The following is a 44866-nucleotide window of genomic DNA, read 5'->3' as shown; positions in this document are numbered from 1 at the left end:
CGGTCGTCGTATCCACGGCAACGATCTGGTCACCCGCCGCCGAAACATAGCTACCGTAATCCATGATCAGCCGGACGTCGGTTGGCTGAGAACCGCCGTTCGACCGGTCGATAAAGAACCTGGTGTCCGCCTCGAGTGGCGGGATTCCTGGAGCGACCTCAAGAACCGCCTCGATTCCGACCGCCGCTGTAACGCAGGCGCCGCTGCCCACGCAATCAGGCGGAGGAGGGCCGCGATCCGGATCTGCAACTGGGTCGGCTCGTTGCACTGTCGACTCTTGTACGGCCGCCCGCGACTTCATGATGCGCTGGTCGCCTTGTTGTTCGGATTCTGGCTGTGGGGTCACTCCCTCATTAGCCTGCGGCGGCATCATGAGCTGGGGGATGGGAGGTGGCGCTATAGGCACTCGCACGACAGGTGCAGGTGGCGGTGCTACCGGAGGCCCGTGGTGCTGAGCGTGCGCTTGCGCCGCCCAGCAGCAGGAGGAAATCACCACAAAGGCGGCGAGCCAAAACCGCCTTAGTCCTCCTCCGGCTGTGCCCGTGTTATCCGAGTGTGTCTGGCCCATATTGAACACTCCCTGACTAAGCTCTACTGTCCATCCCCCGCGGTACGCGGAGATCCAAAGCATATAAATAGCTCAGCCGTACCTTCTTCCTAGAGTTGTACTATCCGTATCACTTGTTCTCGTATTTGATAAGTTCCACCCTATTTAGAATTTTTATGTTTTTGGTTCTCACCTTGAATTTACTCATGCCTTCAACCGGCTAAGCAACTCTCGGCAATCACCTCCGTTGAACCGTCACAAGCGCCGACCTTTAGTTGTTCTACCTTGCGGCCATAGGTTCAAAACAAAGGGTCCTTACCTTAAGCAGATAACACACCAGTAACAGCCGGCTGATGCACGGCTACGCTGGTCAAGATTGGCGAGCGCGGCGGCGGATACCGCCTCAGCTATATCCGCTTCCGAGTGACGAAGGCCCTTGTCTTTACCTCTTGAAGCGATGATGCGAAAGTGCCAGCAGCAAAGCAGAATGGACCTACCGGGACAACTCGGTGTTTGGTGGCGATTAGCCGGTCTCTTTAGCCGTTCGCTGTCTCCGGCTTTGAATGAGGCGGTAGCTTTTGCCGTTCATTTTTAGAATATGGATGTAAGGGAGGACAAGATGTTTCGGTTTATGTTTTCGACCACCACGGCGCTCGCCGCGGCCCTGATGTTGCTCGCCGGCTTTTCCGCGCAGGCGCTGGAGCAGAAACCTATTTTGACACTCAAGATGGCCAAAAAAATGGCTGAAGCTTGCGAGGCCCTACAGCAGGCCCAAGGCTTTCGACCCGTAAATATCGCAATCTATGACGACGGAGGAAATCTGAAGCTGTTTCGCCGTCAGGAAAACGCTTTTCTGGGTAGTATCCTGGTCGCTAATATGAAGGCTACTACTTCGTCGAACTTTCCGTTTTCGTCGCGACGGTTCGGAGAGCTAGCCTATGGGAAAGATGGCGAGCCCGGACCTGTTCCTGGCATCGCAGAGTTGTCGGGGTTTGCTGCTTTTCCAGGCGGCCTTCCGATAATCACTGAAAGTGGTGCGCATATTGGCAGTATCGGCGTCAGCGGTGCGAGTGGGGATGAAGACGAACAGTGCTCTCAGGCCGGCATCGACGCAATCGGCGCGATACTGCAATAGGATGATGGTTCGTGACGCCTGGGCAAATCGCTAAAACGACCACACACGAGTTACACACTCTACGCGTTTACCATAAGCGGGAAGCATAGATCGGCAGACGGTCTTTCTTAGCAAGAACATAGATGTTTGGCTGGTAGCGGAGGAGGGACTTGAACCCCCGACACAGGGATTATGATTCCCCTGCTCTACCGACTGAGCTACTCCGCCGCACCAGGATGCAGGGCTATACGGTTGGGGGCGTGTGCTGTCAAGACGGGGCGCTCTATCCAACCGCCGCCAAGCATTTTGCTGCCGTCATAGAGCACCGCCGCCTGGCCCGGCGCGATGGCCCCGGCGGGGACGTCGAGGGTGATGTCGCAGCGCCCGCCGGATAGGGTGCAAGCAGTGCCTGAGGCGCCCGGGTGAGTGGAGCGCAGCTTGACCGTCAGCGTCTGATCGGCGCCGGGCGCGGCGAGCCAGTTAGTCTCGAAGAGCGTCAGCGCGGTCTGCTCAAGCGCAGCCTTGGGTCCCACCACCACGGCTTGACGCGCCGGCTCGATACGCAGCACGTAAAGCGGCTCGGGCCAAGCCACACGCAAGCCCTTGCGCTGGCCGACCGTGAAGCCAATGATACCCGTATGATGGCCGATCTTCGTGCCGTCCGCGAGCTCGATCGGTCCCGGATCGAGGGCGCCGGGACGCAGCTTTTCGACTAGGTCCGCATAGTCGCCCTCGGGCACGAAACAGATGTCCTGACTGTCAGGCTTTTCTGCCACGGGCAGGGCGAGCCGCGCGGCCTCGGCCCGCACCTCGGCCTTCGGCACGTCGGCGAGCGGGAAGCGCAGATAAGCAAGCTGTTCGGCCGTGGTGGCAAAGAGAAAGTAACTTTGGTCGCGCGCAAGCTCTCCGGCACGGTGCAACTCGGGACCATCCGACCCGGCTATGCGGCGCACGTAATGACCGGTGGCGAGCGCCGCCGCACCAAGATCGCGGGCGCAAGCCAGCAGGTCCTGAAACTTGACCGTTTGGTTGCAGCGCACGCAGGGAATCGGCGTGTAGCCAGCCAGATAGGAGTCAGCAAAGTCGTCGATTACCGCCTCGCGAAAGCGACTTTCATAGTCGAGCACGTAATGGGGAATACCGAGTTGGGCGGCGACGCGGCGTGCGTCGCTAATGTCGCGCCCAGCACAACAGCTGTTGGCCTTTTCTGTCGCCTCGCCATGATCATAGAGCTGCAAGGTGATGCCGATCACGTCGTAGCCCGCTGCTGCCAGCAGCGCCGCCGTGACCGAGCTGTCGACACCGCCCGACATGGCAACCACCACCCGCGCCCCCGCAGCCACCCCGTCAAGGGCGATCATGACGCGCCCACTCGCCAACCCATCTCCCAAAAATCGATCTCGAGACGGGTTGCTTGGGCAAAGGTCTCTGCCAGCGCGGCAAAGCGGGCATCCGCGCCACGCGCCACGCCGAGCCGATCGAGCTGGGTGCGGGCCGCTTCGCTGACCTCCTGGTATTCCGCCCCCGCATACATCTCGATCCAAGCCAGATAGGGATTGCCGTTGCGTTTCGTGGCCGCATCGCTACCAAGGCGGGCGCCGATCTCGGCATAGCCGACGACGCAGGGCACCAGCGCCACGATCAGGTCGAGCACGTCGCCACGCTGGCCGCAATCGAGTACGAAGCGCGTATATGCGGTGGTTTCCATAGCTTCCGATGCCGCGGCCATCGCCGTCTCGTCGAGGCCCCAGCCGGCACAGTATTCCACGTGCAGGCGCATCTCGATATGGATCAACGCCGACATGGTAGTAGCGGCCGCGCGCATGTCCTCCAGCGTATCCGCCTTGAAAGCGGCAAGAGCATAGGCACGGGCGAACTGGATGAGAAACAGATAGTCCTGCGTCAGATAGTGCTGAAAGGCCGCCTTCGGCAAACTGCCGTCGGCAAGCCCGGAAACGAAGGGGTGGTGGCAGTAGTCACGCCAGGGATCCGCCGCCGCCTCACGCAAACGGTCGAACAAAGTCATGCTCTAATCACGTTCCTCGATCCAGGCCATCTGGATGGCCTCGAGGACCTTCTCGTTGGAGCCCTCGGACTCGTCTTCGAAATCGGGCAGCTCGGTCACCCAGCGGTGCAGGTCCGTGAAGCGCAAGTTGACGTTATCCGCATCCGCGTGGCGCTCTTCCAGCGCGATGGCGATATCGTAGATGTCGGTCCACTTCATGGACACCTCCTCAGCCGAGCAGCACGTTACGGGTTGCCGGCGGCAAGGTCACGGTGAGCCCATCGAGTTCGTCGGTCATCACGATCTGGCAGCCGAGACGCGAGGTGTGGGTGAGCGCGAAGGCGAGGTCAAGCATGTCGTCCTCGTCCTCGGTCGGCTCTGGCAGCTTGTCGTAAAAGGCCTCGTCGACAATCACGTGGCAGGTCGAGCAGGCGAGCGAGCCCTCGCAGGAGCCTTCCAGATCAAGATCGTTAGCGTGGGCGATCTCGAGTAGTGACTGGCCCACTCGGGCGTCGATCTCGTGGCGCGTACCCCGGGGCTCGACGAAAATTACCTGGGGCATATTAACCATCTCCGAGAGACACGACGGTCTGGCCCGACAGGGCGGCGGCGAAGGCCGTGTCCATGCGCCGCTGAGCGAAGGGCTGGGCCGCAGCATCGAGCTCCACCACGGCGGCATCGATGGCGTCGCGATCCTCGCCGGCAACGGCTTCGCCAAGTACGGAAAGCGCCTCGCCAATCACTTCGCTCTCGCCATCTTCGAGCAGGGTTGCGTCGGCCGCCAGCGCCGCCTCGGTAGCGATGCGCACCCTCTCCGCCTCGACCCGCGCTTCCGCCAACAAGCGCCGCGTGACGTCCTCGCGCGCATGCTCCATGCTGGCCAGCAGCATGCGCTCGATCTCGCCTTCCGCGAGGCCATAGGAAGGCTTGACCTCGACCCGTGTCTCAGTACCCGTAGTCTCCTCGCCTGCCGTGACCGTGAGTAGGCCATCAGCGTCGACAGCGAAGCTGACACGCACACGCCCCGCGCCTGCCACCTGGGGTGGAATGCCGGAGAGCTCGAAGCGGGCCAGCGAACGGTTCTGGTCGACCATCTCTCGCTCGCCCTGGACGACATGGACAATCATGTCCGTCTGGCCATCCTGATAGGTGGTGAACTCTTGCGCCTTGGCCACCGGAATCGGTGTGTTGCGATGGATGATCTTCTCGACCAGCCCGCCCATGGTCTCGATGCCGAGTGACAGGGGTACAACGTCAAGCAGTAGCGTGTCCGAGCCGGCCGTGAGCGCCTCGGCTTGCAACGCGGCGCCATGCGCCACGACCTCGTCTGGATTGATGTCGGCGAGCGGCTCGCGCCCAAACAGTTTGGCAACGCGGCGACGCACAAGCGGTACGCGTGTGGCCCCACCAACCAGCACTACGCCGGCAACATCGCCGGGCAACATATCGGCATCGGCCAGCACCCGGCGACAGATGGATAACGTGCGATCCACCGTCTCGGCTATGAGGCCTTCGAAGGTAACCCGATCGAGCACAAGCGAAACAAGTTCGCCGGCCAGTACAACCTCGAAGGTGCCGGATTCGGCATCGCTCATGGCCTCCTTGGCCTCGCGTGCTGCCGCCAGCAGGTGTTTGACGCCACCACTGTCGAGACTGGTAATGCCTTGGCTGGAGAGCCAGTGATCGGCCAAGGCGTGGTCGAAATCGTCGCCGCCGAGCGCCCCATCACCGCCTGTCGCGAGCACCTGGAAGATGCCCTGCTTGAGACGCAGAATAGAGATATCAAAGGTACCGCCGCCGAGATCGAAGACCGCGTAGAGACCTTCCGCGCCTTTATCAAGGCCGTAAGCCAGCGCCGCCGCGGTGGGCTCATTGACCAGCCGCAGGGCGTCGAGGCCCGCGAGCTTTGCCGCGTCCTTGGTGGCGGCGCGGGCGGCATCGTCAAAGTAGGCCGGCACAGTGATCACGGCGCGCTCGACGGCGTGGCCGAGGCCCGCTTCGGCGCGCTCGCGCATGGCGCGCAAAATCTCGGCCGAAATCTGGATAGGGCTCAGCCCGTGGCCCTTAACGCCGAGCCGGACCATGCCACCGTCGCTGTCAGAATCGATAGAAAAAGGCAAGGTACCGGCAAGCGATTTGAGATCCTCTGACCCGCGACCCATGAGGCGCTTGACCGAGGAGACCACCGCATCGGGGTCCTCGGCGAGGACGGCGACGGCCTCAGTGCCAACAGCGCGCACGCCATCCTCGTCATAGGCGACGACGGACGGCAGTAGCGCTTGGCCACAAAGGTCGCGGATGGCTTCGACGCTACCGGACTGCGCGATCGCCACCACCGAATTGGTCGTACCCAAATCGATGCCTACGGCGGTTACCGACTCGTGCGGCAGCGGAGTCTCACCTGGCTCGTGAATATCGAGTAGCATCAAGCACTTTCAGCCAGTGCGACCCGTCGCACTCGGGCCTCACTGGCAACCTTGTCGAGATAGGCGAGGCGACCCGTGAGCGCACCCGCCTCGGTCAGGTGGTCGCCCGCGAAGGCCTCACCCAGTGCCGCGATACAAGCCTCTCGGCGTAAGGCAACATCGTCGGCGAGCGCGCTCACGCCATCGCCGTCAGCATCGGCCAGGGTCTCGCGATCCGCAAGCGCCTCCATCAGCACCTCGGTGTCGTTCTCGCTGGCGACCTCTCCGGCAAGAGCGAGTAGGTATTCCGCGCGCCGCAAGGGCGAATGCAAGGTCTCATAGGCATCGTTGAGGCTTGTCGCCTGCTGCATTGAGAGCTCGCGCTCACGGCCGCCGCTGGTCGCGAAACGGTCAGGATGTAGGCGCCGCTGGAGCATAAGATAGCAGCGTTCAAGCTCCACCCCATCGAGCGCAAAGGTAGGTGCCAGGCCGAGCCGCGCGAAATGATCCGCTTGACCCGGGGGCTGCACGGCCTGACAGGTATTACAAAAGGCAAGCCCGCTCGCCACCGGTCCCTTGCAGGACCAGCAGGGCTTATACGTGGAAGGATTCACCGCAGCCGCACTTACCCTTCTCATTGGGATTATTGAAAGTGAAACCCGAACTCAGGGTTTCCTCGACATAGTCCATCTCGCTGCCGATGAGAAACATTACCGCCTTGGGGTCGATGATAACTGTCACGCCCTTATCAACCACCACCTCTTCGAAATTCTCGATGCTATCGGCATATTCGAGCGTATAGGCAAGCCCCGAGCAGCCGGCGTTGCGCACACCGACGCGTATGCCTGCGCTTTTCTTGCCGCGCTCTTCGAGGATGATATGGATCCGCGCGGCCGCGGCATCGCTGATCGTGATGATGGCGGGCGGCGGTGGTCGCTGGCCGGAGACGGGGGCGTGTTGCTGTTCGGTCATAGTTCTCAGTTTCCCTGCTCCGCTGCCTCGTCCGCTGCGTCGTGCTTGTCCCGATAGTCTCGAACGGCCGCCTTGATGGCATCCTCAGCCAAGACCGAGCAATGAATCTTGACCGGCGGCAGAGCGAGGTGCTCAGCAATCTGCGTATTCTCGATGGATTCAGCATCGTCAAGCGATTTGCCCTTGATCCATTCCGTTGCCAGAGAGCTTGAAGCAATCGCGGAGCCACAGCCGAAGGTCTTGAACTTGGCATCTTCGATAACACCATGCTCGTCCACTTTGATCTGCAGCTTCATCACGTCACCGCAGGCCGGCGCACCGACCAGCCCAGTGCCAACACTGGGATCAGCCTTGTCGAGCGCGCCCACATTGTGCGGGTTCTCGTAGTGATCGATGACTTTGTTGTCGTAGGCCATTGCCTCACCTCCCCTTGTCTCGGGCCCTTGCCACACTCAGTGCTCGCTCCACTGAATAGATTTGAGATCTATGCCTTCCTGGACCATTTCCCAAAGCGGGCTCATTTCGCGCAGGCGCCCGACATGGTCGACAATGGTCTCCACGGCATAGTCGATTTCTGCCTTTGTATTGAATCGGCCAATGCCGAAGCGAATAGACGTATGCGTCAACTCCCGATCCACGCCCATCGCCCGCAGCACATAGGACGGCTCGAGCGAAGTCGAGGTGCAGGCCGAGCCCGAGGAGACCGCCAAATCTTTGACAGCCATCATCATCGATTCACCCTCGACATAGGCGAAGCTCAGATTGAGGTTGCCGGGCACCCGCTTCTCGGCGTCGCCATTAAGAATGACGTCGGATATCTGGCTGGTGATGCCATCATAAAGTCGGCGCGCTAACATACCCGTTCGCTCGGCCTCAGCCGGCATCTCCTGCTGGGCAATGCGGCAGGCTGCGCCGAGACCAACGCAAAGCGGCGCCGGCAAAGTGCCGGAGCGCATGCCGCGCTCCTGTCCGCCGCCGCTTATCAGGGCGCGCAGACGCACGCGCGGCCGCCGGCGCACATAGAGAGCACCAATACCCATGGGGCCATAGATCTTGTGACCCGAGATGCTCATAAGGTCGATCTTCATGTCGTTTACGTCGAGTGGAATCTTACCGACGGCCTGGGCGCAATCCGAATGGAAAAAGACGCCACGCTCACGGCACAGCGCGCCAATTTCGGCCAAGGGCTGGATAATGCCAATCTCATTGTGCACACCCATCACGGAAACCAGCACCGTGTCATCTCGAATGGCATCGACCAGCACATCGAGCTCGATCAGCCCGTCCGGTCTAACCGGCAGATAGGTCACCTCGAAACCCTCTTGTTCGAGAGCGCGGCAGGAATCGATGACGCACTTATGCTCTGTCTGCACCGTAATGATGTGACGCTTGCGATCCTCATAAAAGCGCGCGACACCCTTAATCGCCAGGTTGTTGGATTCGGTCGCACCGGAGGTAAAGACGATCTCCTTGGGATCGGCACCGATGATCGACGCCACTTCACTGCGGGCCGCCTCAACCGCCTCTTCCGCCTCCCAGCCAAAGGCGTGGCTGCGCGAATGCGGATTGCCGAACTTCTTCGTGAAGAACGGCAGCATCGCCTCAACCACACGCGGGTCGGTCGGCGTCGTCGCCTGATTGTCGAGATAGACGGGCAGCTTAATGTTCGCCCGCTCGTTGACCTCGGCCATTCTCCCCTCTTGCTCCATCTTACGCGGCACTTTTCTGCGCCGCCTCACCGGCAACTCGCCGATGGAGTGTTTTCCAGGCGTCGACCAGAAGGTCGACATCGTCATCCCGGCTGGCCCAGCCGAAGCTGACCCGGATGGCGGCATCCGCAAGGGGACGCGCAATGCCCATGGCTGCAAGCACATGGCTGGTGGCGATCTTGCCGGAGCTGCAGGCAGAGCCCGCACCCACGGCTATGCCGTCGAGATCAAACGCCATCACCTGGGTCTCGGCCGCGACACCCGGCATGGACAAGCAGCTCGTATTGGCCAGGCGCGGTGCCAGTGTGCCGTGGACCACCGCGAGCGCGCCGAGGGCCGCCTCGAAACGGTCGCGCAGCACGGCCTGGCGGTCGATTTTTGCGACTTCGCCCGCAGCCTCCGCCGCCGCTGCGCCAAAACCCGCAATACCCGGCACGTTCTCGGTGCCCGCTCGCCGCCGCTTCTCCTGGCCCCCACCAACGATCTGCGGCAGCAGCTCAAGCCCCTGGCGCAAAATCAACGCACCGGCACCTGCTGGCCCACCGATCTTATGGGCGGAGAGACTCATGAGGTCGAGGTCGAGCGCGTCGAATGCCAGTGGCAGGCGTCCTACTGCCTGCACCGCGTCGCAATGAACCAGGGCGCCATGACGGCGCGCGATGGCCACCACCGCCGCGACAGGCTGGATAACCCCGGTCTCATTGTTCGCCGCCATGACCGAGACCAGCGCCGGACGCCCACTGCCCGCTAGCGCTGCTTCCAAAGCGTCGAGATCGATGCGGCCGTCAGCCAAGACAGGCACGAGCACGGCATCAGGCGCTGCGGCCAAGACAGAATCGTGCTCGATCGCCGACAGCACAGGCCGGCGGCCTGCTATGCCGCACAGCGCGAGATTATTGGCTTCACTTGCACCACTTGTGAAGACCACATCCGCGCTCACCGCGCCGGCCAGCGAGGTCACGGCGCAGCGCGCCCTCTCAACCACGGCCCAGGCTGCACGCCCAGGTGCGTGCACCGACGACGGGTTGCCCAGCCCCTCAAGCGCGGCCACCACCGCTGCCGCCGCCGCCGGACGCACCGGCGCGGTCGCGTTGTAATCGCAATAGATGGGCGGGGTGGCTGTCATCGTCGCGGTACTATCCTTACTCGGCTGCCGCCGTGGCCTCGTAGTGAATGCCGCTGGTGCCAAGCACTCGCCCCTCGCACACGTCGCGCAAGGTTACGGAGTTGAGGTAGAGGTTAATTTGATGCCCCAACTCCTCCCACAGATCGTGGGTCAGACAGCGGCTGGCGTCACTTTTGCAGCCAATCGCCGATTCCGGCTCACAGCGGGTCGTACGTACCGGCTCGTCCACGGCTTTGATGATATCTGCGATGCGGACATCCTCGGTCGGTCGCGCCAGTAGATAGCCGCCGCCAGGCCCGCGCACGCTTTCGATTAAATCGCCGCGGCGCAGCTTGCCGAACAATTGTTCGAGATAAGACAGAGATATTTCCTGCCGTCTGGCAATATCCGCCAGGGTCACGGGTTGGCCGATGCTGGTTTGTGCCAAGTCGACCATAGCGGTTACCGCGTACCGCCCCTTGGTGCTTAATCGCACAATTCCCACTCCTTACACATGTGATTTATTTCGCTGTCGGTGTGGTACTCTGTCGGCGTCGCGTCACGCCGACCGACGGGCTTGCGACTTCGTCATCCTCGACGCCACCATTCTCAAGCTCTTCGACACGCGCCCGCAGGCGACTGACTTCGTCAAGCAGACCGTCCAGGGCCCGCGCCACCGGGTCCGGAATACTTTCGGGCGTGCCATAGGCGAGAAAATCATCCTTTTCAGAGCCCACCGGTCGGCGCTTGCCGCCAACTTTCTTTGCCGGGATTCCGACGACGGTGGCACCCGGCGGCACCTCGGCCACGACTACGGCATTGGCGCCGACGCGGGCACCCTCGCCGACCGTAAACGGCCCCAGCACGCTCGCCCCGGCACCGATGATGACGCCATCAGCGAGCGTCGGATGCCGCTTGACGCCGCGTTCCAGCGACGTGCCGCCAAGAGTAACTCCCTGATACAGGGTGACGTCGTCACCGACCTCCGCCGTGCCTCCGATCACTACGCCCATGCCGTGATCGATGAACAGGCGACGGCCAATAACCGCGCCTGGGTGAATCTCGATGCCGGTGATGAAGCGTGCGGTCTGCGAAACGAAGCGCGCGGCCAGCGTCAGGTCGTGCCGCCACAGCCAATGACCAAAGCGGTGACAGGCAACGGCATGCACGCCGGAATAACAAAGCAGGACCTCAAGGCGCGAGCGCGCTGCCGGATCGTGCGCCATTACTGTGGCGATATCCTCGCGAAGCCTCTTGAACATGCTCTAACCCATTGTGATATAAAGGCAGTCACTTTACGGTGTGACAATGATGCACGGGCGCTCTAGTGATTGACATATAAAATATCCGAGCTTGTTAGTCAAGTTTTTTAACGAGCTGTACCACCGTGATAACCTAAATATCTGAGTAACTTACTGTGCCAATTCGTCACAGCAATCGCTGGGTCGGCGAACGGAGAAACTAGTGTGCCGGAAGTAAACTTGAGCGGCCCCGAGGGACGCCTGGAGGGGCGATACCATCACGGGGCCAACTCCACCAACGGAATCGCGCTCGTACTGCACCCCCATCCGCAGCACGGCGGCAGCATGAACAACAAGGTGGTCTACACCATGTTTCATGCCTTCGTGCGCATGGGTTTCTCGGTTTTGCGCTTCAATTTTCGCGGCGTCGGCCGCAGCCAAGGCGAATATGATCAGGGCCAGGGTGAACTCAGCGATGCGGCCTCGGCGCTAGACTGGCTGCATTCCTATAACCCGGATGCACCGGCAATTTGGATCGGCGGCTTCTCATTCGGCGCCTGGATCGCCATGCAGTTGCTCATGCGCCGGCCCGAGGCCGACGGCTTCGTGACGGTGGCGCCGCCGGCGAACATGTACGATTTTTCCTTTCTCGCACCCTGTCCGGTCTCGGGCCAAGTGATCTATGGCGACCAAGACACAATCATCGAAGAAGAAGCCCTACACAAACTGATCGAAAAACTATCGAGCCAGCGGGGCGTCGAAGTCGACTATCGCGTGATCGAAGGAGCGGATCATTTCTTCAACAATCACTTAGAGACAATCTCGGATTACCTCATTGAGTATGTCGACGCGCGCGTTGCCGAAAAGATGGCCCAAGGCTGAGCCAGACCAACTTGAAAATCCACCTGCCGAGTGATTTACTAGCATCGGAGCTGGCCGCTCCCTAAACGGGCCCGCGGGATTTGAGAGGGCAGCTTGCACCGCGAGAAAATGCTAAAGCGCCACGGGGAATGCTCCCGTGGGCCCATGGTGTCCACTTGGCGGGAGCAGTGCCATGACCAGTTCGATTCCGTCTTCCACCCATAACGAGCACCGCTGGCACCCTGCAACACGCCTGGTGCGTGGCGGCACACGGCGCAGCGAATACGGCGAGACCAGCGAGGCACTTTTCCTCAACTCGGGCTTCGTATACGACCGCGCGGAGATAGCCGAGGCGCGCTTTGCTGGCGAGGCGCCGGGTTTTGTCTATTCGCGCTACAACAATCCGACCCTCAGCATGTTCGAGCGCCGCATGACCCTACTCGAAGACGCTGAGGATTGTCTCGCGACGGGCAGCGGCATGGCCGCCGTCTTCGCCGCCCTGATGTGTCAGCTGCGCAGCGGTGACAGGGTGGTGGTAGCGCGAGCCATGTTCGGCTCCTGCTTCTACATTTTCGACGAGTTGCTGCCGCGCTTCGGCATAGAAACGGTTTTTGTTGACGGCCCGGACCTCGACCAATGGCGCGATGCATTAGCACAGCCGGCTGCCTGCGTCTTTTTCGAGACCCCGGCCAATCCAACCCTGTCACTGGTCGATATTGCCGCGGTGTCTGCGCTAGCCCATGCTGTTGGCGCCAAGGTCATCGTTGACAATGTCTTCTCGACGCCGCTGCTGCAAAGCCCGTTGAAGCTCGGGGCCGATATCGTCGTCTATTCCGGCACCAAGCACATCGACGGCCAAGGCCGCTGTCTCGGTGGCGCCGTTCTGGGCAGCGAGAGCTTCTGTCGCGAAACGCTGCAGCCCTTCCTGCGTCATACGGGACCAGCGCTGAGCCCGTTCAACGCCTGGATTCTGCTCAAAGGCTTGGAGACCCTGTCGCTACGCGTCAAGGCACAATGTAGAACTGCGGTGCGTATCGCCGACAGCTTGGCGGACCATCCTACGGTTACACGCGTGCTCTACCCCTTCCGCGACGACCACTCGCAAGCCGGCCTCGCGCGGCGGCAGATGCGCGGCGGCGGCACAATCGTGAGCTTCGAGGTTGCCGGTGGCAAGACTGAAGCCTTTGCCGTGCTCAACGCCCTTGAGCTGATCGATATCTCCAACAATCTCGGCGACACAAAAAGCCTGATCACCCATCCCGCCAGCAGCACCCATCGCTCCATGAGCCTAGAAGCACGGGACCAGATCGGCCTCACCGATTCCCTGATTCGCCTCTCCGTCGGTCTCGAAGACACAGATGATTTGATCAAGGACCTACTAGGCGCGATGCAGTACGCCGCCTGTGGTGGGAGCAGCGCAGCCGGTGGTACTGGGATAGGTCAGCGGCAGGCCTCGTAACGAGCGTAGCGCGAGATAGGCGAAGGCGTGAGCCTCCAGCGCATCGCCGTCCCAGCCCACCGCCTCGACCGCATCGACTGGCGCCGTAAGCCGCTCCGCCAGGGCTGCCATCAGCGCCGCATTGTGCCGCCCGCCGCCGCCGACCAGCCAGCGCGATACGGGCGCCGGGAACTGATCAGCCGCAAGCGCCACCGACGACGCCGTAAAGGCAAGCAGTGTCGCTGCGCCATCGGCTGGCGATAGCTTATCGACCAGCTTGCCGGCAAAATGGTCGCGGTCGAGCGACTTTGGCGGCAACGCGCGAAAATAGGAATTGGAGAGCAGCGCTTCCAGCGCCTTGGCATCGACCTCGCCCGCAGCAGCAAGCCGCCCATCCTCATCGAAGGGGCACCCGGTATAGGCTTCCGCCCAGTCGTCAAGCAGGGCGTTGCCGGGCCCGGTATCGAATCCCAGCAGAGCATCATCGCCGGCGCCAATCCAGGTAACGTTTGCGACACCACCGATATTGAGCACGGCAAGCGGTCGGGGCAGTCCCGTTGCCAAGGCGCGATGATAGACCGGTACCAGCGGTGCACCTTGGCCTCCGGCACGCATGTCCGCGGCGCGCAGATTATCGACCACATCGATGCCGGTCGTCGCCGCCAGCCGGGCGCCGTCACCAATCTGGCAAGTGCGGCCCTGCTCCGGCCGGTGCCACAGGGTTTGGCCGTGAAAGCCGATCACATCGATATCCCCGGCCGTGAGCGTAGTCGTGCCGAGCAGTGCCGCCACAGCCTCACCATGGGCGTCAGTGAGGGCGGCTTCGGCACTCTCGTCGAGAGAGCGGAGCCGCGCTCTGAGCGTCGGCTCATAGGGGCGTGTAAGGGCCGGGCCGCATTCGACAACTCTATCGCCGTCGCTGACCAGTAGCGCCGCGTCGATGCCGTCGGCAGAGGTGCCGCTCATCAGGCCAATCGCTTTCATCGGCCGCGTTGCCGCCTGCGCGGCCCTATGCTAAGCACGTTGCCCTTCCGCATTATCCAACAGCCCGCACCCTCATGACCCAGTTCACCTCCGATTTCCTACTCAGTATCGTCGAGCGTGGCTATTTTCACCAGTGCACCAACCTTGAGGCACTCGATACCTACGCCACCAAGGAGGTCATGGTCGCCTATATCGGCTTCGATGCCACCGCCGACAGCCTGCATGTGGGCAACCTGTTGCAGATTATGCTGCTGCGGCGTCTGCAGCAGGCCGGGCACAAGCCAATCGTACTGATCGGCGGCGGCACCACGCGCATCGGTGACCCATCAGGCAAGGACAGTACCCGTCAGCTGCTCTCGCGCGAGGATATTGCGGCCAACGCGGCAGTACTGCGCGGCGTCTTCAACCGCTTCCTGACGTTCGGCGACGGCCCCAGCGACGCCATCATGGTCGACAATAACGATTGGCTTGATGCGCTTGTTTACCTAGATTTTCTGCGCGATTACGGTCGCCACTTTTCGGTCAACCGCATGCTCGGCTATGAATCTATCAAGTTAAGGCTCGAGCGCGCGCAGCCACTGAGCTTCCTTGAGTTCAACTATATGGTGTTGCAGGCCTACGATTTTGTCGAGTTGTTTCGGCGCTACGACTGCCGCTTGCAGATGGGTGGCTCGGACCAGTGGGGCAATATCATCGGCGGTGTCGAACTCTGCCGACGCGTAGATGGCAAAACGCTCTACGGCCTTACGGCACCGCTGATCACCACAGCGGCAGGCGCTAAGATGGGCAAGACCGCAACGGGCGCGGTGTGGCTCAATGCTGACAAACTCTCGCCCTACGACTACTGGCAATTTTGGCGCAATACCGAGGATGCCGATGTCGGTCGCTTTCTGCGCCTTTTCACCGACTTACCGCTCGACGAGATCGCCCGCCTCGAAGCGCTTGAAGGTGCCGAGATCAATGCCGCCAAGAAGGTGCTCGCCAACGAGACGACCGGGCTCTGCCACGGCCGCGCGGTGGCCGAGACGGCGGCAGCGACTGCGGCACAGACGTTCGAGCGCGGCGGCGCCGGCGAGGCCCTGCCAGAAGTCACCGTCCCCGGTGTGGATCTTGACGAAGGTATCGCGGCCTTCCGCCTTTTCACTCTGGCCGGACTTTGCGCCTCCAACGGCGAGGCCAGACGCTTGCTGCGCGGCGGCGGCGGGCGCATCAACGGCCAGCGCGTAGAGGTGGAAGATCAGAACATCGGGCGCGAGGCCCTCGATGCCGACGGCGCCATAAAGCTCTCGGCGGGACGCAAGCGCCACGCACTCGTCAGGCCAAGCTAGCTCCCTAAGCCTTTCAGCGTCTCGGTCAACACTTAAACTTCGGTTAGCGTGTCCTACTGTCGGTTGGGCCGGTGTCGCCGGTCTCGTTAGGCACGAAGCCGCCGAACAATTCGCGCAAGATCCCCGGAGCCAACGCGGCAAGCGGATTTACCGTCACCTGCGGGCTTTCCAATGGGCCTTTGACCTTGTAAGTCGCGGCAAACACCCCCTTACCCTCACCTCCGGTCAGCAAATCGCCGATCACGGGGATATTGCCCAGCACCGTGTTGAGCATATAGGCTGGCACAATGGTGCCCTTCAGGTCCGCGCTGTCCTGGTCGAGATCAACATCGCCTTCCATGGTGATGCCAAAGGAGAGACCGTAGGCGCGAGCCTCGTCGAAGTGCACCACTGAGCCGTCGTAGGAAAATGGCGCAATGAGCCGGTCGAAAGGCATGCCGTCACCGCCCAGCATTTCAAGCGCCCCGGTGATCGAGACCATGCTCAGGATACGCGCCAGGACCGGCGCCTCGACGATGTAGAAATCGTCGATTTCGAAGGTGCCGGTGATTGGCGCATCGCCATAAGAGCCGTCGATTGCTGCCTCAACCTGCATGGCACCGCCGACCATGTTGCTGGTCAGACCCAGAGCCGCAATCACGGCCCCACCATTAGCCGAAGTCATCACCGCCACGCGCTGGTTGGGAGCCGCACTAGCCAGCCGCAGGCTCAGATCGCGAGCTTCGCCGAAAGTAAAATCGAGGCTGGCCCGGGTCACCCGCCGGCCGTCATAATCCGCCTGTGCGGTGACCTGATGCAGGAAAGTCTCGTCCCCAATCACCACCAGGTCCACTGCAGCATTCAAATCAATCGGCAACACGCCCGCCGCATCAGGCGCCTCTTGGAGGTGAGCCAGAAGCGAACGCAGATCGAGGCTGGAGCCGCTGACGCCAACGACCAGGTGACCGTCATTCCCGAGCCGCACCGATCCGCGAATATCGGTCAAGCCGGCGGCCACCCGATCGAAGCCCACAATCCACACACCGGCAGCGTCGCGCTCAGCACTGCCGGCAACGGACAGCCCCTCGGCAAGCAGGCCAAACTGGGTCAGACGGCGCAAAGTGCCTTCCTCCCACTCCAGGGCGAGGCGCGCCTCCGCCTGGGCTCCAGCAGGCTTATGCCAGTCCACCTCGGGCAGGGACAGCGCGGCCGCCTCGCCATCTATATCGAGCTCGCCTGCCAAAACTCCCGCGGCTGTCTGGGTCAAGCGCAATTCGACATCAAGCGGACCGTGGATGGCCGCACTATCGAGCCCAGCGCGGACCCGACCCGCATCATCGATTCTGCCGCCTACATCGAGGCGTCGCTTGAGCGAATCAGGAGGCGGTGAGAAATTTTCACGCCAGTAGAATTGTGCTGGAGTGCCGGCCAACAAGCCCTCCCCACTGAGGTCAAATCCGCCACTGTCGAGCAGCAGTGCAGCTTGGCCATCGCGCATGCCGCCCTCAACAAAACCACCCAGGGCGTCTCCCGAGATTGCCAGATCAAACAGATCCGCGCTGACACCAATTGTCATGCGGGAAAGCGGCGTGTCCGCCAACAAAGGCAGAGCCAGCGAAAGCTCACCCTGCACAGAGCCGGAGATATCGGTCGGGCTGAGGCCGATCTCACGCATATAACCGAAGAGCGGTCGGTCGAGGGCCGCCAGGGCATCGTCCAGACGACCAGAAAAGACGACATCGATCTCCGCTGCACTGTCTCCGCCGTCCTCGGCATCGATCGAAACGTCGGCACTATGCACCGCGAGCGGTCCCGCCGAACCGGCATGCACCTCGGCCACCAGACCCGCCGAGTCGAACCGCCCGACCCCTTCGACACCGGCGACCGGTGGCATGTCCGGCATATAGGAAATCTCCGTATCGACGATACGAAACAGACCGATCACCGCATCGGGGCTCAAATTCTCACCGGACCAGTCCACCATGTCGAGATCGAGACTTATGCTCATCTCCGAGACGCTGCCGACACTCATTCTCTCGATCACCCAGCTGCGTCTATTCGCCGCGACAGAAGCGGGCCAATAGCGGTCTATGCTATCGATCGGAATGTTGGAGAAGCGTATTTCTGCCTTGGTGTCGGGCGCCGACCAATCGCCAGAGAATGTCCCGTTCATGCTAATATGCGAGTCACCAAAATCGACTAGCAGTCTATCGAGTGCCAGAGAGCTCAACGTACCGTCGAACTGACCGCGGGTGCGCAAACCGACGATCGACTGGAAAGCCGCGGGCGCAATTGGCAGAGGCAAAGCGAGACGCCCCGGGCCACCAGAAAAATCGAAGACAATATCGCCAAGTTCCCCATCCACGCCTATGACGAAATCCACGTGGCCAGACAGCGGTAGTTCTATCTCAGCCAGATTGGCGAGGTCGGGATGGACCGCGGCGAGTACCGCCGGCACAAGGCGATCGAATTTCACACTCAGGTCAAAGCGCGATTCGCCGAGCCGATACTGCGCTCCGACATCGAGCTCGATCTCTTCCTCACCAACGGCGAAAGATAGTGTTGCGGTGGAGCGCACTCCGTTTTCATGGCGCTCCAGAAGCAACTCTCTGACCGGCGCGGACCAGTCAATATTGAGCCCCTCGTCACGCACTAACAGATGACCCTCGACGATGCTGATATGGCGCAAATAGCCGCTGGCCAGATCGCGGTCGAGAGGCAATAGCAATTTCTCGAACAAGGCATTACCCACCGCCTTGTCAGGTTTGCTAGCACGGTTGGCGAAACCCAGATCGATCTTACCGTCGGCGCCCCGCACCACGCGCACACTGAGCCCGAACAGCTCCAATTTGGTCGGGGCGATCAGACCCCGAAACAGGGCGGGAATACTGATCCCGATGCCCATCTCAGGCACCTCGACCATCGCCGCCGCATCGGTACGATAGGCGCTGACATCGGTGGCGCGCACGTCAAGGATGCGCTCCCACCCCTGCCAGGACAGCACCAGATCCTCGAAATAGAATCGAAAATTTGGGTTGTCGGCGTTAAGCGATTCCTCGACATAGGGGGCGAGAATAGCCAACGAGACGGGGCCGATCGACAAACGCCAAACGCCGAAGCCAAAGGCCACAGCTGCAAGGCCCAGGGCGATGCCGCAAACGTGGTAGATCAATCGTGTGGTAGGACCGATCACGGTCTCAGCAGTTTATACTAAGGTGCCTTGATAATGGCTCTTTTGATGACCCGAGGCGGCACACTTTTTGTGGCGGGCCGCTTGTCGTAGGGTCACACGATAGCGCGACCTGCCCCTAACCAGCCGCGATTATCGAGGCCGCGGCAGCGACGCAAAGAAAAAACTAGGAGGAGATGCGATGAGTGACAAGGTTTCTGTGGGCGACGAGGCGCCGGAATTCGCCCTGCCGGCATCCGGCAGCGAGGACATCTCGCTGGCCTATTTTAAGGGTAAGACACTGGTGCTCTACTTCTATCCGAAAGACGACACTGCGGGCTGCACTAAGGAGGCGATCGCCTTTACCGAGCATGTCGGTGCGTTCGAGGCCGCAGGTGTCAGTGTCATCGGCGCATCCAAGGATTCGGTGAGCAATCACGACAAGTTTATCGCCAAGCACGATCTTGGCGTGCGACTCATCTCGGACGAGGACGGCACACTCTGCGAGGACTATGGTGTCTGGGTACAGAAAAGCATGTACGGGCGGAAATATATGGGCATCGAACGCTCCACCTTCGTCATCGATGGCAATGGTATCATTCGCGCCGCCTGGCGCAAGGTAAAGATGCCCGGGCATGTCGAAGAGGTACTGGCAGCGGTCCGGGATCTGTGAGCCTCACCGCTGCCGCCTGCGCCGTTCTGCGAGCCGCGGCGCCGGCTGAGAAATGCGCGCTGGCCGCGGCTCTGGCGAAGGACTGGGCACACGGCGACATTGCCGAGATCGGCGGCGCCCAACCGCCGGACAAGCCGGCCCGGCCCACCCGGCCACAACTGGTGGCACCTCGCCAGGTGAAGAAGCGCCGCCGCCACGGCCGTGGGCGTTTTGTGCTGCTGCACGCCATCGCCCATATCGAACTCAACGCCATCGACCTAGCGGCGGATATGCTGGCCCGCTTTGCACCGCTCGGCCCACCCACCTTCTGCGACGACTGGGTGCGAGTGACCGCCGAAGAAGCGAAGCATTTCGGTCTGCTGAGCGAGAGACTTCTGGCGCTCGGTGGCACTTACGGAGACTTGCCGGCCCATGACGGACTGTGGCAGGTGGCACGCGCCACTGCCGATGATGTGCTTGCCCGCCTTGCCATCGTTCCGATGGTCCTTGAGGCCCGCGGCCTCGACGTCACCCCCGGGATGATCGATGACCTCAATCACGGAGGCGACGGCGAGAGCGCGACTGTACTACGTCTGATCTACGAGGAAGAGGTGGGTCACGTCGCGGCGGGCAGCCGCTGGTTCCGGCATTTCTGCGCCGCGCGCGGCCTAGATGCAGAAACCCATTGGCGCACCCTGGTCGCAGAACGCTTCATGGGCGAAGTAAAGCCGCCCTTTAACACAGAAGCCCGTGCCCGCGCCGGTATGCGACCGGATTTTTATACCTTGTAGGCGTATTCCTTGCCGGCCTCGCGCTTGCAGCCAAGGCATTATAGGCAATGTCGTTGTAGATGTGTGACCCGGCGCCGGTTATCGGCGCGCGCCAGTTGCATACCTGGCACGGCCCGGTCCCCAGCCCCGCGGGCCGCTGGGACTCGACCGTCGACAACGAACTCAGTAGCGGGAGAGTGCCCGCCGCCACAGCCGTACAGATGGGGAACCAGGAAGTAATGAGCACGCGACAGGCGCGTCCAGAAATCACCGTGCGTATCGAGAATATCTCGCCACCCGGCACCCTGATCTTCTCGGACGACAGCGGCCAGGCCGCCGCCGACCGAGGACCTGCGGGTCACGGTACGCGCCGCCAACTAAGCCCTCAGGGCTCAGTCTAGTCGCGGCGGTTACCGACCTGGGCAGCCAGCGCCGCACCGATGAACTGGTCGATATCACCGTCAAGCACGGCACCTGTATTGCTCGTCTCAACGTTGGTGCGCAGGTCCTTAACCATCTGATAGGGCTGCAGCACGTAAGACCGAATTTGATGGCCGAAGCCTATCTCCGACTTCTCAGCCTCCTGTGACTGCTGCTCCTCGGTACGCTTTTGCAGCTCGCGCTCGTAGAGCCTCGCCCGCAGCATGTTCATCGCCGCCGAGCGGTTCTTGTGCTGGGAGCGCTGGTTCTGGCACTGCACGACAATACCGCTTGGGATATGTGTGATACGGATCGCCGAATCTGTCTTATTGACGTGCTGTCCGCCGGCGCCAGAAGCGCGATAAGTATCAACCCGCAAGTCCTTATCTGCCAGCTCTATGTCAATCGATTCGTCGACCACCGGATAAACCCAGACACTGGCAAAGCTGGTGTGGCGCCTCGACGAAGCATCAAAAGGTGAGATGCGCACCAGACGGTGCACACCACTTTCTGTGTGTAGCCAACCATAAGCGTTCTCACCACTTACCTTGACTGAGGCACGCTTAATGCCCGCCTCTTCGCCGGGCGCCTCCTCGATGAACTCGACCTTGCGGCCGTGCGCCTCAGCCCAACGCACATACATACGCAGCAGCATCTCGGCCCAGTCTTGACTCTCTGTGCCACCGGCGCCGGCATGAATTTCGAGGAAGGCGTCGTTGCCGTCAGCTTCGCCAGAGAGCAGGGTCTCGAGCTCAATCTCACCCGCGCGTGCCCGCAGATTTTGGAGGGCTAATGCGGCCTCCTCGACCAAGGCCTTGTCGTCTTCGGCTTCGGCCAGCTCGACGAGCTCCCGGTTGTCGGCGAGCTCCTGCTGAATCTCCGCGTAGCCGGCCAGCGCCCGCTCGAGGCGGTTGCGGTTGCGCATCAGGGCCTGAGCCTGGCGCGGATCGTCCCAAAGCGAAGGGTCTTCGGCGCGTGCGTTCAGCACCTCCAGCTTACGCTGCGATTCCTCAGGGTCAAAGATGCCTCCTCAGCAGCGCCAACGACTTCGCTATGTCGTCGACAATCGCTTGAATTTCCGCGCGCATATCGGCTTTTCCTCACTCGTGTCCAAGGTTGGAAGATAGCCTCAGTAGAGGCCGCTGTCGAACGCCTCTCTGGGCCCGCCACCACCCATGACACCACCCGCGGCGGCGGCCGCAACAGCGGTAGTCGGTTCGCTGCCCGGACGAAAGGCCTCGATGAGCACCCGCTTGCTGTCCGGATTCGGCAAAAGGCCCGTATCGGCGTCGATGCGCACCATGCGCACGCCACTCGGAATACGGAATGGCACCGGCGGCTTATCTTCCACGGCCTCAGCTAGGAAGGATTTGAAAATCGGAGCCGCCACATTGGAGCCAGTTTGGCGTGAGCCGAGGGTCCGAGGCGTGTCGAAGCCGACATAGGTTCCCACCGCAAGGTCGGGGGAGAAGCCGACGAACCAAGTGTCGAAGTTTTCGTTGGTAGTGCCCGTCTTGCCCGCGAGCGGACGGCCGAGGCTGGCGATGCGCCGGCCCGTGCCGCGGTCAACGACACCCTTGAGGATCCAGGTTATCTGGAAGGCGGTCGCAGGATCCGTCACAGGCTCGCGCAAATCCGGAAGGAAAGGCGGCCGGTCTTCCGAGAGCGCCTCGATGCAACCATCGCAGGCGCGCTTGTCACGGCGAAAGACGGTCCTGCCGTAACGGTCTTGGATGCGCTCAATAATAGCCGGGTGGATGCGCCTACCGCCATTAACCAGCATGGCATAGGCCGAGGTGATATCCATCAATGTGGTCTCGCCGGCTCCCAGCGCCATTGATAGCACTGGTGGGAAACTGCCAATGCCGAAACGCTTGCCGATCTCCACCACTTTGTCCATACCGACCTGATTGGCCAGTCGCACGGTCATCAGGTTGCGCGAATTCTCCACGCCGAGACGCAGCGTCGAGGGGCCATAGAACTCATTCGAGTAGTTCTTCGGCTTCCACTTGGGCAGGCCGGGTCCCTGGTCAATGACGATGGGCGCATCAAGGATGATATCGGCCGGCGTGAAACCGTTCTCCAATGCCGCCAGGTAAACGAAGGGCTTGAAGGCCGAGCCCGGCTGGCGCTGCCCCTGAGTGGCGCGGTTAAACTGACTGTTGTCGAAGCTCCAACCCCCGGCCATGGCCAACACGCGCCCGGAATGGGGATCAATGGCGACGATGGCGCCGCCCACGTCAGGCACCTGCCGCAACGCATAGTCCGCAGGCCCGGGCCCTTGCTCAACTTCCAGCTCTTCGGGCTCTACGGCTCCTTCCCGTTCTTCAACCCACAGCGCTTCGACGGCAACGACGTCGCCGATCGCCAGCACGTCCTCCGGCCGCTTGGGCTCGGGGCCGACTTGTTGCTTCTCCTGCCAGGGTCGGGCCCAGCTCATATCGGCGAAGGCGATAACTCCTACCGCTCCGTTATCGAGTCCGATGACCACCTCGGTCGCGCTCACCTCACGTACCAGAGCCAGACGCCAAGGTGCCAACCCAGCTGGCCGGGGAACCGTTGCCAGGGCCTCGGCCCAACCCGACTTAGCATCGATCTCGAGCCGAACAATAGGCCCGCGCCAGCCGTGGCGGCGATCGTAGTCGACAAGGCCCTGGCGCAAGGATCGCTCGGCAATGTCCTGCAGCCGCGGGTCCATAGTCGAGCGTACTGAGAAACCACCTTCGTAGAGCACGTTCTCGCCATAGCGCTCAACCAGCTCGCGGCGCACCTCCTCAGCAAAATAAGGCGCATAGACGCTGCGTACCGGATCGCGCGGGAATATCTCGACCGGTCCCGCGCTCGCCTCTTCAACTTGCTCGGCTGTGATATAGCCCTCTTCGTACATGCGCCCGAGCACGTAGTTACGGCGGATGCGCGCCGCTTCCGGCTTGCGGACGGGATGGTAGTTGTTGGGCGCCTTGGGCAAGGCGGCGAGATAGGCCATCTCGGCCAACGTCAGTTCATCCAGCGATTTGTCGAAATAGGCAATCGCTGCCGCCGCCACGCCATAGGCACGGCGACCGAGGAAGATCTCGTTGAGGTAGAGTTCGAGGATGCGCTGTTTGCTCAGCACACGCTCGATGCGCAGCGCCAGCAGCGCCTCGCGAATCTTGCGCTCGATCGACACTTCGTTGGTCAGTAGGAAGTTCTTCGCCACTTGCTGAGTGATAGTCGAAGCGCCGATCAGGCGCTTGTTCTCGGCCACGTTGCGCAGGTTCTGCACAACCGCACGAGCGATACCGAGGACGTCGACGCCCGGATGCTTATAAAAGTTTTGGTCCTCGGCGGCGATGAAGGCCTCAACCAGCAGCGCCGGCATAGCGTCAATGGGGACGAAGACGCGCTTCTCAGCGGCGAACTCCGCGAGCAGGCGGCCGTCACCCGCATGTACACGCGTCAGGGTCGGCGGATAGTAGTCGGCGAGCTGGGCGTGCGCCGGCAGATTCCAGCCATAACGGTAGACGGCATAGCCCGCCACGCCACCCGCGAGAACCACGCCGAGCAGCCCGAGGCAAAACAAAATACCGATTGTGCGCAACATCGGTTCCCTCCAGCCGCTACAAGATAGATGCGGATTGTGACCGCACCAAGGCGCCCGCGAAAGGGTCTACTTACCTGGCTGTGATGCGAGTCGCGAAGTGCCGATCGATAGCGCCGACGATGGCCGCGATCAACGGCAGGCGGGCCGCAGCATCGGCCAGCATGGCCTCGTCCTCGGCATTCGAGAGAAAACCCAGCTCGATCAACACCGAGGGCACGTCAGGCGCCTTGAGAACCGCGAAACCAGCCTGGCGATGGGGCCGGCTGAGCGAGGGCAGGCCGGCGCGACGCAAGGCTTCAACCATGCGATCGGCAATCTCCAGCGAGCGGTTGTTGGTTTCGCGCTGGGTCAGGTCAACCAGGATGGTATTGACCACTGGCGAGTACTCGGCGAGGTCGACTCCGGCTATAATATCGGCCTTGTTCTCCTTGGCCGCCAGAGCCTCCGCCTCGGAATCCGATGCCCTCTTCGACAGGGTGTAGACGTGGCTACCGCGCACTGCCGCGTTGGCTATCGAGTCCGCATGCAAGGATAGAAACAGATCAGCACTCGCGTGTCGCGCCATGGCGAAGCGCCGGCGCAGACGCAGAAAGACGTCGGTGTCGCGGGTCAGCACCACGTGATACCGTCCGCCCGCTCGCAAGCGCTCGGCGAGCTGGCGGGCCGCCGCCAGGGCGATCGTCTTTTCGTAGATGCCAGTTGCGCCGATGGCGCCCGGATCAACCCCGCCATGACCGGCATCGATGATGATGACCGGCTTACCACCGTGCCGCTCCGGCACCGCTGCGATGGGCGGAACGATTTCGGCCGGCTGCGCTATCGGCGCGGGCAACGGCCGTACGTTTTGCGCGAAACTCGCCACATCTGTAGCTTCGAGGTCGAGCACGAAGCGATAAGGCTTGCCGTCGGCTGGCGGCAGGACGAACGCAGCCTTAACACGTGCCGGGCCGGCAAGATCGAGCACCACCCGCGAGGTGCCCGGTGCGAACAGGCCGAAGCGCATAGCCTGAACCAGGCCGACCGACTTGCCACCCATGGGATCGCGGGTCAGGGAAAAACTGAGTTCGGGAAAATCAATGACTAGGCGTCGCGGCCGACTAAGCGCAAAAAACAAAAAATCAACCTCGGCCGACATCTCCATCACCAGGCGAGTGTGGACAGGGTGCTCCCAGGCCCGCACCATGGTGACATCGGGCGCCGCGGAAACGGCCGTGCCGAGACCGGCGCTGGCTAAAGCCAGCGCAGCCATGGCCAGCATGTGCGCGCGCCGTGAAAGTTTTTCGACCATCTTTCCAAAGGTACCTGTCACGTTGCCATGATATCATAGATAGTATGTTTGTCGTGGATTTTCTTACCCTTAAGATAAGTGTATTAATGTTGAACATAAGAAAATGATGGCGTCCCGCATTCTTCCATTGTTCGACCCGGGTCGGATCGCCTATGATCCGTTTCGCATCGGTGCCGCATATTCGCCGCCGGGCGTCGGGGTTGCCCACCACGTGCCACCGTTTTCTGGCAGCACGACTTGGCAGGCGAGCCCCGCTCACGAATCGACCGAGCGTCGCGACCGTGTCCACTGCGGGATATCGGGCGCGTGCCCGGTCTAAGGAGTTTTGGAGTGGTGTCAAAGAACCCGAACAGGAAAGCCGTGAACTGCCCAGAGGCAAAGCCAAGCTGTGGCTAACCTCCCAAGCGCAGCGTTGCACTGCGATCCAGCGCGGGCCATTTTCGGCCGCCACCCTCAGCAACACCCAAACACTGTCAGCGCGCGCTTACAGCGCCTCTGCCGGCTTGCCGGCCAGGCCCCGCGCGCGCCACGAGGAACCAGTCTTAATGACCAAACGCATGCTCATAGACGCTACCCACCGGGAAGAGACCCGGGTGGTTGTGGTGGATGGCACCAAGCTTGACGAATTTGATTTCGAGACGACCACCAAGCACCGGCTGAAAGGCAATATCTATCTTGCGAAAGTCACCCGGGTCGAGCCGTCGCTGCAAGCGGCGTTCGTCGACTATGGTGGTAATCGCCACGGCTTTCTGGCCTTCAGCGAGATCCATCCGGATTACTACCAGATTCCCGTTTCCGACCGCGAAGCGCTCATCAAGCAGCAGCGCCAGGAGGCCGAGTCGGCCGGCAACGGCGAGGCCGATACCGACGAAAGCCCCAATGATATAGAAACCGTCAGCGGCGCCGAGGAAGACGAGATCCAGATCCGCCCATCGCCGCTGCAACGCTATCGCATTCAGGAAGTCATCAAGCGCCGCCAAATCCTACTGGTCCAGGTGACCAAAGAGGAGCGCGGCAACAAGGGCGCAGCGCTGACCACCTATATCTCCCTCGCCGGGCGCTATTGCGTGCTCATGCCCAACACGACGCGCGGCGGCGGCATCAGTCGCAAGATCCAGTCGGGAGAGGCGCGCAAACGCTTGCGCTCGGTAGTGGTCTCGCTTGACCTCCCCGAAGGCATGGCGGTCATCCTACGCACCGCCGGGCAAGAGCGCACCAAGGCGGAGATTCGCCGTGACTACGACTATCTGTACAAGCTTTGGGACCATATCCGCTCGACAACGCTGGAATCGACGGCGCCAGCGCTGATCCACGAGGAGGCAAACCTGATCCGTCGCTCGATCCGTGATCTTTACGGCGCCAAGATCGAGGAGGTATTGGTCGAGGGCGACGAGGGCTATCGCATCGCCAAGAATTTCATGCGCACGCTAATGCCGAGCCACGCGAAGCGCGTCCAACCCTATCGCGAGAACCTGCCACTGTTCACGCGTTACCAGATCGATAGCCAACTTGACACTATGCACTCCGCCACCGTGCAGCTGCACTCGGGCGGCTATATCGTCATCGACGCAACCGAGGCACTGGTTGCCATCGACGTCAACTCGGGCCGCGCCACGCGCGAGCGCAGTATTGAGGAGACAGCCACCGTCACTAACCTCGAGGCCGCCGGCGATATCGCCCGCCAGCTGCGCCTGCGGGATCTAGCCGGCTTGATCGTCATCGACTTCATCGACATGGACGAGAACCGCAATATCCGGGCAGTTGAGAAGCGCCTAAAGGAAGCGGTGCAGTCTGACCGCGCGCGCATCCGCATGGGCCGCATTTCGAGCTTCGGCCTGCTCGAATTATCGCGCCAGCGCCTGCGCCCAAGCCTGCAGGAAGCGAGTTCGACTGTTTGCGCCCACTGCGCCGGCAGCGGCCATGTGCGCTCGGTAGAATCCACAGCGCTGCATGCCTTGCGGGTGATTGAGGAGGAGGGTGTACGTGGGAACGCTAGCGCGATTTCCGCAACTATGCCGTCTGTGATCGCGCTCTATCTAGCTAACAATAAGCGCAGCACTTTGGCACAGATCGAAGAGCGTTACGGCATGACGATCACCATCGATACCGACGACAGCCCGGCGCCACCGGAGTGTACTGTACAGACCCTGGAGGCCAAGTCGGAGGCAAAACCGCTGGTCGAGCCATTGTCCAGAACGGACGAGGGGCACGCAGCCGAAGGCGTCAAAAGGGAACGCGGCGGGCAGCGGCGCCGTCACGCCAAGGCCGCCACCGAAAAGGAGCCCACCGGCGAGACGATGGCGGAGGCGAGTGTGACGACGACCGAAGCCGACGGCGCCGAGGGAGGCACCCACCGGCGTCGCCGCGGTCGCCGTGGTGGCAGACGCCGCGGTCGCGGGCGCAGCGGCGAGGGAGCAGCGATTAAAGTGGCAGATAGCGTCGAGGCCGCCTCGGCTAATGCTGCCGCGGGAAAGCCAGCCGCTGTGCCCGAGACCAAAGGCGAGGCAGAAATTATCAAACCCGCGCGTCGCCGACGCGTACGCAAGAGGAGAGCCCGGGCCCCAGAAGCGGCGGCCGAGGACAAGGCCGCCGCTAAAACCGACGCTGACACGAAAGCGGAGGGGCCAGCCGAGCCCAAGCCACTTCGGGATCGCCGTAAGACGGTCAAGCCCGATGGCCGCGGCACGAGTGCCGATCAGGTGACGTCGAACGGTGACAATTCCCCGGCGCCGGGTCCGGCCGCGGTAATGGACGAGCCCCGCCGCGGCTGGTGGCGGCGTGTTACTGGCGGCGATTGAGTTACCGCCGCCAGGCCACGAGGCGCTCTGCGGCCTCGGCAATATCGTTCGGGGAGCCGGCAAAGGAGAAGCGCAACCAGTCGCCGCCGTGCTGTGTATCGAAGTCGATGCCGGGTGTCGTCGCCACGGCAATCTCTTCCAGCATGCGCGCGGCGAAAACCTGGGAATCCTCGCCGAAGCCCGAGACATCAGCGTAGATATAGAAAGCGCCGTCGGCCGGCGCCAGGCGATCAAAGCCGGCTTCCGGGAGGCGCTCGAACAGAAGCGCTCGATTGGCTGCATATTCTGCGACATAGCCGTCGAGCGCTTGGCAGCAGTCGAAGGCCGTTAACCCCGCATATTGTGGCAAAGCCGCGGGCGAGATGAAGAGGTTCTGCGCCAGCCGGTCAACAGCACTGAGCAGGTCCTCGGGCAACACCATCCAGCCGAGCCGCCAGCCGGTCATGGCAAAATATTTTGAGAAGCTGTTCACCACCACCGCATGCCCAGCCGAGGTCACCGCGCTGGCCGCCTCGCGGCCATAGGTGATGCCGTGATAGATCTCATCCGAAATCAGGCGCACACCGGTACCCTCGCACCAGGCGGCGATGGTCGCCAACTCGCCGGGTGCCAGCATAGTGCCGGTGGGGTTCGACGGGCTTGCCACTACCAGCCCGTGCAAAGGCCCGGCGGCTTCGAGCAACTCGATGGTAGGCTGAAAGCGATGCTCGGCATCACTCGCAAGCGGCACGACCTCTATGCCGAGGGCGGTGAGAATATTGCGATAGGCGGGATAGCAGGGCTCGGCCAAAGCGACCCGCTGGCCAGCATCAAAAGCGGCGAGAAAGGCCAAGATGAAGGCGCCCGAGGCACCAACCGTCGTCACCACTTGGTCAGGCGCCACTTTGCAGCCATAGCGCTCGCCATAAAATGCCGCGATACGCGCCCTGAGCGCCGGCAGGCCGAGCGCCTCGGTATAGCCAATACGCTCCTCGTCGAGCGCGCGTCGTGCGGCTGCCAGCACTATTTCCGGCGCGCCGCGGCTCGGCTCACCGGTCTCTAGGTGCAACACATGCGCGCCCTCGGCCTCACGCTGGTTGGCGGCACGCAGGACTTCCATGGCGTAGAAGGGCGCAATGCCAGCCCGATCCGCGGCGCGCGCCCATAGCGTCCCCGAATCCGTCATCGGACGGCTCCGGCAGTCGTACAGGCTGCCATCGAAAAGGCGCCAGTCGGGCACAAGATGGCTGCACCATAGCCGAGCGGCGCACCGCCATCCGTGGCCGCCGCCAGCATGCCGGGCAAAGCCGCCTTGGCGCCCCCCGCGGCTATGCCAACGACGATATCGTCGTTGCGTATCAGCATAGGGCCAGCGGCACCCAGCCACGGATCGGCGCTGGGCTCAGCCAGGAATACGCCCGTGGTCTCGGCCATGCGCCCACTGCCAAAGGGCGTGCCCATGCCGAAGGCACAGGCCACCCACAGCCCCTCGGGATCTGCCACCGTCAGACCGACACTGGCCGGCGCTGCAGGCTGGTCGAGGGTGCCCGCGGACTCGACCGTCAGGGTCTGTATCTGGCGGCTCTTCGCCGCGCGCCAGGTCGATCGATAGTCAGCAAGATCACGCCGCTGGAGTGTCATGCCAATGGCCTCCGCCCCACGTGATAAGGCGCCCGCTACGGCGCCCACGTAGAAATCCCCAGCGCCGTTGCGAGCCAGTCGGCCGATGGTGGCCGACAGCTCGAGCTGCGAGATATCGCTGCCCGTGGCCAGGGGCGCGCCCTTGTCGAAAAATATCGCCCGTGCCGAGCGATCGCCGCGCAAGCGCTCTGCCGCCGCCGCCAGATCACCAGTGAGCCCGCCGTCGACCAAGCTGCCGAAGCGTGCCAAGCGCGCCGCGGGACCAATCAGCTGCCACCACTCCAGTCGGCCATATTTGTGCGACAGCATGAAGAGCCCGCGCACGCTCCCTGGCACCATTGCGATGCCCCGCCCCGCCCCGCCCCCGGGCGTGGCAGGCAGAAAATCGAGTAATTGTGTCTCCTCGTTGAAAGAATCGTGCACCAGGCAAGCACCGCCACCGCCGAGTCCGGCCGCCGCCGGATCGACCACGGCTAGAACCATAGCCGCGGCCACAGCGGCATCAGCAGCGGTGCCGTCCAGCGCCAAAATATCGCGGGCAGCGAAGGCCGCACGGGCATCGACGACAGAGATGAGACCCTCCGACCCCACGCCCTGAAAGCCGCCTAAACCGTTATCGGTCGAGCCACCACAGGCGGCCACCACCAAAATCATCAGAAGCACCGTGGCAGGCCAGTGAAATCGACCTATAGTCCCATTCAAGAGTTTTCTTTGACGGGATCGTGCACTAGTTTTGAGCGTCGCTTCTGAAGGAAAGCCCTTGGCATCTCGCATTTTTCCGCTGTTCCTCGTCGCTAGCCTGACATGGTGGGAGTTCGCTCCCGCCGAGGCGAGGGCACAAGGCTTGCCCCTGATCCGCGACTCCGAGATCGAAGATACCATTCGCTCCTGGGCCGATCCACTATTCACCGCCTCACGGCTTGACCCCAGCGCTGTACGCATTCTGATCGTCAACGATGACACCCTTAACGCTTTCGTTGCTGGCGGCCAGAATCTCTTCATCAATACCGGTCTGCTGGTCGCCGCCGACACGCCCGGCCAGGTTATCGGCGTCCTTGCCCACGAGACCGGTCATATCTCGGGCGGACATCTGGCACGCACGGCCGATGCCATGCGTGATGCCCAGACGACGGGGTTATTTGCCACTCTCCTTGGGATAGGCCTAGTGGCTGTCGGCGCCGCAACGGGTGCTGATACGGGCGCAGCCGGCGGCGCCCTGGCTGCCAGCGGGCAGACCACAGCGATGCGCACGTTTCTCGCCTATAGCCGGGCCCAGGAGCGCTCCGCCGACCAGTCGGCCGTGACCCTGCTCGACCGCCAGCACATCTCCTCGCGCGGCATGCTCGACTTCCTCGAAAAGCTTGGCGACCAGGAGCTGCTCGCTGTCTCGCGCCAGGACGCCTATGTGCGCAGCCATCCGCTGACCCGCGATCGCATCGAGTTTATCGCCGAGCATGTGCAGAACTCGATCTGGTCGAACGAGACCGACAGCCCCGCCGATGTGATGCGCCACGAGCGCATGCGCTCCAAGCTGATCGCCTTCATCGAACGGCCGCGGAAGGTCTTAAGGACCTTCTATCCAGAGACCGATACTAGCCTGCCCGCGCGCTATGCCAGGGCCATCGCCTATTACCGCCAGCCTGACCTGTCACGCGCTTTAAGCGAGATCAATACGCTGATCGCCGAGTTGCCCCGGGACCCCTATTTTCACGAGCTCAAGGGGCAGATGCTTTATGAGAACGGGCATGCGGCAGACGCCGTGCCGGCCTATACCGCAGCCGTGGCCTTGCGGCCTGAGGATCCCCTGCTGCTGACTGGTCTGGCCCAAGCACAGCTCGAAAGCGGAGTAGAAAACGCCCTTGGCGTAGCCATCGAGACCCTCGAAACCGCGAGGCGCATCGACAGCGAGAACCCCGCCACTTGGCGCCTGCTCTCGATCGGCTATCACCGGCAGGGGGATTCCGGCGCGGCCTCGCTGGCGGCGGGTGAATATTCGCTGCTCGTCGGCCAGGCCGAAGATGCACGCTTGCACGCCGGACGGGCCGAGCGAAAATACGCTGAAGGCTCGCCTGGCTGGTTGCGTGCGCAGGACATTCATCAGGAGGCGGTGCAACTCATTACCCTGCAAAGGCGCTAACTTCACTTTCCCGTGCTCAACCGAAAAAAATGGCGGAACGGCTTGTTCGCCGCCCGTTTTCCGCCCATCTTAGCCACTGTGAACAAGGCCTGATCCCAACACGACGAGGCAAGACATGAACGAATTCTCGGTACGGCGCGGCCTGATTGCGTCTTGTCTGGCAACGCTTGTGGCGTTGGCTCCAGGGATCACGGCGACCGCAGAAGAGACCCTGAGCGATACCCAGCGTGCCGCTGTGGAAGCGTTGATCGAGCGGTATATCCAGGAGAATCCGGAGCACATACTCGATTCGGTGCGTCAGTATCGGGAACGCGAGGAAACGCGCATCGCCGCCGAGCAACAGTCCAATCTCAGCGACCTGAAGCGCGAAATTCAGTTCGATCCGGCCGCGCCCGTGGCAGGAAATTCAGAGGGCTCAGTGACCATCGTCGAGTTTTTCGACTACCGCTGCGGCTACTGCAAGACCTCGCTTGAAATGGTCATGGATCTGATCCGCGAAGACCCAGACGTCCGTGTCGTCTTCAAAGAGCTGCCGATCCTTAGCCCGGAATCAGTGCGTGCCGCCCAGGCGGCGCTAGCGGCGCAACGTCAGGGACGCTATCTCGATCTGCATTACGCCATGATGGCGTCGCGCGGGCAGTTCGACGACAAGCAGATTTTCGACATCGCCAGCGAGGTCGGCCTCGACCTTCAGCAACTTAAGGCCGACATGGAGTCGCCTGAGATCCTGGCTTTGATCGACACCAATAAATCCCTCGCCGGCGCACTCGGAATTGGCGGCACGCCGACTTTCATCGTCGATGACCAGATTTTTCGGGGCGCCATCGACGCTGCTACCATGCGCAAAGCGATAGCCGAAGCGCGCGCAGGCTAAAGAGCCTACGGCGACGGAGGATGCGATGACGGCGTGTGCTGAGGCTGGCGGTCAGAGACAATGGCGCCTGGGATTGCGGCTCGGCAGCGCCGCGCTCTTGATCCTGCTGGTGACAAGCTGCGATTCCTCGCCGCTGCGTTCGCGCACCTTTAACCTCGGCCACGCCAGCTTCGAGGACGCCGTTGAGAACATGCCCCAGCTGGGACAGATCTCCGCCGCATTCGACAGAAACGTGGTTCCCGTCCCCTCGCCCGGAGAGCGCCTGCGCCAGCTCGACCTGTTCGCGGAGGTTTTTGACATCACCGCCCAAGACTATGTCGATCCCGTGCCGACCGATCGTATCGTGGCCCTGGCTGTGGACAGCTTTGACGAGACGGCACGAGAAATCGCCGAGATAAAAGCCGAAAAACCCTCGGAGGAACGTGCGCCGGTGCCGAAGGACGCCTTGAGCGCCCCGAAACTGATGGCCTCGGCCCTTGGCCGATTTCTCAACGAGCTCGATGCGCATTCGGACTATATGCCGCCGGACCTCTACCGCGAAATGAAGGTGCGTACCCGAGGCGAGTTCGGCGGTATCGGCATCGAGGTGACGATGGAAGAGGGCCTGGTCAAGGTGGTCGCACCCATCGACGGTACGCCCGGTGCCCGCGCCGGCCTGCAGACAGGCGACTTGATCACCCATGTCAACGGCGAGCCCGTGCTCGGCCTGACATTGGCGGAGGCGGTCAAGCGCATGCGTGGGCGCCGCGGCTCAAGCGTCGTACTGAAGATGCGCCGCCCGCCCTCGGAGGAGCCCTTTCAAGTCACCATCATCCGCGACGTCGTGCGCATCCAGGCCGTGCGGGCGCGCGTTGAAGGCAATGTGGGCTATGTCCGCATCACCACTTTCAACGAACGCGCCGAAGAAGCCCTTTACGAGGCCATGGACGACCTCAGGGACGAGCTGAACGAGGACATGCTGGGCGTAGTGCTCGACCTGCGTAACAATCCCGGCGGCCTGCTCGACCAGGCGCTCGCCGTCTCCGATGCCTTCCTCGGCGAAGGCGAGATCGTCTCGACGCGCAGCCGCGATGTGAGCCGCGTGCGGCGCTTTACCGCCGAACGCGGTGATATTAGCGAGGGTAAGCCCGTGGTGGTGCTGATCAACGGCGGCTCCGCATCAGCTTCGGAAATCGTCGCCGGCGCCTTGCAAGACCACGACCGCGCCTTGATTATGGGCAATCGCTCATTCGGAAAGGGATCCGTGCAGACCATCATTCCCGTCTCCGGTGGCGGAGCACTGCGTCTAACCACGGCGCGCTATTACACGCCCGACGGCCGTTCGATCCAGCGCACCGGCATCCGCCCCGACATTCGCGCGGAAAGTGGGGACGACGCGCGTCGCCGTGAGGCGGACCTGGAGAACGCCCTGGAGGGCGGTGTAGAGACCGCGGCGGTAGTCCAGCGCAACATGGCCGAGGTCTGCCCAAACCTGCTGGAGGATGCGGAAGACCCGACCCTCACTTGCGCCCTAGACATCCTCGAGTCCCGCCGCATCTTCGCTGGCCGACTGCAAGAATAGCGCCCGCCAGACAGCACTTGAGGAGCCTCCGGAGACGACGTAGGCTGCAGGGCAACAAGCACGCACCCGGGGGAACGGATGGCTAAAACCACCGGGTGGAGCAGGCGCTGACCAGCATTTTGGCGTTGGATGTCACGAGTTACACACGCCACATGGCCAACGACGGGCCGGCGGCCATCGCAACCATCACTGAATTTCATGCCGTCTTCCGCGGGCATATCGAGAGCAACGGCGAAGACGTCGCCGATTTGGCAGGCGACAGTGTACTTGGGGTCTTCGGTAACGCCAGTGGCACCTCGCGGACGGCAGCCTATGCTCAGACAGCGTTTGCCTGGCGCAATGTGGAATTGCCGAACTCCCCCCACATGCATTTTCTCGTCGATGTCAATCTCGGCAACATACACGAGCATGCCGCCAGCGCGGTCTATGGCGACGGCGTCAATATGGCCGTGTGCCTGGAAGACCTCGCCTGACCGGGCAGACTGATGATATCAGAGCTCGGTTACCAGCAAGTTCGGCAAAACTCTGACACGGCCTTCGCCGTCGGCAGTCGGCAGTCGGCAGTCGGCAGTCGGCAGTCGGCAGTCGGCAGTCGGCAGTCGGCAGTCGGCAGTCGGCACAAGGTCAAGAGCATCATCATTTCAATATATACCTATTGATTAGTCATAGAAAGACTAACGCTAATAAACTGGCTCATTCTTCACCCGTGATATTATGGCTGATATCGTCGTGCTGAAGGGCGTCGCTATGCTCGAGAAGGGCTGCGACATGGACAACGCCGGCCAAGGCGATATGGTGTTTTTCTGCACTAGCTGGGACAGCCTCTGGAAGAACAGTCGTACCGTTAACATGGGCGCTGCCGAGATCGCAGCCAACAATGCCGAGTTCGGCACCGGCGAGCCTGGCATCTCGGCCGAAGTGTGCAACTACCTGGTGAAGCGCAAGATCTCCATAGTCGACTCCGACACTCGGGGTTGGAATCTTATGACTTCGCCAAGAGTGGGCTCGAGTCCCTTGCCTATTGCCACATCAACCTGATCGTCCGCCGTTGCTCCTACAACTTCGAGAACCTGAACCTCGACTGCATGTCAGAGGCCGGCGCGCACGAGTTCCTGTTCTCGTGGCTTCCGATCAAGCTAGTTGGCGGCACCGGCGCGCCAGACACCCCCAATCCCGGCCTACTGGGCGAACAGTATTTAATGAATAAGGGAAGCCCGTTCACCTTCCCTTTTTTGGCTCTAGACGAGCCCGGCTAGCGGCGAAGACGGGTCGGCGTACATCCTCTTCGCGATACGTCCTGCGCGGTAGGCGAGGCGGCCGGCTTCGACGCCGGCCTTCATGGCGCGGGCCATGAGAATGGGATCGTCAGCGCCCGCGATAGCCGTGTTCATCAACACCGCCTCGCAGCCGAGTTCCATGGCTTCCGCCGCATCCGACGCCGTACCGACACCCGCATCGACCACAACCGGCACGTCTGCATTCTCGATGATAATGCGGATGTTGACCGGGTTCTGAATGCCAAGGCCGGAGCCGATCGGCGCCGCCAGCGGCATGATAGCGACGCAGCCGATCTCCTCAAGCCGCTTGGCCATGATCGGGTCATCGCTGCAATAGACCATTACCTTGAAGCCGTCACCTATCAGCGTCTCCGCCGCCGACAGAGTCTCTGGCATGTTAGGATAAAGCGTTTTCTGGTCGCCGAGAACCTCGAGCTTGACTAGGTCCCAGCCGCCGCCCTCGCGCGCCAGTCGCAGGGTGCGAAGAGCGTCATCGGCAGAAAAGCAGCCGGCCGTGTTCGGCAGATAGATATAGCGTTTGGGGTCAACGTAATCCATCAGCATCGGCGCATTTGGGTCGGTCACATTGACACGGCGCACTGCCACCGTGACCATCTCCGCGCCCGAGGCCTCAACAGCTGCCGCAGTCTCTTCCAGATCCTTGTATTTTCCCGTGCCCACGATCAGGCGCGAACGCATGTGTCGAGTGGCGACGCTCCACGAGTCGTCGTCCGCCCCCATCTCAGTCGAGGTCACCGGGGAGCCGCCACCTATGAAATGCACGATCTCCAGCGCATCGCCGTCGTCAAGCACAGTGTCATCGAAGACCGAGCGCCGCACCAGCTCACGATTGCGCTCGACGGCAATCTTGCCGGCATCCAGCCCAAGCTCGGCCAACAGGCCGCTGACCGTAAGCGGTGTTTCCAGTTCCCGACCTTCGCCATTGACGGTAATTCGCATCAACTCCTCTTGCGTTCTGCTCGCCTTGCACAGGTGGAGTAGGAGTATGAGATGGCTACCCCGACGCTTCAAGCCTTACCCCATCAACAGCCATTGCCTATCCGGGCAGCGGCCATGATATAATGGCAGAGACCAGCGTCGGCAGCGGTGGTTTACCAAACTTGTTCTCCAACAGGCGCGACCCCCCATGGCCCGTTCCATTCTCGTTCTCAACGGCCCCAATCTCAACCTGCTGGGCACGCGCCAGCCGGAGATCTACGGCCACGACACCCTCGCCGACGTCGAGGCGCTGTGCCGCACTGTGGCTGCAGAGTTGGACTTGGCCATTGATTTTCGACAAAGCAATAGCGAGGGCGAGTTGATCGGCTGGATTCACGAGGCACAGGAAACGCATGACGCCGTGTTGATCAATGCCGCCGGCTATACCCATACCTCGGTGGCGATCGCTGATGCGCTGGTTGCGATTTCACTGCCTGCGGTCGAAATCCATATGTCCAATATCCACGCCCGTGAGCCGTTCCGTAGCCACTCCACGATTTCTCCCGTCGCCAAGGGCATGATCTGCGGCTTCGGCGGTGACAGCTACCGGCTTGGCCTTATCGCCCTCGCACAACTCCTCTCGACAGAGCCCGAAGCATGACCGACGCCCTCAAAGTCGACGCCGGTCTTATCCGCGAGCTCGCCAAGCTGCTGGAAGAGACGGGCTTGAGCGAGATCGAGATCAGCGAGGGCGCGCAGCATGTGCGTATCGCGCGCAAGCCCGTGCCCGCCTCGCCCAGCGCCGTGCCGGCGCCGGAGATGGCGCCGGTAGCAGCGGAGGAGGAAAGCAGCGGCGGGGGTGATATCTCCCACCCCGGAGATGTTGTCTCGCCCATGGTAGGAACTCTCTACCTGGCACCGGACCCGGGTTCACCGCCCTTCGTGGTCCCTGGCGATCAGGTCTCGGAAGGCGATACGCTATTCATCATAGAAGCCATGAAAACCATGAATCCAGTCCGGGCACCTCTCGCCGGCACGGTCAAACGCGTGCTCGCTAGTAACGAGACCCCGGTCGAGTTTGGCGAAGTGCTGGCAATTATCGAGTAGCGGCGGGGCCAGGGCGCAAATGTTCGACAAGGTGCTGATCGCCAATCGCGGCGAGATCGCGATGCGCATACACCGCGCCTGCCGCGAAATGGGCATCCGCACTGTGGCGGTGCACTCGACCGCAGACGCTGACGCGATGCATGTGCGGTTGGCGGACGAATCGGTCTGTATCGGCCCGCCACAGGCCAAGGCGAGCTACCTCAATATCCCCGCCATCATGGCTGCGGTGGAGGTGACGGGCGCAGACGCCATCCACCCAGGCTACGGCTTTCTATCCGAGAACGCACATTTTGCGGAGATCGTCGGCGAACACGGCATCACCTTCATCGGCCCCGACCCAAACCATATCCGCTTGATGGGCGACAAGGTGGCGGCGCGCACCTCGCTGTCGCGGCTCGGCATGCCCATGGTGCCGGGCTCTGACGGCCCGGTGACCGATATCGATGCGGCACTGGCTGTCGCCGATGAGATTGGCTACCCGGTGCTGGTCAAAGCCTCTGCCGGCGGCGGCGGCCGCGGTATGAAGGTGGCCAAAGACCCCGACGGTCTGCCGATAGCTCTCGACTTGGCAGCGCGCGAGGCGCACGAGGCCTTCGGCAACGGCGAGGTGTTCATCGAGAAATACCTGCTAGGCCCACGCCATATCGAAATCCAGGTGATGGCGGACAGCCATGGCTCAGTGTTGCATTTCGGCGAGCGCGATTGCTCCCTACAGCGCCGCCACCAGAAGCTGGTCGAGGAAGCACCCTCGCCCGCGCTCAATGCTGAAACGCGCATGGAGATCGGCCAGCGCGTGGTCGAGGCGGTCACGGCTATCGGCTATCTCGGGGCCGGCACGCTAGAATTTCTCTACCAGGACGAGGCCTTCTACTTCATCGAGATGAACACCCGCCTACAGGTGGAGCACCCGGTGACCGAGATGATTACCGGCATCGACGTGGTACGTGAGCAGATTCGCATCGCCGCTGGTGCACCGCTCAGTATCACCCAAGACGAGGTCACCTTCTACGGTCACGCCATCGAATGCCGCATCACGGCCGAGGATCCAGAGACACTGGTGCCAAGCCCGGGCCGGGTCAGCGACTACCACCCACCAGGAGGCCTCGGCGTGCGCGTCGATTCCGCGCTCTATGCCGGCTACAGCGTGCCGCCCCATTACGACAGTATGGTGGCCAAGCTGATCGTTCATGGCCCCAATCGAAACGCATGCCTCATGCGGCTTCGTAGCAGTCTGGAGGAGTTCGTCATTGACGGCATCACCACCACCCTGCCGCTGCATCGCCGTATCATGATGGAGCAGGATTTTGCCAACGGCGCATATGATATACACTGGCTCGAGAAATTGCTTAGAGGCGGCAACAGCCACTCCTGAATAGCTAGGTCAGGCCATAGATACTCAGCGTCCACCGCCGATAACCGCTGAGACGCTACTCAGAGCCTATCAATGGGGCCTGTTTCCCATGGGCGAGAGCCGCGACGACCCAACCATCTACTGGGTCGATCCAGACAAGCGTGGGGTCCTGCCGATCGACGAGTTCCACGTGCCGCGCTCGCTGCAAAAGGTGATCCGGCGCGCGCCTTATCGTGTTGCAGTGGACACAGCCTTTGCCGGTACGATAGCCGCTTGCTCCAAGCCCGCACCGAGACGTCAAAGCACCTGGATCAACTGCACCATCGAAAACCTTTATCGAGACCTTTTTTCCATGGGGCATGCGCACTCGGTAGAATGTTGGGCCAATGACGAGCTTGTTGGCGGGCTATACGGCGTTGCCATTGGCGGGGCGTTCTTTGGTGAGAGCATGTTCAGCCACAGACGTGACGCCAGCAAAGTCGCGCTCGTCCATCTCGTCGAGCGGCTGCGTGCCGGTGGTTTTGCCCTGCTCGACACGCAGTTCGTGACTGAGCATTTACAGCGCTTTGGCGCCCGCGAGGTTCCCCGCGCCAAATATCTCAGCCTGCTCGCCCGCGCCATCAAGCTGCCGGCCGATTTTACGACCAGCGATACCGCCTGAGTAGGTTATTCGTCCTCTGCCTCGTCATCGGGAGGCGCCGGCACGATGCAGTCGAGCACGATGACGTCGTAAACTGGGTGCTCCAGACCCGACAAGCCCGGGCTCGATGCAAACATCCAGCCGCGGAACAACGGTCTCGGCAGCGCAGTCTCTTCACGGCTTTCGCTGACATTGACAAGCGCGGCGCTGTCCGGCGCCAACTCGGGCGGACGGCGAAAGCAGGATTCCACAGTGATGCCGAGCGTGCCGAAAGCAACCGGCTCGCCGGTAGCCACCTCGACCACCGAGATACGCCCGGTGACCTTGTCGAGTGCCTCCAGCCGAGCGCCGCCGACCGGCTCCCATTGATTCGCGAAAGGATCGCCCTGCGCCGACGCGGCGCTGGCGCAGACGACGAGAGCCAACCCGATCCGTCTAATCTTTGAAAGGTTCCTCAAGGGTGCGAACCAGGGTCAATAGCACGGCACGCATTTGCGCTTCGTCGCAGCCCATCAGAGCCGCGTCCTCGAGTGCTTCGCGGCACATCTCACGAATCTCCATGATGTTCTCGTTAAGGACCTTGATCTTCTCTGTACAGGCAACGGGCGCACCGTCCTCGTCATGCCAGGTCGGCAACAGACCGTCGCGCGGCGACATCATGGGTCGTCCTTCGGGTTCATCAGAACGTGGTAGACCACGCTGGCGGGATCGAGTGCCGTTTCGGTAAAAAGGACCATGTCGCCATTACCGAGTATCTCGGTGTCACCGCCGGGCTCCAGCGAAATGATGGTCTCGACGATATTGCACTTCATGCCACCTCCAGCAGCGAATCGGTCGCCGTTACTATCGGCGAAGGCGTATACGAATTCAAGCTGACCAGCGCGCCAGCGCCTGCAAGACGTCGATGCGTGATCCTGGAGCACCGGCAGCAAAACTTGCCTATTCGGGGGTCCAGGCCTCGTAGTCGCCGGTGGTGCGGTCGCGCTTGCCGCCAGCCAGCGGATAGTAGACCGCCGCCGTGCCTGTCACGCTGGCCCCACGCGGGCTCTGCCAGGGACGCGCCACGGGCGGCTCTTCGATCGGGCTCTCTGCCAACGTATGTGTCAGCCAGCCCTGCCACACCGGCGGCACAGACGAGGCCTCCGGCACCTCGGCATAGATCACCCAGCGCCGCTCGCGCTGGCCAGCCTTCGACTTGCGCTCACGGTAATAAACATTGCCAGCCGCGTCCTCGCCGACACGCTGGCCATGCATGCGAGTGAAGAGCTTGGTACCAAACGTCGCGCCCATCGACCGTGTGTCCTCTCGTGTGTCCAGCAACGTAGGAAATATGGCATCGTCCCCGGGTCCCGTCTAGCGCCGCGCCATGTTACATAGAGGCATCATAATGGAGGGTTTGAGGATGGTTGGCGCGCGCGCGCTATCAAGTTTTATGATCGGTTTTGCACTGTTTGGCACCAGCTTTCAGGCAAGCGCCCAGTCACCGCGCTGGGCAGATGTCGACGAACGGGCGGCAGCGTTGGAAGACCGGGTTATCGCTTGGCGGCGCGACATTCATGCTAATCCGGAACTCAGCAATCGCGAGTTCCGAACCGCGGCGCTGGTGGCCGAGCATCTGCGCAGCCTGGGCCTCGACGAAGTGCGCACCGACATAGCTCATACCGGCGTCGTAGGCGTACTCGTGGGTGGGCTGCCGGGGCCGGTCGTGGCGCTGCGCGCCGACATGGATGCGCTGCCCGTGGTCGAGCAGACCGGGCTCGACTTCGCGTCTGTCGTGCGCACTACCTATAACGGCCAGGAGGTCGGTGTGATGCACGCCTGCGGCCACGATACTCACGTCGCCATGCTAATGGGTGCGGCCGAGGTGCTTGCCGGCATGCGTGAGCACATTCCCGGCACTGTGACTTTCATCTTTCAGCCAGCAGAAGAAGGCCCTCCCGAGGGCGAAGAAGGCGGCGCCTCACTGATGGTAGCAGAAGGTGCGCTGGACAACCCGCGACCCGACGCCATCTTCGGCTTGCATATCGGTGCCCGCGACCCCGGCGTGCTGTTCTTCACCGAAGGGCCAATGCTGGCCAGCGCCGACGTGCTCAAGATCTCGGTGTTCGGCCGTCAGACCCATGGCGCCGCGCCCCATCGCGGCATCGACCCCATCGTCGTCTCCTCACAGATCATCTTAGGATTGCAGACCATCCACTCACGCCAGATCGACACCCACGAGACGGCGGTCATCTCGATCGGCAGCATCCATGGCGGCGTGCGCCACAACATCATTCCCGACCGGGTCGAGTTGGTCGGCACAGTGCGCACCCACAAGTCCGAGGTCCGCCGGGACATTCACGAGCGTATCGCACGCACGGCAAAGGGCATCGCCGAGAGCGCAGGCGCCACGGCGGAAGTCTCCTGGGGCCACGGCGTGCCGGTCGCCTATAACGAGCCGGATCTAGTGCGCACCATGCTACCGACGCTAGAGCGCGTTGCCGGCCAGACTATGGTACAGCGGACGCAGGCCGTGATGGGCTATGAGGATTTTTCCTTCTATCAGCAACAGGTGCCCGGCATGTTCGTCTTCATGGGCGCTCGCCTGCCCAATGTCGCACCCGCCGACGCCGCGCCCAATCACTCGCCCCACTTCGTCGTCGACGAGGCCTATCTGCGCCTCGGTGTGCGCACGCTGAGCAATCTAGCATTGGACTTCCTACACCAAAACGGAGGCTGACCCCCGATATCTGTTGCCTAATTGACACGCCTACCTACCAGATACGGTATGGTGTTATTGTCATTTTTTGATAATCCGACTATATGTAGTGGTCTCCGCTTGAGGGGACACGAAATCTAGTAGCCCTCGCGCGATTCACGGCCGCGATTAAGACGGCCACGCTACAGAAGGGCTAAAAATGCGCATCACGCGACACTTCACGACTGTCGGCGAATCGCCCTACGAGGGCATGGCTTTCCGTGCTGCGGTGAGCGAAATTCGCAATCCCGACGGCTCTCTCGTCTTCTCGAATGACGAGATAGAAGCCCCCGCGGCATGGTCGCAGATGGCGATCGATATCTTGGCCCAGAAATATTTCCGCAAGGCCAGCGTGCCAGAGGATCTCGAGTCCGTGCGCGAGTCAGACGTGCCGGAATGGCTCTGGCGCAAACGCCCGGTGACGGATACGGAGATGGGAAGCGAATCCCGCGCCACCCAGGTCTTCGACCGCATGGCCGGCACCTGGACCTATTGGGGCTGGAAGGGCGGCTATTTCGATGGCGAGGAGGATGCCCGCGCTTTCCACGACGAGCTTTCCCACATGTTGGCGGCACAGATGGCCGCACCCAACAGCCCGCAATGGTTCAATACCGGGCTGCACTGGGCCTACGGCATCGACGGCCCGGCCCAAGGCCATACCTACGTCGATTTCGAATCCGGCGAGACCGTGGCTTCCGAGTCATCTTACGAGCACCCCCAGCCGCACGCCTGCTTCATCCAGAGCGTGAGCGACGACCTGGTTAACGAAGGCGGCATCATGGACCTCTGGGTACGCGAGGCGCGCCTGTTCAAGTACGGCTCAGGCACAGGCTCCAACTTCTCCGGCCTACGCGGCGAGAACGAGCCGCTCTCGGGAGGCGGGCGCTCATCGGGGCTGATGAGCTTTCTCAAGGTAGGCGACCGCGCCGCCGGCGCCATTAAGTCGGGCGGCACTACACGGCGCGCAGCAAAGATGGTGGTGGTCGACGTCGACCATCCAGACATCGCCCAATTCATTGACTGGAAGGCAGTGGAAGAGCAGAAGGTGGCGGCGCTAGTGGTCGGATCTAAGCTGCTGTCTAGCCACCTCAACGCCATCATGACCGCCTGCCAGATGGGTGACGAGAGCCGCTTCAGCCCCGCCGACAACCCGACCCTGAAGAAGGCCATTGCCGGCGCCCGCGCAGCGATGATCCCGGAGAACTCGATCCGTCGCGCCATCGACTTTGCGCGCCAGGGTTACACGGAGCTTGAACTGCGCACCTATGACACCGACTGGGATTCGGAGGCCTATCTCACTGTCTCGGGCCAGAACGCCAACAACACCGTGCGTGTCACCAATGAATTCATAGAAGCGGTGCAGGCGGATGCCGACTGGCAACTGATCCGGCGCACCGACGGCAAGGTGGCGGAAACCGTCTCTGCCCGCGGCCTGTGGAACAGCATGGCGGTCGCCGCCTGGCAGTCTGCCGATCCTGGTATCCAGTTCGACAGTACTATCAACGAATGGCACACTTGCCCCGCATCCGGACGCATCCGCGCCTCGAACCCGTGCTCAGAGTACATGTTCCTCGACGACACGGCGTGCAATCTCGCCTCTCTCAATCTCATGGCCTTTCGCCACAGCAACGGCGAGTTCGATATTGCCGGCTTCAACCACGCGGTTCGGCTGTGGACGGTGGTTCTGGAAATCTCGGTGCTGATGGCACAGTTCCCATCGCACGCCATCGCTGAGCGCTCCTACGCCTTCCGCACCCTCGGCTTGGGCTACGCCAATATCGGCGGCCTCTTGATGAACATGGGCTTCAGCTATGACAGCGAGGAGGGGCGCGCACTATGTGGCTCTCTCACGGCGCTGATGACGGGCACCGCCTATCGCACCTCGGCCGAGATGGCGCGCGAGCTCGGCGCCTTTCCGAACTATACCGACAACCGCCGTGCCATGCTGCAGGTGATGCATAACCACCGTCTCGCCGCCCAGGGCCAAGCGCAGGGCTACGAGGGCCTGAGCGTCGTGCCAGTGCCGCTCGATGTTGCCAACTGCCCGCAGGCGGCACTGGCCGCAGCAGCAGCGCACGCCTGGGACGAGGCTGTCGAGCTCGGTACCCAGCACGGCTACCGCAATGCCCAAGCGACCGTGATCGCGCCCACCGGCACCATCGGCCTGGTCATGGATTGTGATACCACCGGTATCGAGCCCGATTTCGCCCTGGTCAAGTTCAAGAAGCTTGCCGGAGGCGGCTATTTCAAGATTA

General features: G+C 62.1%; 45 protein-coding genes and 1 tRNA gene (1 of these 46 running past the window's edge). 20 read left to right on the top strand and 26 right to left on the bottom strand.

The features are described from left to right. Positions 1–301 (bottom strand): hypothetical protein (locus tag QF629_05585; protein ID MDP6013003.1); only part of this gene is annotated, 301 nt, incomplete at its 3' end. A gap of 865 nt (positions 302–1166) precedes the next feature. On the opposite strand from QF629_05585, the gene QF629_05580 reads away from it, so the two are divergent. Further along, entirely contained in the window at positions 1167–1682 is a 516-nt protein-coding gene (locus QF629_05580; protein MDP6013002.1) for a heme-binding protein, read from the top strand. 131 nt (positions 1683–1813) lie between these two features. On the opposite strand, the gene QF629_05575 is transcribed toward QF629_05580, so the two are convergent. The 13 genes from QF629_05575 to cysE form a co-directional block, all read right to left on the bottom strand. Further along, positions 1814–1889: transfer RNA gene (locus tag QF629_05575), tRNA-Met, on the bottom strand. Next, a complete protein-coding gene (mnmA, locus tag QF629_05570) occupies positions 1880–3022 on the bottom strand; it encodes a tRNA 2-thiouridine(34) synthase MnmA (GenBank protein MDP6013001.1) in 1143 nt (380 codons plus the stop codon). The genes QF629_05575 and mnmA overlap by 10 nt, the downstream gene beginning before the upstream one ends. Further along, complete coding sequence (gene tenA, locus QF629_05565; GenBank protein MDP6013000.1) at positions 3019–3687, bottom strand: thiaminase II; 669 nt, start codon at positions 3685–3687, stop codon at positions 3019–3021. Before tenA ends, mnmA begins: the two co-directional genes overlap by 4 nt. Positions 3688–3690: 3 nt before the next feature. Further along, positions 3691–3885, bottom strand: coding sequence for a Fe-S cluster assembly protein IscX (gene iscX, locus QF629_05560; protein ID MDP6012999.1), 195 nt, complete (start codon positions 3883–3885; stop codon positions 3691–3693). Positions 3886–3895: 10 nt separating this feature from the next. Further along, positions 3896–4228, bottom strand: a complete 333-nt coding sequence (locus QF629_05555) for a ferredoxin family 2Fe-2S iron-sulfur cluster binding protein (GenBank protein MDP6012998.1) — start codon at positions 4226–4228, stop codon at positions 3896–3898. A 1-nt stretch (position 4229) separates the two neighbouring features. Beyond that, a complete protein-coding gene (gene hscA / locus QF629_05550) occupies positions 4230–6095 on the bottom strand; it encodes a Fe-S protein assembly chaperone HscA (GenBank protein MDP6012997.1) in 1866 nt (621 codons plus the stop codon). Further along, positions 6092–6640, bottom strand: coding sequence for a Fe-S protein assembly co-chaperone HscB (hscB, locus tag QF629_05545; protein MDP6012996.1), 549 nt, complete (start codon positions 6638–6640; stop codon positions 6092–6094). The genes hscA and hscB overlap by 4 nt, the downstream gene beginning before the upstream one ends. Positions 6641–6665: 25 nt before the next feature. Further along, the gene (locus QF629_05540; protein ID MDP6012995.1) at positions 6666–7043 is read right to left on the bottom strand and encodes an iron-sulfur cluster assembly accessory protein; all 378 of its coding nucleotides are present in this window, start codon (positions 7041–7043) and stop codon (positions 6666–6668) included. Between the two features lie 5 nt (positions 7044–7048). Then, positions 7049–7459 (bottom strand): Fe-S cluster assembly scaffold IscU, encoded by a 411-nt coding sequence (gene iscU / locus QF629_05535; protein MDP6012994.1) that lies wholly within the window; start codon positions 7457–7459, stop codon positions 7049–7051. 36 nt (positions 7460–7495) lie between these two features. After that, complete coding sequence (locus tag QF629_05530; protein ID MDP6012993.1) at positions 7496–8734, bottom strand: IscS subfamily cysteine desulfurase; 1239 nt, start codon at positions 8732–8734, stop codon at positions 7496–7498. Between the two features lie 19 nt (positions 8735–8753). Further along, on the bottom strand, positions 8754–9878 hold the full coding sequence (locus tag QF629_05525) for a cysteine desulfurase family protein (protein MDP6012992.1): 1125 nt from the start codon (positions 9876–9878) through the stop codon (positions 8754–8756). A 16-nt stretch (positions 9879–9894) separates the two neighbouring features. Next, the gene (locus tag QF629_05520; GenBank protein MDP6012991.1) at positions 9895–10353 is read right to left on the bottom strand and encodes an Rrf2 family transcriptional regulator; all 459 of its coding nucleotides are present in this window, start codon (positions 10351–10353) and stop codon (positions 9895–9897) included. A gap of 25 nt (positions 10354–10378) precedes the next feature. Beyond that, on the bottom strand, positions 10379–11119 hold the full coding sequence (gene cysE / locus QF629_05515) for a serine O-acetyltransferase (GenBank protein ID MDP6012990.1): 741 nt from the start codon (positions 11117–11119) through the stop codon (positions 10379–10381). Positions 11120–11323: 204 nt separating this feature from the next. Here cysE and QF629_05510 point away from each other — a divergent pair, with 204 nt between their 5' ends. Both QF629_05510 and metZ read left to right on the top strand, forming a co-directional pair. After that, entirely contained in the window at positions 11324–11980 is a 657-nt protein-coding gene (locus QF629_05510) for an alpha/beta hydrolase (protein MDP6012989.1), read from the top strand. A 172-nt stretch (positions 11981–12152) separates the two neighbouring features. Then, positions 12153–13418 (top strand): O-succinylhomoserine sulfhydrylase, encoded by a 1266-nt coding sequence (gene metZ, locus QF629_05505; GenBank protein MDP6012988.1) that lies wholly within the window; start codon positions 12153–12155, stop codon positions 13416–13418. Here metZ and QF629_05500 read toward each other — a convergent pair. Then, positions 13338–14381, bottom strand: a complete 1044-nt coding sequence (locus tag QF629_05500; GenBank protein ID MDP6012987.1) for an anhydro-N-acetylmuramic acid kinase — start codon at positions 14379–14381, stop codon at positions 13338–13340. The genes metZ and QF629_05500 overlap by 81 nt on opposite strands. Before the next feature lie 74 nt (positions 14382–14455). On the opposite strand from QF629_05500, the gene tyrS reads away from it, so the two are divergent. Next, positions 14456–15709, top strand: a complete 1254-nt coding sequence (tyrS, locus tag QF629_05495) for a tyrosine--tRNA ligase (protein MDP6012986.1) — start codon at positions 14456–14458, stop codon at positions 15707–15709. 43 nt (positions 15710–15752) lie between these two features. Here tyrS and QF629_05490 read toward each other — a convergent pair whose 3' ends face one another. Next, positions 15753–18881 carry an AsmA-like C-terminal domain-containing protein gene (locus tag QF629_05490; protein ID MDP6012985.1) on the bottom strand — a complete coding sequence of 1043 codons (3129 nt, stop codon included), beginning with the start codon at positions 18879–18881 and terminating at the stop codon, positions 15753–15755. Positions 18882–19059: 178 nt separating this feature from the next. Here QF629_05490 and QF629_05485 point away from each other — a divergent pair, with 178 nt between their 5' ends. Genes QF629_05485 through QF629_05475 form a run of 3 tightly spaced genes read left to right on the top strand, consistent with a single transcriptional unit; the run spans position 19060 to position 20680 of the window. After that, positions 19060–19530, top strand: a complete 471-nt coding sequence (locus tag QF629_05485; protein MDP6012984.1) for a peroxiredoxin — start codon at positions 19060–19062, stop codon at positions 19528–19530. After that, positions 19527–20300, top strand: a complete 774-nt coding sequence (locus QF629_05480) for a ferritin-like domain-containing protein (GenBank protein ID MDP6012983.1) — start codon at positions 19527–19529, stop codon at positions 20298–20300. The genes QF629_05485 and QF629_05480 overlap by 4 nt, the downstream gene beginning before the upstream one ends. Before the next feature lie 59 nt (positions 20301–20359). After that, positions 20360–20680, top strand: coding sequence for a hypothetical protein (locus QF629_05475; GenBank protein MDP6012982.1), 321 nt, complete (start codon positions 20360–20362; stop codon positions 20678–20680). Here the strand turns inward: QF629_05475 and prfB are convergent. From prfB to QF629_05460, 3 genes are all read right to left on the bottom strand, one after another. Next, a protein-coding gene (gene prfB, locus QF629_05470) for a peptide chain release factor 2 (protein MDP6012981.1) occupies positions 20677–21787 on the bottom strand; the annotation gives its coding sequence in 2 pieces (ribosomal slippage) (positions 20677–21717 and positions 21719–21787; 1110 coding nt in all). The genes QF629_05475 and prfB overlap by 4 nt on opposite strands. A 41-nt stretch (positions 21788–21828) precedes the next feature. Continuing rightward, positions 21829–24282, bottom strand: a complete 2454-nt coding sequence (locus QF629_05465) for a penicillin-binding protein 1A (protein MDP6012980.1) — start codon at positions 24280–24282, stop codon at positions 21829–21831. 70 nt (positions 24283–24352) lie between these two features. Further along, complete coding sequence (locus QF629_05460) at positions 24353–25570, bottom strand: N-acetylmuramoyl-L-alanine amidase (GenBank protein ID MDP6012979.1); 1218 nt, start codon at positions 25568–25570, stop codon at positions 24353–24355. A 545-nt stretch (positions 25571–26115) separates the two neighbouring features. Between QF629_05460 and QF629_05455 the strand changes: the two genes are divergently transcribed. Beyond that, a complete protein-coding gene (locus QF629_05455; protein MDP6012978.1) occupies positions 26116–28368 on the top strand; it encodes a ribonuclease E/G in 2253 nt (750 codons plus the stop codon). 1 nt (position 28369) lies between these two features. Here QF629_05455 and QF629_05450 read toward each other — a convergent pair whose 3' ends face one another. Together QF629_05450 and QF629_05445 are read right to left on the bottom strand one after the other, a co-directional pair. Next, entirely contained in the window at positions 28370–29533 is a 1164-nt protein-coding gene (locus tag QF629_05450; protein ID MDP6012977.1) for an aminotransferase class I/II-fold pyridoxal phosphate-dependent enzyme, read from the bottom strand. After that, positions 29530–30642 carry a gamma-glutamyltransferase gene (locus tag QF629_05445; GenBank protein MDP6012976.1) on the bottom strand — a complete coding sequence of 371 codons (1113 nt, stop codon included), beginning with the start codon at positions 30640–30642 and terminating at the stop codon, positions 29530–29532. Before QF629_05445 ends, QF629_05450 begins: the two co-directional genes overlap by 4 nt. A 106-nt stretch (positions 30643–30748) precedes the next feature. On the opposite strand from QF629_05445, the gene QF629_05440 reads away from it, so the two are divergent. From QF629_05440 to QF629_05415, 6 genes are all read left to right on the top strand, one after another. Continuing rightward, positions 30749–32125 (top strand): M48 family metalloprotease, encoded by a 1377-nt coding sequence (locus QF629_05440; protein ID MDP6012975.1) that lies wholly within the window; start codon positions 30749–30751, stop codon positions 32123–32125. Between the two features lie 115 nt (positions 32126–32240). Further along, positions 32241–32999 (top strand): DsbA family protein, encoded by a 759-nt coding sequence (locus QF629_05435; protein ID MDP6012974.1) that lies wholly within the window; start codon positions 32241–32243, stop codon positions 32997–32999. Between the two features lie 25 nt (positions 33000–33024). Further along, positions 33025–34560 (top strand): S41 family peptidase, encoded by a 1536-nt coding sequence (locus tag QF629_05430; GenBank protein MDP6012973.1) that lies wholly within the window; start codon positions 33025–33027, stop codon positions 34558–34560. Between the two features lie 152 nt (positions 34561–34712). Next, positions 34713–35033: a hypothetical protein gene (locus QF629_05425; protein ID MDP6012972.1), complete on the top strand. Its 321-nt coding sequence runs from the start codon at positions 34713–34715 to the stop codon at positions 35031–35033. Positions 35034–35274: 241 nt separating this feature from the next. Then, complete coding sequence (locus QF629_05420; GenBank protein ID MDP6012971.1) at positions 35275–35598, top strand: cyclase family protein; 324 nt, start codon at positions 35275–35277, stop codon at positions 35596–35598. Then, positions 35535–35816 (top strand): hypothetical protein, encoded by a 282-nt coding sequence (locus QF629_05415; protein ID MDP6012970.1) that lies wholly within the window; start codon positions 35535–35537, stop codon positions 35814–35816. The genes QF629_05420 and QF629_05415 overlap by 64 nt, the downstream gene beginning before the upstream one ends. Here the strand turns inward: QF629_05415 and thiS are convergent. After that, positions 35799–36797, bottom strand: coding sequence for a sulfur carrier protein ThiS (thiS, locus tag QF629_05410; GenBank protein ID MDP6012969.1), 999 nt, complete (start codon positions 36795–36797; stop codon positions 35799–35801). The two genes, QF629_05415 and thiS, sit on opposite strands and share 18 nt — an antisense overlap. Positions 36798–36984: 187 nt before the next feature. On the opposite strand from thiS, the gene aroQ reads away from it, so the two are divergent. Genes aroQ through aat form a run of 4 tightly spaced genes read left to right on the top strand, consistent with a single transcriptional unit; the run spans position 36985 to position 39895 of the window. Beyond that, the gene (aroQ, locus tag QF629_05405) at positions 36985–37437 is read left to right on the top strand and encodes a type II 3-dehydroquinate dehydratase (protein MDP6012968.1); all 453 of its coding nucleotides are present in this window, start codon (positions 36985–36987) and stop codon (positions 37435–37437) included. Next, entirely contained in the window at positions 37434–37883 is a 450-nt protein-coding gene (locus QF629_05400) for an acetyl-CoA carboxylase biotin carboxyl carrier protein subunit (GenBank protein ID MDP6012967.1), read from the top strand. The genes aroQ and QF629_05400 overlap by 4 nt, the downstream gene beginning before the upstream one ends. A gap of 19 nt (positions 37884–37902) precedes the next feature. After that, entirely contained in the window at positions 37903–39255 is a 1353-nt protein-coding gene (gene accC, locus QF629_05395) for an acetyl-CoA carboxylase biotin carboxylase subunit (protein ID MDP6012966.1), read from the top strand. 16 nt (positions 39256–39271) lie between these two features. Beyond that, complete coding sequence (gene aat / locus QF629_05390) at positions 39272–39895, top strand: leucyl/phenylalanyl-tRNA--protein transferase (protein ID MDP6012965.1); 624 nt, start codon at positions 39272–39274, stop codon at positions 39893–39895. Positions 39896–39900: 5 nt separating this feature from the next. On the opposite strand, the gene QF629_05385 is transcribed toward aat, so the two are convergent. The 4 genes from QF629_05385 to QF629_05370 all read right to left on the bottom strand — a co-directional run bounded on the left by QF629_05385 (position 39901) and on the right by QF629_05370 (position 41164). Continuing rightward, complete coding sequence (locus QF629_05385; protein MDP6012964.1) at positions 39901–40299, bottom strand: DUF2155 domain-containing protein; 399 nt, start codon at positions 40297–40299, stop codon at positions 39901–39903. A 10-nt stretch (positions 40300–40309) separates the two neighbouring features. Next, on the bottom strand, positions 40310–40534 hold the full coding sequence (locus tag QF629_05380; protein ID MDP6012963.1) for a hypothetical protein: 225 nt from the start codon (positions 40532–40534) through the stop codon (positions 40310–40312). Further along, entirely contained in the window at positions 40531–40686 is a 156-nt protein-coding gene (locus tag QF629_05375; protein MDP6012962.1) for a hypothetical protein, read from the bottom strand. The genes QF629_05380 and QF629_05375 overlap by 4 nt, the downstream gene beginning before the upstream one ends. A 127-nt stretch (positions 40687–40813) precedes the next feature. Continuing rightward, positions 40814–41164: an NADH-ubiquinone oxidoreductase subunit NDUFA12 family protein gene (locus QF629_05370; GenBank protein ID MDP6012961.1), complete on the bottom strand. Its 351-nt coding sequence runs from the start codon at positions 41162–41164 to the stop codon at positions 40814–40816. A 112-nt stretch (positions 41165–41276) separates the two neighbouring features. Here QF629_05370 and QF629_05365 point away from each other — a divergent pair, with 112 nt between their 5' ends. Both QF629_05365 and QF629_05360 read left to right on the top strand, forming a co-directional pair. Then, a complete protein-coding gene (locus QF629_05365) occupies positions 41277–42593 on the top strand; it encodes an amidohydrolase (protein ID MDP6012960.1) in 1317 nt (438 codons plus the stop codon). A 178-nt stretch (positions 42594–42771) separates the two neighbouring features. Then, positions 42772–44866, top strand: partial view of a vitamin B12-dependent ribonucleotide reductase gene (locus QF629_05360; protein MDP6012959.1) — the 5' portion only. Its footprint extends 1532 nt past the window's final position; 2095 of the gene's 3627 nt are visible here — the first part of the coding sequence; its start codon is at positions 42772–42774; its stop codon lies off the right edge, out of view.

The organism is Alphaproteobacteria bacterium (assembly GCA_030739735.1).
Taxonomy (GTDB): Bacteria; Pseudomonadota; Alphaproteobacteria; order UBA7887; family UBA7887; genus UBA7887.
Note: the sequence above shows the minus strand (reverse complement) of the source record. Positions and strands in the feature narration are given on the sequence as shown.

Coding starts and splice junctions, on each gene's coding strand:
- QF629_05460 (MDP6012979.1), bottom strand. CDS start 25,570: ATGGTCGAAAAACTTTCACGGCGCGCGCACATGCTGGCCATGGCTGCG.
- QF629_05425 (MDP6012972.1), top strand. CDS start 34,713: ATGGCCAACGACGGGCCGGCGGCCATCGCAACCATCACTGAATTTCAT.
- QF629_05485 (MDP6012984.1), top strand. CDS start 19,060: ATGAGTGACAAGGTTTCTGTGGGCGACGAGGCGCCGGAATTCGCCCTG.
- QF629_05450 (MDP6012977.1), bottom strand. CDS start 29,533: ATGACGGATTCGGGGACGCTATGGGCGCGCGCCGCGGATCGGGCTGGC.
- QF629_05445 (MDP6012976.1), bottom strand. CDS start 30,642: ATGATTTTGGTGGTGGCCGCCTGTGGTGGCTCGACCGATAACGGTTTA.
- QF629_05370 (MDP6012961.1), bottom strand. CDS start 41,164: ATGGGCGCGACGTTTGGTACCAAGCTCTTCACTCGCATGCATGGCCAG.
- iscU (MDP6012994.1), bottom strand. CDS start 7,459: ATGGCCTACGACAACAAAGTCATCGATCACTACGAGAACCCGCACAAT.
- tyrS (MDP6012986.1), top strand. CDS start 14,456: ATGACCCAGTTCACCTCCGATTTCCTACTCAGTATCGTCGAGCGTGGC.
- QF629_05435 (MDP6012974.1), top strand. CDS start 32,241: ATGAACGAATTCTCGGTACGGCGCGGCCTGATTGCGTCTTGTCTGGCA.
- QF629_05525 (MDP6012992.1), bottom strand. CDS start 9,878: ATGACAGCCACCCCGCCCATCTATTGCGATTACAACGCGACCGCGCCG.
- tenA (MDP6013000.1), bottom strand. CDS start 3,687: ATGACTTTGTTCGACCGTTTGCGTGAGGCGGCGGCGGATCCCTGGCGT.
- QF629_05455 (MDP6012978.1), top strand. CDS start 26,116: ATGACCAAACGCATGCTCATAGACGCTACCCACCGGGAAGAGACCCGG.
- QF629_05380 (MDP6012963.1), bottom strand. CDS start 40,534: ATGATGTCGCCGCGCGACGGTCTGTTGCCGACCTGGCATGACGAGGAC.
- iscX (MDP6012999.1), bottom strand. CDS start 3,885: ATGAAGTGGACCGACATCTACGATATCGCCATCGCGCTGGAAGAGCGC.
- cysE (MDP6012990.1), bottom strand. CDS start 11,119: ATGTTCAAGAGGCTTCGCGAGGATATCGCCACAGTAATGGCGCACGAT.
- QF629_05365 (MDP6012960.1), top strand. CDS start 41,277: ATGGTTGGCGCGCGCGCGCTATCAAGTTTTATGATCGGTTTTGCACTG.
- QF629_05375 (MDP6012962.1), bottom strand. CDS start 40,686: ATGAAGTGCAATATCGTCGAGACCATCATTTCGCTGGAGCCCGGCGGT.
- QF629_05500 (MDP6012987.1), bottom strand. CDS start 14,381: ATGAAAGCGATTGGCCTGATGAGCGGCACCTCTGCCGACGGCATCGAC.
- QF629_05465 (MDP6012980.1), bottom strand. CDS start 24,282: ATGTTGCGCACAATCGGTATTTTGTTTTGCCTCGGGCTGCTCGGCGTG.
- aroQ (MDP6012968.1), top strand. CDS start 36,985: ATGGCCCGTTCCATTCTCGTTCTCAACGGCCCCAATCTCAACCTGCTG.
- mnmA (MDP6013001.1), bottom strand. CDS start 3,022: ATGATCGCCCTTGACGGGGTGGCTGCGGGGGCGCGGGTGGTGGTTGCC.
- accC (MDP6012966.1), top strand. CDS start 37,903: ATGTTCGACAAGGTGCTGATCGCCAATCGCGGCGAGATCGCGATGCGC.
- QF629_05555 (MDP6012998.1), bottom strand. CDS start 4,228: ATGCCCCAGGTAATTTTCGTCGAGCCCCGGGGTACGCGCCACGAGATC.
- QF629_05475 (MDP6012982.1), top strand. CDS start 20,360: ATGTGTGACCCGGCGCCGGTTATCGGCGCGCGCCAGTTGCATACCTGG.
- thiS (MDP6012969.1), bottom strand. CDS start 36,797: ATGCGAATTACCGTCAATGGCGAAGGTCGGGAACTGGAAACACCGCTT.
- QF629_05540 (MDP6012995.1), bottom strand. CDS start 7,043: ATGACCGAACAGCAACACGCCCCCGTCTCCGGCCAGCGACCACCGCCG.
- QF629_05400 (MDP6012967.1), top strand. CDS start 37,434: ATGACCGACGCCCTCAAAGTCGACGCCGGTCTTATCCGCGAGCTCGCC.
- QF629_05420 (MDP6012971.1), top strand. CDS start 35,275: ATGGCTGATATCGTCGTGCTGAAGGGCGTCGCTATGCTCGAGAAGGGC.
- QF629_05580 (MDP6013002.1), top strand. CDS start 1,167: ATGTTTCGGTTTATGTTTTCGACCACCACGGCGCTCGCCGCGGCCCTG.
- metZ (MDP6012988.1), top strand. CDS start 12,153: ATGACCAGTTCGATTCCGTCTTCCACCCATAACGAGCACCGCTGGCAC.
- QF629_05530 (MDP6012993.1), bottom strand. CDS start 8,734: ATGGCCGAGGTCAACGAGCGGGCGAACATTAAGCTGCCCGTCTATCTC.
- QF629_05430 (MDP6012973.1), top strand. CDS start 33,025: ATGACGGCGTGTGCTGAGGCTGGCGGTCAGAGACAATGGCGCCTGGGA.